This is a genomic window from Mesorhizobium argentiipisi (SeqCode) (assembly GCF_037179585.1).
In the GTDB taxonomy this organism is placed as follows: Bacteria; Pseudomonadota; Alphaproteobacteria; order Rhizobiales; family Rhizobiaceae; genus Mesorhizobium; species Mesorhizobium argentiipisi.
On the sequence record NZ_JAPYKO010000024.1, the window covers coordinates 1 to 57,671 of the forward strand.

Consider the following 57,671-nt stretch of genomic DNA (forward strand, 5'->3'; position numbering starts at 1 on the left):
GGCCCAGAAATGCTTCCGCCAGGCTCAACTGCCCCGTCTGCTTCACCGCCATTGCGATTCCCTCCGAGCTTCCTTCTCAGGGAATCACAACCAGCCAATTACGCAACAGGCCCACAAGGGGAGAAGGCAAAAGCGCCTACTTCGGTCGCTTCAGCTTCTTGCGCTCTTTCTCCACCTCGGCGCGGCAGTAGCAGCCTTCGAGATGGTCGTTGACTAGGCCCATCGCCTGCATGAAGGCGTAGACCGTCGTCGGGCCGACAAAGCTCCAGCCGCGCTTCTTCAATTCCTTCGATATCCTGACCGACACCGCCGTCGTCGGGTTGGCGCGCAGATGCGCCAGGTCGACGATTTCGGGCCGCTCGCCCGGACCCGGCTCGAACTTCCAGAACCAGGCGGCGAGCGAGCCGAACTCGTCCACCATCTCGCGGGCGCGTTTGGCGTTGTTGATGGTCGAAACGATCTTGCCGCGATGGCGGATGATGCCGGCATTGCCGAGCAGGCGCTCGACATCCTTATCGGTGAATGCCGCGACCTTGTCGAAGTCGAAACCGGCGAAGGCCTCGCGGAAATTCTCGCGCTTGCGCAGGATGGTCAGCCACGACAGGCCCGATTGGAAGCCTTCGAGGCAGATCTTTTCGAACAGCCGGCGATCATCCGTTACCGGCCGGCCCCATTCATGATCATGGTAATGAAGATAGTCCGGCAAATTGCCGTGCCAGAAACAGCGCGCCTTGCCGTCGGGCCCGTCGAGAATGCCGGCATTTTCAGTTGCCATTGCTAGCAGATCCATTCGTTAACGCGCCTCGGCGCAGCTTTTACCGTGGCTTTACCAGATTCCTGAACCGGCCGGTAACCACACCAAAAGGTTTACTGACAAAGCGGCATTTTACGCATTCCGATTCATGTTTTGCTTGCCGCTCCGCGCCAAGGATCGCGAAACCGCGGGCTCCCTACGCCCCGGATGAGTCGATCAAGGTGCGTTCCGATGAAGACAGCGTTTTGTTCCCTGCTCGGCGCGGTGGCCATTCTTGCCGCCGGCGCCACGACTTCCCTTGCCAATGACCGCTATGCCGACGTGCCGCCGGTGATGGTGAGCCCCGACCTCTCGGCGCCCTGGGTGCTGCAGCTCGGCCATGCGCCGGGCATCGTGCGCCCAACCCGGCAGGCGGTACAGCAGCCGCTGCAGCGCCTGCTCCAGTCGCAGCCCGACGGGCAGAAGACGGCGGCCGTGCAGCAGCCGGCCAAGCGCATGGTGATGCGGCCGCAGATCAATCCGGTCTACCTGCCGCAGGAAGTCGCCTATGACGGCCCGGCCAAGCCGGGCACCATCGTCATCGATACGCACCAGAATTTCCTCTATCTGGTCGAGAAGAACGGCAAGGCGCGGCGCTACGGCGTCGGCACCGGCAAGCCCGGCTTCGAATGGTCCGGCACGCACAAGATCACCGACAAGAAGGTCTGGCCGGACTGGCGTCCGCCCGCGGAGATGATCAAGCGCGAGGCTGCCAAGGGCCGCTACCTGCCAACCTATCTTGCGGGCGGCATCGAGAACCCGCTCGGCGCGCGCGCACTCTATCTCGGCACCACCGAATACCGCATCCATGGCACCAACCAGCCCTGGACGATCGGCGGCGCGGTGTCTTCCGGCTGCATCCGCATGCGCAACGAAGATGTCGTCGATCTCTATGAGCGCGTGAATGTCGGAACCACGGTCGAGGTGATATAGTCACAGCGAATCAGCTGGTTAGACGGCGCAGCACTTTTTGTCCGATGCTGTTGCAGCCAAGTCATAGTGCTATCCTGCTGGATGTGCTTTAACCAGTGAAGGGGTTTACGGGGGACGGGCCGTGTGGGGATACGGCCAGTCGCGAAAAGGCAGCGCAGGGAAACCGCGCTGCCTTTTTCGTTGTGCGTTTTTCGATGCATGACGCTGCAAGTCGCCCGCAAAGCAGGCGGTTTCGCTTTCGGGGCTGATTTCCCGGCGCTTCTCTGCTATTGCAGCGCACAAATCTCAGTTGTTGCGCGCAATTCCAGACAGAAAGCCGCTGTTGCGCTTGTCCTGCGAATTGCTTCAGAAGGCAGAGGTGCCAGCCATGACCCGAACCGACGACAGCCGCTACCTGAAGGGCGGCCCGGTCGCCCAGCGCATCATCGCTTCGGTGCGCGAAGACGCAGCGATCGCCACGGCCGAAGGTTTTCCGCCGAAGCTAGTCTCGATCACCGTCGGCGATACCGCCGCGGTCGATGTCTATGTGCGCAACCAGCGCGCCAAGGCAGCCCTCGCCGGTATCTCCTTCGAGGAACGGCGCTTTGCCGCCGACATCACCGCCGGCGAGCTGGAAGCGGCGATCCACGGCCTCAATGCCGACCCGCGCGTCACCGGCATCATCATCCAGCGGCCGGTGCCGGCGCATATTCCGATCAAGACGCTGCAAGCGGCGGTGCATCCGCTGAAGGACGTCGAAGGTATGCATCCGGCCTCGATCGGCAACATCGTCTACAACCAGCTCGACCTGGCGCCCTGCACGGCGGCGGCCTCGGTCGAATTGCTGAAAGAGACCGGCCTCGAGCTCAAGGGGCTGGAAGTGGTCGTCGTCGGCCATTCGGAGATCGTCGGCAAGCCCATCGCCTTCCTGCTGATGAGCGAAGGCGCGACGGTGACGGTGTGCCATCACATGACGCGATCGCTGGCCGCCCATGCGCGGCGCGCCGATGCGCTGTTCGTCGCCGTCGGCAAGCCGCGGCTGATCAAAGCCGACATGGTGAAGCCGGGAGCAGCCGTCATCGACATCGGCATCAATTCCGAGATCGGGCCCGACGGCGAAACCCGTATTGTCGGCGACGTCGACACCGACAGCGTCAAGGAAGTGGCGTCCTGGATCACGCCGGTGCCGGGCGGCGTCGGCCCGCTCACGGTCGCGATCCTGTTGCGCAACACCATGGTGGCGCTCAACCGCCAGCGCGCACTTTATCGCGCGACCTATGGCGTGCCGGACCAGCTCGCGGCGGAGTAATTATTCGGCAGCGATCAAACCGCTGTCAGAAACACCTTCCGGCTTCGGACCGCCATAGGCCCAGTCGAGCAGCTTGATCGTGTGCACGACCGGCAACTTCGCGGCGGACGCGATCTGGGTGATGCAGCCGATGTTGCCGGTGGCGACGACTGAAGCGCCAGTCGCCTCGATGTTTTTCACCTTGCGGTCGCGCAATTTGGCCGAAATCTCGGGTTGCAGGATGTTGTAGGTGCCGGCCGAGCCACAGCACAGATGCCCTTCGCGCGGCTCGCGCACGACGAAGCCGGCCTTGGCCAGAAGCTCCTTCGGCTGGCGGGTGATCTTCTGGCCATGCTGCATCGAACAGGCCGAGTGGTAGGCGACGACCGTGCCCGGCTTGCGCACCGGCTCGGGCAGGTCGAGAGCGGCGAGATATTCGGTGACGTCCTTGGCGAGAGCCGAGAGGCGCGCCGCCTTTTCGGCATAGGCCGGATCGAGGCGCAGCATGAAACCATAGTCCTTGATCGTGGTGCCGCAGCCCGATGCGGTGATGATGATGGCATCGAGGCCACCGTGGTCGATAGCGCGCGTCCAGGCGTCGACATTCTGCCTTGCCGAGGCAAGGGCCTGACCCTCGCGACCCATATGATGGACGAGCGCGCCGCAGCAGCCTTCGCCTTCCGGCACAACGACCTCGACGCCCAATCTTGTCAGCAGGGAGATGGTGGTACCGTTGATCGCCGGATCGAGCACGGACTGCGCGCAGCCGGTGAGGATCGCGACGCGGCCGCGCCTTGCGCCTTTCCCGGCATGCGTGCCTGGCGAAGCCAGCGGCGATGCCGGCGGGATCGACGCGGGCGCGAGCTTCAGCATGGCCGCGACCGGCTTCAGTGCCGGCAGTCTTTCGAACAGGCCGATGAACGGCCGGCCGAGGCCTGCGAGCTTCAGCGCGGCGCGGAAGCGGGATGGGTAAGGCAGCACGAAGGCCAGCATGGCGCGCGTCAGCCGGTCGAGCAGCGGGCGCCTGTAGGTCTCCTGGATATGGGCACGGGCATGGTCGACCAGATGCATGTAGTTCACGCCCGAGGGGCAGGTCGTCATGCAGGCAAGGCAGGACAGACAGCGGTCGATATGGGTGACGATCTCCTTGTCGGCCGGCCGGCCGTTCTCCAGCATATCCTTGATGAGGTAGATGCGGCCGCGCGGCGAGTCCAGCTCGTTGCCTAACGTCACATAGGTCGGGCAGGTGGCGGTGCAGAAGCCGCAATGCACGCATTTGCGCAGGATCTTTTCCGATTCCGCGACATGCGGGTCGGCAAGCTGCGCGGCGGAGAAATTGGTCTGCATTGCGGTTGCTCTGTTTAGACGCAATTCCGGACGGAAAACCGTTTCACACTTTTCCTGAATTACTCTAGGCCATGCGGCCGGGGTTGAGAATCTGCTTCGGGTCGAACTCGGCCTTGAGTCGCGCCGACAGCGCTGCCAGATGCGGCGGCTGCGGCTCGAACACCGGCAGCGCCGCGCGATGCAGCGCGGACGCGCGCACCAGCGTCGCATGGCCGCCACCATGCTTGCGGATCAGTCCGCGCAGCAATTCGGCTTCCGGGTCGTTCTCGCGCATCAACAGCCACACCAGGCCGCCCTGCCAGTCATAGAAGGCATCGACGGCCGCCTGCATGCGCAGCGCCATCACCATGTGATGCGCCTCAGACGGCGCCATCGAGACGCGCCAAACCGGTCGCGTGCCGCCGTCGGCGAAAGGCACGCAATCGCGAATGTCGCGCCAGATGGTTTTCGAGGCCTCGCCGGCGATCTCTTCCAGCGGCCCGGCCTTGCCGAGCAGTTGCTTCAGCGCCTCGATGCGATAGACGACCGACGGTCCAAAGCCCTCGACGCGCAACAGCGTCGTGGCATCGCTGCCATGCTTGCCGCCGGCGACCTTCGCGGCGATGCGCTCCGGCAGATGCGCGGCGCTCGACACTTCGGCGCTGGAGCCAAGCGCCAGCGCCATTGCAGCCATGGCGGCATCGTCGAGCAGGCCACGAACGGCCAAGGTCACTTCGGTTTCCGCGTTCGGCAGGACCTTGAAGGTGACGTCGGTCAAGACGGCGATCGTGCCCCAGCTGTTGGCCATCAGTTTGGAGAGGTCGTAGCCGGTGACGTTCTTGACCACGCGCCCGCCCGACTTGAACGCCTCGCCGCGGCCAGAGACGGCAGCGACACCAAGGATATGGTCGCGCGCCGCACCTGCTTTGAGCCGGCGTGGGCCGGACAGGTTCGAAGCCAGCACGCCGGCGATCGTTCCCTTGCCCGGTTCATTACTGAGCAGAGGGCCGTAGTCCATCGGCTCGAAGGCGAATTGCTGGCCGTTTTCGGCCAGCAATTGCTCAAGTTCGGCAAGCGGCGTGCCGGCTTTTGCGGACAGCACCAGCTCCGCCGGCTCGTAGAGCGTGACGCCGGTGAGGCGTGACAGGTCGAGAGTGTGCTCGGTCTGCAGCGGACGACCGATGAAGCGCTTGGAGCCGTGGCCGACGATTTCCAGCGGTGTTTCCTCGGCTGCCGCCCATCGGACGATGGAAAGGACTTCGGCTGCGGTCGAGGGGGTGAAGGTGGTCATGAGCGGGCGCCCTTCCTCGCCCCCGCCAGGCCAGGGCAATCGCATACGGCAGCGCTGCCCCCTCTCCGTCCGCTACGCGGACACCTCTCCCCCATTTCATGGGGGCGAGGAAACGCCGACCGCCGACGTTGCGACCTTGGAAAGCTTGGGTTCCTCGCCCCCGCAAAGCGGGGGAGAGGTGGCTCGGGCGAAGCCCGAGACGGAGAGGGGGCCATCATAGAGCGCTGTCTCCCGTCTTCCTGGCTGCGAAAACAAACCTGAGGTCGGCAGCAACTACGTCTTCGGCAAGCCGTCCTTCCAACGCCGCAAAGATCGTCTCGCAAACGCTCCTCTTGTTCTTCAAAACATCGAAGCTCCAAAACCGCAAAACCGAGAAGCCCTCGCCCCGCATGAATTCATCCCGCGGTCTGTCGTACGAACTGTCCGCGTGCTGGCTGCCATCCAATTCCACAATCAGCCTTTCGCTCCTGCACGCAAAACCCGCGAAATACGGACCAATGGGCATCTGGCGAACGAATTTGTATCCGCCTAGCCTTCGTGCCTTCAGTTCGTTCCAGAGGATCGCTTCCGCCTGGTTATCGCCGCTACGAAGCGCGCGGGCGCGGGCAATTTTCTCGGGCGAGCGGCGGCTTGGCTGATAGGCCGCCCCCCTCTCCGTCTCGGGCTTCGCCCGAACCACCTCTCCCCCGCTTTGCGGGGGCGAGGAACTTTGATCCTGAGCCCCCATCAAAACCTCGGAATATCCGGAAACGCCACCTGCCCGCGATGCACATGCATTCTTCCCAGTTCCGCGCACCGGCGCAGCTGCGGAAACACCTTGCCGGGGTTGAGCAGGTGGTTGGGATCAAAGGCGCATTTCACCCGCATCTGCTGGTCGAGGTCGACCTGGTTGAACATTTCCGGCATCAGGTCGCGCTTCTCGACGCCGACGCCGTGCTCGCCGGTCAGGACGCCGCCCACCTCGACGCAAAGGCGCAAGATGTCGGCGCCGAAGCTTTCGGCCTTGTCGAGCTCGCCCGGCACGTTCGCGTCGTAGAGGATCAGCGGGTGCAGATTGCCGTCGCCGGCGTGGAAGACATTGGCGACGCCCAGCCCGTATTTCTCGGAAAGGTCGCGCATGCCGGCGAGCACCCTCGGCAATTCCTTGCGCGGGATGGTGCCGTCCATGCAGTAGTAATCCGGCGAGATGCGGCCGACGGCCGGGAAAGCCGCCTTGCGGCCCGCCCAGAAACTCAGCCGCTCCTGCTCCGATTGAGAGATGCGGCAGGTGGTCGAGCCGTTGCGGTAGGCGATGGCCTCGACGAGGCCAATCAGGTGATCAACCTCGACGCTCGGTCCGTCGAGCTCGACGATCAACAGCGCCTCGACATCCAGCGGATAGCCGGCATGGACGAAATCCTCGGCCGCGTGAATCGCCGGGCGGTCCATCATCTCCATGCCGCCGGGAATGATGCCGGCGCCGATGATGTCGGCGACGCATTGGCCGCCCTGTTCGCTGGTCGGAAAGCCGATCAAGAGAGCGCGCGCCGTCTCCGGCTTCTTCAATATGCGCACGGTCACCTCGGTGACGACGCCGAGCAGGCCTTCCGAGCCGGTCATCACGCCGAGCAGATCGTAGCCTTCCTGGTCGAGATGGCTGCCGCCGAGGCGCACCACCTCGCCATTCATCAGCACCATCTCGATGCCCAGCACATTGTTGGCGGTGAGCCCGTATTTCAGGCAGTGCACGCCGCCGGAATTCTCGGCGACATTGCCGCCGATCGAGCAGGCGATCTGGGAGGATGGATCCGGGGCGTAATAAAAGCCTTCCTGCTCGACGGCGGTGGTGATGCCGAGATTGGTGACGCCCGGCTGGGCGACAACGACGCGATTGGGATAATCGATTTGAAGGATACGGTTGAAGCGGCTCATAACCAGCAGCACCGCGTCCTCTAGCGGCAGCGCGCCGCCGGACAGCGAAGTGCCGGAGCCGCGCGGCACAACGCGGATGTTGCGCTCGTTGCAGTATTTCAGCACGCGCGAGACCTGGGCGACCGTTTCCGGCAGCACCACGACCAGCGGCAACTGCCGATAGGCGGTGAGGCCGTCGCTTTCGAAGGCGCGCATTTCATTGGCCGCGTCGACGACCCCCTCGCCCGGCACGATGATGCGCATGTCGGCGACGATCTCGGCGCGCCGGCGCATCGTCTCGGCATCTGGCTTGGGCATGGCTAGGCCGGACATCGGGCAGGCCTCATCTCGCTTGGCTGGTCAAAATCTTTTACCAGCTCGACCGTTTTGTTGCAAACGCTGCTTTGGTCGCATTTGGCGGCGAGCGTGACGCCAAGCTTCCGCAGCGGCAATCTGCCGCTGGCGCTCTACCTCCCCTCGTGGGGAGGGTCGCGAACGAAGTGAGCGGGGTGGGGGCCGCGCCGGCGAGGCGCTTTACGAGCACCCCCGCCCCGATCCGCTATGCGGATCGACCCTCCCCACAAGGGGGAGGGTACAAGAGGTGCCTATTCGCCCGGATGCTTCGCCGGCTCGGAATGCATTTTCCGCACCCGTCGCACGCCCCACCAAACGAGCAGGATAGCGACCGGGACGGAGGCGGCGGTGACGACTTCGGGCGCGAAAGCGTGACCGAAGATCGAGGCGCCCTTGGCGACATAGCCGATGAGGCCGACGACATAATAGGACACGGCGGCGACCGACAGGCCTTCGACGGTCTGCTGCAGGCGCAGTTGCAGCCGGGCGCGGTTGTTCATCGAGGCGAGCAGGTCGCGGTTCTGCTTCTCGACGTCGACATCGACCCAGGTGCGCAGAAGCGTGGTGGCGCGGGTGAGTTTTCGCGACAGGTTGGCCTGGCGCTCCTCGACCGAGCGGCAGGTGCGCATGGCAGGCGCCATGCGCCGCAGCAGGAAGCCCGCCCAGGTGTCGTAGCCTTGCACCGGCTCTTCATCCAGCGCTTGGAGCCTCGCGGTGACGATGCCGTCATAGGCGCGGCTGGCGCCGAAGCGGTAGAGGCTGGACGCGGCGTCGGCCTCGAGCTCGGCGGCGAGTTCGGTGAGATCGGCAAGCAGCGTCTGGCTGTCGCGGGTCTCGACCGCCTTCATTTCCAACGTGGTCTGCGCCAGGCGGTCCTCGATGCGACGGGCGCGGCCGGACAGCGTCAACGCCATCGGCAGGCCGAGCATGGCCAGTGTCCGATAGGTCTCGATGTCGATCAGCCGCTGCGACAAGGCGCCGGTGCTGGCGGGCGTCAGGCCGCGATCGAGCACCAGCATGCGGGTCAGGCCATCGCCGTCCTGGCGGAAATCGGTGATGATGGCGGCAGCGCCCTGCTCGACCAGCGAATAACACAGGCTTGTCGGGTCGAAGCCGGTGATCAGCTTTTCGCTCGCCTGCGTCCATTTGCGGATTTCGAGGCGGATGCCGGAAATCACGGTACCCGGCGGCGAGAAGCCATTGCCGAAGGGCGAATCCTCCTGGGCCCGGCCGTTTTCGGCCAGCGGCCCCTCCCAGAGATAGGTCGAGAATTCCGTATGCCGTTCCCAGCGCAGCGTGCCCTTGCCCCATTTCATGGCATGATGGCGCGCATAGCGCTCGGGCGCGGCGATGCCCAGCCGCCGCGAAAGTTCCGAGAGCACGGCATGGTCGACCGCGGCGCCGCCTTCGGTCATGAAGGAAAGCTGGATGAGCACCCGCGGTTTTTCGATCAGCGGGTGCGGACGGGCGTGGACCTCGCCCAGCGCGCCAGGTCGCCCCTCATGCGCCGGGAAGCCCATCACGCTGCCTTGCGCGCGCGGCTGGAATTCGAGCTTGGACGTCTCGTCCGACACGGCTGGTCCCCCTGATTTTCGACCCATCGTGCAATCCGGTCGTCTTGCGGCAATCGGCGAGACGCGTAAACAGCAAATATTGGGGCTTCGGGATGGTAACGCGCGGCAAGCGATCCGATCGGACTAGCCGAATTGGATAAATAATTTGACCAGTTGGCGACGGACGCTTTAATCTGGGCGACCTCCGTTCCGTTCTCCAGGCGCCCCTTTGAGCGACATTTTCTCCAGGATCGAGCATTCGCGCACCGCCGACGAGGTGGTGCAGCAGATCGAAAGCCTGATCCTCGAAGGCGTGCTGCGCACCGGCGACCGGCTGCCCGGCGAGCGCGAGCTGGCGCGCCAGTTCGACGTGTCGCGGCCGATCCTGCGCGATGCGCTGAAGGCGCTGGAAGGCCGCGGTCTGCTCACGACCAAGGCCGGCGGCGGCACGCATGTCGCCGACGTCATCGGCCAACTCTTCACCAAGCCGGTGACGGATCTGATCTCCACGCACCGCAAGGCGGTGACCGATTATCTGGAATACCGGCGCGAGATCGAGGCGGTAGCAGCCGAATATGCGGCGCGCCGCGCGACGCCGGAGGATCTGGCCCTGCTCGACCGCATCATGGCGCGCATGGACGAGGCGCACCGGACCGGCGATTTCGACGACGAGGCGGAAATCGACGTCGAGTTCCACCACGCCGTCTGCGAATGCGCGCACAACATCATCCTCCTGCACACGCTGCGTTCCTGCTACCGGCTGCTGTCGGAGGGCGTGTTCCAGAACAGGCTTCTGGTGTTCGGCGTGCCCGGCGCGCGCGAGGCGCTGCTCGAGCAGCACCGGGCGATCCATGCCGCGATCAAGGCGGCAGACCCGATCGCGGCGCGCAAGGCTGCGATGGACCACATCACCTATGTCGAGCGCTCGATGGCTGAAGCCGAGCGCAGCGGCGACTGGCAGCGCGTGTCCAGGCTGCGCCTCAGGCAACGCTCCGACGTGGGCGACATCGAACCCACACGCAAACGCTCGTAAGCACAGATCTAGCGGGGACCACCATGAGCGACATCCTCACCATCGCCGACCTCAAGGAGCTGGCACGCCGCAGAGTGCCGAAGATGTTCTTCGACTATGCCGATTCAGGCGCCTGGACGGAGAGCACCTACCGGGCCAACGAAGAGGACTTCGGCAAGATAAAATTTCGCCAGCGCGTGCTGGTCGACATGAGCAACCGCTCGCTGGAATCGACCATGATCGGCGAGAAGGTGGCGATGCCGGTAGCGCTTGCGCCGACCGGACTGACCGGCATGCAGCATGCCGACGGCGAGATGCTGGCGGCGCAGGCGGCGGAAGCGTTCGGCGTGCCGTTCACGCTGTCCACCATGAGCATCTGCTCGATCGAGGATGTCGCCTCGGCGACCAAAAAGCCGTTCTGGTTCCAGCTCTATGTGCTGCGCGACAAGGATTTCGTGCTCAACCTGATCGACCGCGCCAAGGCGGCAAAGTGTTCGGCGCTGGTGCTGACGCTCGATCTGCAGATCCTCGGCCAACGGCACAAGGATATCCGCAACGGTCTCTCGGCGCCGCCGAAGATGACGCTTGCCAACATCATCGACTTGGCGCTGAAGCCGCGCTGGTGCCTGGGGATCGCCGGCACGCCGCGCCGCACCTTCCGCAACATCGTCGGCCACGCCAAGGGTGTCGGCGACGTCTCTTCGCTGTCATCCTGGACGAACGAGCAGTTCGACCCGCATCTGTCGTGGAAAGATGTCGCCTGGATCAAGGAGCGCTGGGGCGGCAAGCTGATCCTGAAGGGTATCCTCGACAAGGAGGACGCGCTGATGGCGGCTGAGACCGGCGCCGATGCGATCGTGGTCTCCAATCATGGCGGGCGCCAGCTCGACGGCGCCGCCTCCTCGATCTCGGTGCTGGAAGAAATCGCCGATGCGGTCGGCGACCGGATCGAAGTCCATATGGATGGCGGCATCCGCTCCGGCCAGGACGTGCTCAAGGCGCTCTGCCTCGGCGCCAAGGGCACTTATATCGGCAGACCGTTCCTCTACGGCCTCGGCGCGATGGGCAAGGACGGCGTCACCAAGGCGCTCGAAATCATCCGCAAGGAGATGGACATCACGCTGGCGCTGTGTGGTAAGCGTTTGGTAACCGACATGGGCAAGGACCAGCTGCGGCGCTAGGCCTTATTCACCGATCCGCCCTAGTTTCCCGTGATGAACGACACGGGAAGACGCTCGCCTTGACTGAGACCGGCATCCATTATCTGGACGCGCGCGGGCCGGACGGCATGAGGCTCTATGCGATTGGCGACGTGCATGGCCGTCACGACCTGCTCGTCGCCATGCACCGCCGTATCGAAAGCGAGCTGGAATGCGCAGCATCCTGCGACTGGCGCATCATCCATCTCGGCGACTATACCGACAGGGGACCCGACTCCAAAAGCGTCATCGACTTCCTGATCGAGGCGCGAGCGCGCGATCCGCGCAACCTGATGCTTGCCGGCAATCACGATATCGGCTTCCTCGATTTTCTCGACCGTCCGGACCCCGACGGGCTGTTCATGCGCTATGGCGGGGTCCAGACCGCGGCGTCATACGGCGTGAAGCTCTCGACCGGCAGCAGCTGGTTCGGCAGGCCGGACGAGGCGCTGGCGCGCGGACACGCGGCGTTGGTCGAAGCGGTGCCGCAAGCCCATGTCGACTTCCTGCGCTCGCTGTCCTTTTCGGTGACCTTCGGCGACTTCTTCTTCTGCCATGCCGGCATCAGGCCGGGCATTCCGCTCGACCGCCAGAGCCCGCAGGACCTGATCTGGATCCGCGACGCCTTCCATGATCACCCCGGCCTTTATCCGAAGGTAATCGTGCACGGCCACACGCCGGTGCCGGAGGCCGAAGTATTCGCCAACCGGGTCAATGTCGACACGCTCGCCTGGCAATCGGGAACGCTGAGCGCGCTCGCCGTCAACGGCGCAGAAAAGCGTATCCTGGCGGCCGAAGGAAAGGCGTTCTAGCCGTGATCCGGACGTGGGATCAGCTTTCCGTCGGTCGGGGAGGATCAGGCTTTAGCGAAGCGCGGCGGTGACGCCGTAGCCGTCGACGGCTTGGTGATTGTTGGCTGCATCGGCAGCATAAATGCCGAGGCCGCACACGACGATGGCAGACAGCATGACAAAAGACAGGAGAGCTGCTCTCACGGACGTCATCTCTGGTTAAGCTTTCTGCATCTGGGCACGAGGCGGTTACCAATGCGTTGAAACGATAAAATGCGTCTCAATGTTTCGACGATTTCGCGCTTCTAAGCAGATTCTGTATCGCCGGTGTGTCGGCTGGATCACACAATAGGTTCATGGCGGTTGCACCGACGATACGAAGCGCGCCCTCTTAGAAGAGCGGCCGGACACAAACCAAGAAAGAAGAATGTTATCCCCAGGCGGAAGCCCGCGGGCGTGCCAATTATGCCACGCCCGGCGAGGACGGCCTGGATGATCAGATGGTAGCTACCCAGGCGCGGGCAATCGCCAGCCCGGCGGCGTCAGCGTCGGGGCCATTGCGGGCCAGCTCGTCGCCGAGGCGATCGTTCCAGTCGGGATGGCGCTCGGCGATCGTAGCCGCGAAGGACGTGCTCCAGTCGCGCACCATCGGCGTATCCGCCTCGAAGTGGAACTGGAAGCCATAGACGGCGCGACCGAGGCGGAAGGCCTGGTTTTCGGCGACCTCGCTGCCGGCCAGCCGCACGGCGTTTTCCGGCAGCGCGAAGGTGTCGTCATGCCATTCGAAGATCGGAAACTTCTCGGGCAGCGCCGCCAGCACCGGGTCGGACTTGGCGGCCGGCGTCAGCGAGACTTTGTGCCAGCCGAACTCGGTGGCGCAGCCGATGTGGTTGTCGCCGCCGAATGCGCGGGCAAGAAGCTGGCTTCCGAGGCAGATGCCGAGCACCGAGCGGTCCTTATCGGCGAAATCGCGCGTCAGCTCGAGGAGCGCCGGGAAATAGGGATAGTCCTCGTCGGCCAGCGCATTCTGCCCGCCGCCCAGCAAGACCATCGCATCATGCCCGCCTGCATCCTCCGGCAACGGATCGCCCTGGTACGGACGCCGCAGGTCGAGATCGGCGCCGGCTTCGGCCAGAGCGGCACCAACCTGACCGAGGCCGGTATTGTCGTAGTTCTGGACCACCAGCACGCGCATCGAGAATCCTGCTGACATGAAAACGCTGGGGCGAGCGATATCATGCAGCTTGTATTTCAGCCAAGATACGTGCCGGAGAGAAAGCTATGCCACTGCAGAACCGGGTCGACCCCTTCGGCGCCATCCATGCCGTGCCGGAACGCGGCCTGTTCACCGGCAATCGCGGCATCATCCACGATCCGGAGACCAAGACGCTGCTGAGGAAGCGCTGGGCCTTGCCGGCCTGGATCATCTGCGTTTGCCAATTCCGGAGGGTGCGACGCGAGCCGATGGGCCGCAACAGGCCGGGAGGAAAAGCCGGCTGGACCGAATTGTTCTTCCTCGACGAAGTGACGGCTTTGGCCGCCGGCCATCGGCCCTGCTTTTTCTGCCAACGCAAACGAGCGACCGAGTTCGTAGAGCGCTTCGGCGAGGCCTTCGGCATTGCTGAGCCGCGCGCGCCAATGGTCGATAAAAGGCTGCACAAGGAGCGGCTGGCCTCGGGCGGACGCCCGCCTGCCGTGGCCGCACCGGAGCTCGGAGGCTTGCCAGACGGAACGATGATCGCGCAGGGCGACGCTGCCTATGCGCTGCGTGCCGGCACGGTACGCAAATGGTCGTTTGCGGGCTATTCGAATCCCATCGCCTTCGATCGTTTCGCTTCGTCCTCACTGCGCCTGCTGACGCCGGCGACCACCATCGCGGTGCTGCGGCAAGGCTTTGCAGGGGTCTGGCATCCAACCGTCGATGCTTGACGCCGCAGCCGACCTCGCCCATTCATCCGCGATGCGCGCCAACTACAAAATGCAGCGGCTGTTCGTGCCGGACGATCTGGGCTCGGGTCTCGAATTCGACGCCGGGCAACAGCAAAGCCATTATCTCGCCCATGTGCTGCGGCTCAGCGAAGGCGCCGAGGTCCTGCTTTTCAACGGTCGTGACGGCGAATGGTCGGCGTCGATCGCCGCGAAGTCCAAGAAGGCGGTCCGGCTGAGGGTGTTCGAGCTGCAGCGGCCGCAGCCGCCGCTGCCCGATCTCGTCTATTGCTTTGCACCGCTGAAGCAGGGTCGGCTCGACTACCTGGTGCAGAAGGCTGTCGAGATGGGCGCCGGCATACTGCAGCCAGTCATCACCCAGCACACGCAGGTGGCAAAACCCGGCATCGAACGGCTGCGCGCCAATGTGGTGGAAGCGGCCGAGCAATGCGGCATCCTGGCGGTGCCGGAAGTGCGCGAAGCGGAGAAGCTGGAACGGTTGCTCGCCGGTTGGGACAAGGAGCGGCGGCTGATCTTCTGCGACGAGGATGCCTCGACCAACAATCCGCTGCCGGCCTTGCAAGCGGTCAGTGAGAAGAAACTTGCGCTTCTGGTCGGTCCGGAAGGCGGATTTTCCGATGACGAGCGCAAGATGCTGAGGGCCTTGCCTTTCGTCACCGCCATCCCGCTCGGGCCGCGCATCCTGCGCGCCGACACCGCGGCGGTGGCGGCATTGGGGGTGATCCAGGCGACGATCGGCGACTGGTGATCAAATCCTGTTGAGGCCTGGCTCAGGATTTTTTGCTTGATCGGCTACTGACATTTCGTCCATCTAGCGCCGGCGGCCGTCCGGCCTCTGCAGCACCCGCGCCACCTTTTCGTGGAGCAAAGGGCGCTGTAACACTTAAAGACTTGCGCAGGACGTCCAGCGGAAATCGGTATCGGTTTTCGGAGATCATGCGCACGGAGGGGCTAGATGGCGCGCGACACAACAGATACCCAGCCCATCGAAGGCGTCGACGAACTTGTCGGCTACCTGGCCGCCGGCAACAAGCCGCGCGAAAAATGGCGCATCGGCACCGAGCACGAGAAATTCCCCTTCTATATCGACGGCAACGCGCCGGTGCCCTATGGCGGCGAGCGCGGCATCCGCGCCATTCTGGAAGGCATGCAGGAAAAGCTCGGCTGGGATCCGATCATGGATGCCGGCCGCATCATCGGCCTTGTCGAGCCGACCGGCCAAGGCGCGATCTCGCTGGAGCCCGGCGGCCAATTCGAGCTTTCCGGCGCGCCGCTGGAGTCGATCCACCAGACCTGCCGCGAAGGCAACGCGCATCTGGCGCAGGTGCGCGAGATCGCCGAGCCGCTCGGCATCCGCTTCCTCGGCCTCGGCGGCAGCCCGAAATGGTCGCTGGCCGACACGCCGAAAATGCCGAAGTCGCGCTACGAGATCATGACGCGCTACATGCCGAAGGTCGGCACCAAGGGCCTCGACATGATGTACCGCACCTGCACGATCCAGGTGAATCTCGACTTCGAGAGCGAGACCGATATGCGCCGCAAGATGCAGGTGTCGCTGAAGCTGCAGCCGCTGTCGACGGCGCTGTTTGCCAACTCGCCTTTCACCGAAAGCCGGCCGAACGGACTGCAGAGCTGGCGCGGCGACATCTGGCGTGATACCGACAACCAGCGCTCCGGCATGCTCGAATTCTGCTTCTCGCCCGATTTCGGCTTCGCCGATTATGTCAAATGGGCACTCGACGTGCCGATGTATTTCGTCATCCGCGACGGCCAGTATCACGACATGACGCGCTACACCTTCCGCCAGTTCATGGCAGGTGCGGCGCGCAATGAAATCCCCGACGGCCTGCCGACGATGGGGGACTGGGCAAATCACCTCTCGACCCTGTTCCCCGACGTGCGCCTGAAGCGCTTCCTGGAAATGCGCGGCGCCGATGGCGGGCCCTGGCGGCGCATCTGCGCCCTGCCCGCCTTCTGGGTCGGGCTCCTCTATGACGAGCAGGCGCTGGATGCCGCCGAGGCGCTGACTTCGAGCTGGACCTACGAGGAAGCGCTGGCGATGCGCAACGCCGTGCCGGAGCTCGGCATCGCCGCGCCGTTCCGCAACGCCACCTTGCGCGACGTCGCCCGCGACGTGCTCGCCATCTCCCGCACGGGCCTGAAGAACCGCGGCAAGAAGAACCGCGACGGCTATGACGAGACGTCGTTCCTCAACACGCTGGACGAGGTCGTGGCGCGCGGCACCACCAGCGCCGAGGAGATGCTGTCTGCCTACCACACGCGCTGGGGCGGCTCGATAGAGCCGGTGTTCATGGAGTATGCGTATTAACGCCGAGGGGTTGGCTACCGAAAGCCGCTTCAATCGGTGATGGAAACGAACTAGGCTCCCTACGAGGATATTCTCGGAGGAGAACCCAATGCCTTCCCTGTTCGACATTTTCACCCAGGCCCAGAACGGCGCCGGCATGCAGGCGCTGGCACAGCAATACGGGCTTTCCATGCAGCAGACACAGGCCGCGGTGCAGGCGCTTTTGCCCGCCTTCTCGCAGGGGTTGCAGCGCAACACGGCCGACCCTTACGGTCTCGGCGCCTTCATGACGGCGATGGCGAGCGGCCAGCATGCCAAATATTTCGAGGACGCTACCAGGGCCTTTTCGCCGCAAGGCATCGATGAGGGCAACGGCATTCTCGGCCATCTGTTCGGCTCGAAGGATTTGTCGCGCGCCGTGGCAGCGCAAGCCGCGCAGGCAACGGGATTGAGCCAGCAGGTGCTGCAGCAGATGCTGCCGGCCATGGCTTCGATGATGATGGGTGGGCTGTTCAAGCAGACCAACAGTCAATTGAGTGGCGGGCAGATGCAGGCCGCCGGCGGTTTCGGCGGCGGCAACAATCCGCTCGGCGAGATCATCGAGCAGATGATGCGGCAAAGCGGTGTCGCGCCGGCGCCGCAGCAACGCCAGTCGCCGCAGCCCGCGCCCAATCCCTATGGCGAGAACCCGCTCGGCAAAGTGCTGCAGGATATGTTCGGCCGTGCGCAGCAGCCGCAGCAATCGCCCAACCCCTATGGCGAAAATCCCCTTGGCAAGGTGCTGCAGGATATGTTCGGCGGCGCGGCACAGCAGCCGCAACAGACTCAACCGCAACAGACGCAGAGCCCCTATGGCGACAACCCGCTCGGCAAGATCTTCGAAGAGATGCTGCGCCAGGGCGGTGGCGGCTTTGGCCTGCCCGGCGGACAGCCGGCGCCGCAGCCGCAACAGAGCGCGCCGCAACAGCCGCGGACCAACCCGAGCGGCCGGCCGCGAAACCCCTTCGACGATATCTTCGGCAAGATGTTCGAGACCGGTGCTCAGCAGCGCGACGAATATGAGAAGAGCGTCGGAACAATCTTCGACCAGTTCAAACGCGACATGGATCGGCGTTAGGTCTCGCGCGGCCCAAAGGTGTGCCGAGATTCAGGTCAGGCCGAGCCGAAAACGGTGGTTTCCGAGAACCGGAGCGGAGCGTACTTAAGTACGTGAGCACCGGAAGCGCAGGAAGCCGCCGTTTGCAGGCCGGCCTCACCTGAAGGTCGGTACATCTTAAAAAAATGCCCGGTCCTGGAGGAGAACCGGGCAGTGTGCAGGCTGGCCGGCGGGGAACCGGCAGGGAGTGTGGGAGCCTGCATTGAAACTTGGTCGCGCCGAGCTGTGAAAAGGTTCAACGCGACCGGAAATCCGGGCAACGCGACCGTTCAGGCTACCTGACGAGCAAGATTCTCGATCGTGTCGGCGCGCTCGCTGGCAATGGCGCGCAGCTTCACCGTCGGATCGCGACCGAAGGGCACGGCGACGGCGACATGAAGGTCGGAGCGCGTCAGGCCGATATCGGCAAGCTCGGCGTCCGACATCTCGCCCAGGCGATAGAAGGCGCGGCGGTTTTTCCAGGCGACGTAGGCGTTGGCGAGAGCATTGAGCACGCGCGTCGCAACGGCCGGACGCGTGGTGATGCGCGGGGTCTCGGAAGCGAATTCAATCGTGGTCATGTCAGTCTCTCCTTCCAGGAGTCGAGCGGACGAAACCAGGCGATCGGCGCCTTGGGAGAAGCGCCGTTCCGGTTTCCATTCACATGCTGTCATGTGGACAATGCCAATTTGCCATCGCGCGATTGATTAATCCAACGAATGTTTTTAATCTCTAACATCAACATCAATGATAGGTTGAACCGATGAAAGCGCCGCTCGACCTCGATCAGTTGCAGACCTTCATCTCGATCGCCGACACAGGAAGCTTCACCCGCGCGGCCGAAGAGGTGCACCGGACGCAGTCGGCCGTGTCGATGCAGATGCGGCGGCTGGAGGAGCGCATCGGCAAGCCGCTGTTCGAAAAGGACGGCCGCACCAACAAGCTGACCGAGGAGGGCGACCGGCTGCTTTCCTATGCGCGGCGGCTGATCTATCTCAACCGCGAGACGCTTGCCGCCTTCGACGACCAGCGGCTCGAAGGCACGATCCGCATCGGCACGCCGGATGATTATGCCGACCGCTTCCTGCCCGAGATCATGGCGCGCTTCTCGCGCTCCAACCCGCGCGTCGAACTGACGGTCGTCTGCGAGCCGACGCCGGGGCTGGTCGAGCACATCAAGCGCGGCAATCTCGACCTAGCGCTGGTGACGCATAACGACACGCGCGGCCAGTCGGAAGTGGTGCGGCGCGAGCCGCTTTTGTGGGTCACCTCAGCCAACCACGCCACGCATGAACAGGAGATCCTGCCGATGGCGTTCGGGCGGCCGAACTGCATCTGGCGGCGCGCCGCGGTCGACGTGCTCGACCGCCAGAGCCGCGAGTATCGTGTGCTGTTTTCCAGCTTCTCGGCCACCGTCATCACCGCGGCCGTTCTTTCCGGCCTGGCGGTCTCGGTGCTGCCGGAATGCGCGCTTCGGCCCGGCATGCGCGTGCTCGGCGAGGCCGACGGCTTCGGCCAGTTGCCGGATTGCCGCATCGGCATCATGCGCGGCCAGACCTCGCAGCCGGAGATCGTCGACGCTTTGGCCCGTCACATCGCCGAAAGCCTCGACAACATTTCCGTGCCGGTCGGCGAAGAGGCGGGAAGCTTCGACTTCGCCGCGCTCGCCTTTGCCAAGATGAAGCGGGTCAAGGCAAACCAGATCATGCCTGGATGGTAAAGGCAGGCGCGGGCGGCGGAGCGCTCCTGATCGGCTGACGAAACGCCCGGCAGCGCAAGCAACTGGCCGGGCTCCAGCGGCGGCGACAGCAAAGCGGCGAGCGTCAGCACGGTCAGCATGACCTGACGCGTCAACGGGCTGCTGTATAATATCAGCGATGTTTGTCGCAGCTTGACGCCGGCCGATAAGCGCCCCCCAATCGCCAAATGAGTGAAACAGCAACCGAATCACGCAGCAACGCCACCGAATACACGGTGAGCGAGATTTCCGGCGCGCTGAAGCGCACTGTCGAGGACGCTTTCGGCAATGTGCGGGTGCGTGGCGAGATTTCCGGCTATCGCGGCCCGCATTCGTCCGGCCACGCTTACTTCGCGTTGAAGGATGACCGCGCGCGGATCGATGCCGTGGTCTGGAAGACGACCATGGCGCGGCTGAAGTTCCGCCCCGAGGAAGGCATGGAGGTGATCGCCAGCGGCCGACTGACCACCTACCCCGGCAAATCCAACTATCAGATCGTCATCGACAATCTGGAGCCGGCGGGCGCCGGCGCGCTGATGGCGCTGCTCGAAGAGCGCAAGCGCCGGCTGCAGGCCGAAGGTCTGTTCGACGCGGGCCGCAAGCGGCGGCTGCCGTTCATGCCCAAAGTCATCGGCGTCGTCACCTCGCCGACCGGCTCGGTGATCCGCGACATCATCCATCGCATCAAGGACCGGTTTCCGCTTCATGTGCTGGTGTGGCCGGTGAGGGTCCAGGGTGACACGACGGCCAGGGAGGTGACTGCGGCCGTCAACGGTTTCAACGCGTTGACAAGGGACGGACAAATCCGCCAACCCGATCTGTTGATCGTGGCACGCGGCGGCGGCAGCCTCGAGGACCTCTGGGGCTTCAACGACGAAGGGCTGGCGCGTGCCGTTGCGGCGTCCGCCATCCCGGTGATCTCGGCCGTCGGGCACGAGACCGATACGACTCTGATCGACTTTGTCGCCGACATGCGCGCGCCGACACCCACGGGCGCGGCCGAGATCGCCGTGCCGGTCAGGGCGGAGCTGGAGGCCACCTTGGCCAGCCTCGGCGCGCGGCTCAACGCCTGCGCCTCGCGCCACCTGGAGCGCAAGCGCCAGGCAGTGCGCGCGGCGGCGCGCGCGCTCCCCTCGCCCGACCAGTTGCTGGCGCTGCCGCGCCGCCGTTTCGACGATGCGACCAGCCGCCTCGGCCGGGGGCTGACGGTGAATATCGAGCGCAAGCGGGCGACGCTGGAGCGGCAAAGACTGACGCCGGCGACCCTGTCGCGGCGCCTCAATGAGGCGCGCACGCTGACCGGCCGCGATATGGCCCGGGCGCGAGCCGCGTTCTTCGCCGTCGTGCGCGAGCGGCGCGCACGCTTCCAGCGCAATTCGACCCGCCTGTCGCCGGCACCGATCGTCCGGCGGCAGAAGCTGCAGGCCGACACCTTAGCCGGACTGTCGCGCAGGCAGGATCAGGCACTGGCACGGCGTCTCGACCGGCTGCGCGCGGCGCTGACCCAGGCCGACCGGCTCTTGTCGACGCTGTCGCACAAGGCCGTGCTGGCGCGCGGCTTCGCGCTGGTCAAGGATGCAGAAGGCGCCGTCATCAAAGGGGTCGCGGAGTTGGCGCCGGGCGCAGCGCTGCAGCTGGAATTCGCGGACGGCACTGCCGAGGCCATCGCAACCTCCGGCGGCGCGCGGCCGAAGCTGGCCGCGAAGTCGCCCGCCAAGGCCAAGGAGCCGGGCAATCAGGGCTCGTTGTTCTAAGGATCGCATGAGCAACCACGACCCGCATCTTCGCACCCCGTCGGGCAAGCCGCGCCTGCGCGCCTTCGGCATCGCGCTCGACGGCACGCCGGGCCCTTTCAACGCCATCACCGATGTGCCTGGCGTGTCGGTGGGCTACACGACGCTGATTTCCGGCGACGGCCCGCTGCGGGTCGGCAACGGACCGGTGCGCACAGGCGTCACCGCCATCCTGCCAAGGCCGGTTCAAGAGCTCGCGACGCCGGTCTTCGCCGGCGTGTTCAGCCAGAACGGCAATGGCGAGCTGACGGGCACGCACATTATCGAGGAGACCGGCGCCTTCAATTTCCCGGTCACCATCACCAACACGCATTCCTGCGGCGTCACCCGCGATGCCACCTTGCGCTGGATGCACAAGGTGTTGCCGGCCGCGCTCGACACAGGCTGGGGCCTGCCGGTGGCTGCCGAGACCTATGACGGCTTCCTCAACGACATCAACGGCCATCATGTGAGCGTCGACCATGTGACCGCGGCACTCGACAGCGCCAGCGGCGGCGCCATCGAGGAAGGCAGCGTCGGCGGCGGCACCGGCATGATAAGCTTCGGTTTCAAGGCCGGGTCCGGCACCGCCTCGCGCATCGTCGAATGGCAGGACAAATGCTACGTGCTCGGCCTGTTCGTGCAGGCGAATTTCGGCAAAAGGCACAATTTCACCATTCGCGGCCGGCGTGTCGGCCCGGAATTGGCCCAGCCGGCCATCCGCGAGGGCACGCCGCGCGCCGAAAAGGGATCAATCATCGCCGTCGTCGCCACCGACGCGCCGTTGCTGCCGCATCAGATGAAGCGGCTCGCCCGGCGCGTGCCGCTCGGCATCGCCATGACCGGCGGCTATGGCTATCACAGTTCTGGCGATATTTTTCTCGCCTTCTCTACCGCCAATCCCGAGGCCGCGCTGGCGCCTTCAGGCCGCATCGCCCGCGCGGATTTCATCCCGGACGTCGACATTGACCCATTCTTCGATGCGGTCGTGCAATGCGTCGAGGAGGCGATCCTCAACGCATTGGTCGCAAATGAGGATATGGCAGGACGCGACGGCAATTTCGTGCCGGCGCTGCCCAAGGAATGGCTGAAGGAAAAATTCGGATAGAGCGCCGCCGGCCCATGCCAGGCGGGGTATTATTCCGCCGGCTTGGCGGGCCTTGCTTCGCTGCTGCCCTCTTCGACGGCTTCCTCGAGGCGCGACGCGATCAGTTCCTGGATGTCGCCGACCTCTTCCTGGATGTCCTCCAGCAGAATGCCCGCCTCGGCGGCCTTGGCGCAACATTCCTTGGCAAGGGTCTCGGCCTGCTTGTCGATCTTGATCGGCAAATGCTGGCACTGGACTTTCTCGCCAATCCATCCGCGCAAAAACTCGATCGCATGTTCACTCATACTGCTTCTTCCCTAGCGGCCAAGCCGGTTGGTAGCCATGAACCTCGGCACCCCTGGAGAGGATGCATGCCCATTCGAGCCGAGTCGGCCTCGATCGGCAAGACATCTTGCCAATGGAATGCGAAGCCGAAGGAATGGAAGGGTTCGAGGTGCACGTTCAGATCATTGAGAATAATGGGATCGTTGGTCGGGATCGAAAGACGGTAACCGTTGTTGTTTTTGCTTGCTTTTTTCTAACTTTGACAGCGCATTTGTATCAAAACCCGCATCGCAGCGTCCCGGCCAATGCTGCCCCCGCCTCAGCCGGAGCAGGCGCTATATAGTGGCATCCTCATGCAATGTCGACTCGGGGTCCGCCATCCGGGCGGCTACCTCCCCAGAAGATTGCGCTCGACGGTCCTCAGATGCGTCAGCATGGCATCGCTGGCGCCTTCGGAGTCGCGCGCCAGCAGGGCATCCAGGACGACCTGGTGCTCGCTGCAATAAATGGCGCGGCGTTCCTCCGAGAAGGAACGTTTCTTCATCTCGAACCACGGCCGCTGATTGCGCAGGATACGCATGAGATTGTGGATCTCTTTGAGGAAGTCGTTGCGCGAGCAAGCGAAGATGCGGTGATGAAATTCCGCGTCCCAATGCTCGAAAGTCGGCATGTCCTGGGACGCGCAGGCGATCTTGTGCGCCTCGCGCACGGCGTTCAATTCGCCGGCGCTTGCGTTGGTCGCGGCAAAGGACGCCGCCGCCGGCTCCAGCAACTGCCTGATTTCCATCATGTCGGCGGGGCTGGTCCCTTCCATGCGCGCGACGGTCGCGGCCATGGAATCCGGGTTGCCTGCCGTCAAAAAGGTCCCGCGGCCGACATGCCGTACGACCGTGCCGTCGTCCTCGAGCATGCTGACGGCGCGCCGCACCGTATTGCGCGCCACGCCGAACTCGCTGGCGAGATCGCGCTCCGGCGGCATGCGGCCGTTCTCCAGCCACTCGCCCAGGGAAATCCGCTTCTTCAGGGCAATGGCGATGTCGTTGGCAACCAGCTTGGGCATATTTGGCAGCGTTGATCTGATCCAATAATGAACCATTTGTAGCAGCCTTTCGTGCGCCCGTCCATCACCGAGCTCCGGCGCATTCCTGCCACGCTAAGGCGTTGGGATTATTCGATGTAGCCAATCAGAATCCGGCTTGCGGCCTAAGCCAATTGGCGCTAGCGTGTTTCAAAAGAGCGGAAAATTGGCTCAAAATTGGTTCACGGGAGGAACTTCATGCGGGTCGCGACTTTCTCGCTCGCCGGCGAACGGCGGCTCGGCCTGGTCGATCTTGCCGCCCAGACCGTCGCCCCCTTCGATTTCCCCGTCGAGCGCGCCGAGACCGGGTTGCTAGCGCTGATCGAACGCAACGGAGCCGGGCTGCCGCGCACCCTCTCCCCGATCCCGCTGGCCGAGGTGGAGATCGAGGCTCCAATTCCGCAACCGCGCCGCAATATCTTCTGCGTCGGCAAGAACTATCACGAGCACGCGCACGAGTTCGCCCGCAGCGGCTTCGATTCCAGCGCAGGCGCCGGGGCAGTGCCGAAGCATCCGATCATCTTCTCCAAAGTGCCGGAATCGGTCGTTCCCAACCACGCCAGCGTGCTGATCGACTCCTCCGTGTCGACGGCGATCGACTATGAAGCGGAGCTTGCCGTCATCATTGGCAAGGGCGGGCGCGGCATCTCCAAGGGGGACGCCCTCGACCACGTCTGGGGCTATACGATCGTCAACGACGTCACGGCGCGCGACCTGCAAGGCAAATACAGCCAGTGGCTGATCGGCAAGTCGCAGGACACGTTCTGTCCGATGGGTCCTTGGGCCGTCACCAGGGACGAGTTTGATATCGCCAGCGCCGGTATCCGCTGTTTCGTCAATGAGGACCTGCGCCAGGACTCCCGGATATCGCTGCTCATCTTCGACATCCCGACCATCATCGCCACGCTGTCACAAGGCATCACGCTCAAGCCCGGCGATATCATCGCCACCGGCACGCCCGTCGGGGTCGGCATCGGCTTCGATCCGCCCAGATATCTCAAGCCCGGCGATGTCGTGCGCATCGAGATCGACGGCATCGGCACGCTTGAGAACCGTTTCGTGGAGCGGCCGCAATGACGACCGTGACTGTCGGCCAGGTCGTCGCGGAAGTGACAGGCGAAGGCGCGGCCGTGGTGATGATCCATGGCCTCGGCGGAACCTCGAACATGTTCCAGCCGCAGATGGGTGCGCTCTCCGGGTACCGCGTCATCCGGCTCGACCTGCCGGGGTCGGGCCGCTCGCCGCGCCCGATCGAGCCACTCACCATCGAGGGGATGAGCGAAGCCGTGATCCGCACCATGGCCGGCATGGGCGTTACGTCGGCGCATTTTGTCGGCCATTCGATGGGCACCATCGTGTGCCAAGAGATCGCGGCGACGCAGCCTGCGCTCGTAACATCGCTGACGCTGTTCGGCGCCCTGGCCGAACCGGGCGAGGCAACCCGGCAAGGGCTCGGCAATAGGGCGCGTCTGGCGCGCTCCGGCGGTATTTCCGACATCGCCGATCAGATCGTCGCCAATGCGATCTCGGCACACACACGGGAGACGTCGCCGGCGGCAGCGGCCTTCGTGCGGGAATCGATCACCCGCCAGGATCCCGAATCCTATGCCCGCACCTGTGAGGCCCTGGCAAAAGCCGCCGCGGTCGATGCACGCCGGATCTCGGCGCCGACCCTGCTCGTCACCGGCGATGCCGATACGGTCAATCCGCCGGGCGTCGCCCAGGCGCTTGCAGACAAGATCAAGGGAGCCGTATTCTCCTCGCTCGATCGGTGCGGACACTGGGCCACGGTGGAAAGTCCGCGCGAGAGCAGCTCGAAGCTCGCCGATTTTTTGAGACGGGTTGATAGGTGAGGATTTCGCATCGGGCGTAGACTTACGCGCTCGGCAAGTTGGGAGGCTTGTTATGGCAGACGAAAGCTGGGCCGGAAACGGGTCGGGAAGCACGCTCTTCACCAATGTGCGCGTGCTCGACGCCACAGGTGAATACCCCTACACCGGCGAGGTGCTGGTGCAGGGCAACCGCATCAAGCAGATCGCCAGGGGCTCGTCGCGCTTCGGCGCCTCCTCGTTGTCTTCCTACAGCGGCGGCGCGCCAGGGGGCGCCACCGTGATCGACGGCATGGGCGCGACGCTGATGCCCGGCATGATCGACGCGCATCTACACCTGTCCTGGAACAACGCGCCCGGCATCGATCCCATCCAGATGATGGAGATCGAGGAGCACATGCTGGTCACCATGGAGATGGCCAAGCTGGTGCTCGATGCCGGATTCACCGCGGGCCGTGGTGCCGCCGCCGCCAAGCCGCGGCTCGATGTCGTCGCCAAGAAATTCATCAACCAGGGCCGGTTTCCGGGCCCGCGTTACCTCGCGGCCGGTCCGGAGATCACCACGGTCGGCGGCCTCGGCGATTCCGCGCCCTCCCACATCCCGCATGAGGGCCTCAATCTGGGCATCGTCGTTTCCGGCCCGGAGGAAATCCGCCGCACGGTGCGCCAGCTGATCAAATACGGCGTCGATTCCATCAAGCTCAACCTCTCCGGCGAAAGCATCACCGGAATGGGCGCGGAGGAAACCCCAATGTCCGAGGAAGAGGTCGCGATGGCCGCCTCCGAGGCGCGCTGCCGCAACAAGGTCCTGTCGGCGCATGCGCGCTCTTCCGGCTCGGTCAAGCAGTGCGTCCGCCACGGCATCCAGAACATCTACCACGCTTCCTTCGCCGACGAGGAAGCGCTCGACATGCTGGAGGCGGTCAAGGACAAGCACTTCGTCGCGCCGGGTATCGCCTGGCTGATCAACACCGCGCGTCATGCCGAGCAATGGGGCATCAAGCCCGGCTCGCCGCTGTCGCTCGAATATGAGCGCGAGCTGGAAATGTGCATCGACACGATGAAGAAGATGCACCGGCGCGGCATCCGCGTGTGCATCGGCGGCGACTACGGCTTCGCCTGGACGCCGCAGGGCACCAACGCCAAGGATATCCAGACCTTCGTCGAGATGCTCGGCTTCTCGCCGATGGAGGCCATCCAGGCTGGTACCAAATATGGTGGGCAGATCATGGGCATGGGCGACGAGCTCGGCCTGATCAAGGAGGGCTACCTCGCCGACATCCTTTTGATCGACGGCGATCCGATTGCGGACGTGCGCATCCTGCAAGACAAGAACCGCATCCTCGCCATCATGAAGGACGGCAAGTTCCATAAGGCGCCGCGCATGAACGAGCAGCGCCGGCGGCTGACCGCATGAGCATACTCGACCAGCCATCGTCCTCGTCATGGTCGGGCGGCGGCATGACGCGCCGCCAGGCCTGGGGCCTGGTCGGCCTGCTGGCCGTCGCGGCGGTCGCCTGGCTGGTCTTCGCCGTCTGGCCCGCCTGGCTGAACGCGATCCTCATTTCCAAGAAAGCGTTCGTCAGCGCCATCCTCAACGGCCTGACGCTGGCCGGCCTCTATTTCCTGGTCGCCAGCGGGTTCACGCTCATCTTCGGCCTGATGCGCAACATCAACCTGGCGCATGGTTCGCTCTATCTGCTCGGCGCCTATATCGGTTACGAAGTCACCAGCCGTACCGGCTATTGGCTGCTCGGTGTCGCCGCCGGCTTCGCGGTGCTCGCCATCATCGGCGTCGTCATGCAGGTTTTCATCTTCCGCCGCCTGGAAGGCGACGACCTCAGACAGACCTTGGTTACCATCGGCATCTCTATCGTCGCCGCCGACCTGATGCTGGCGGTCTGGGCCGGAGGCACCTATCAGATTGCCACGCCGGAATGGCTCGACGGCGCCTTGACCCTGCCCGTCATCACGGCGGTGCGCTCGAACGGCGCCTCGGTGTTCCTCACCTATCCGCTGTACCGCGTGGTCGTGCTGGCAGCGGCGATCGTCATCGGGGTCGGGCTCTGGCTGATGCTCAACAAGACGCGCGTCGGCATGATGATCCGCGCCGGCGTCGACGACCGCGCCATGCTGTCGGCTTCCGGCGTCAACGTGCATGCGGTGTTCGCTATCGTCTTCGCGGTCGGCGCCGGACTCGCCGGTTTCGCCGGTGTCGTCGGCGGGTCGGCGCTCTCGGTCGCGCCGGGCGAGGACGTGCGCTATTTGCTTGCCTCGCTGGTCGTGGTCATCGTCGGCGGCATGGGCTCCATCACCGGCGCGGCGATCGGGGCGCTGCTCATCGGGCTGGCCGAGCAGATCGGCCTCGTCTATTTCCCGACCTATGGCGTGGTGCTCACCTTCGTCATCATGGTGGTGACGCTGGCTGTCCGGCCGCAAGGCATCATGGGGAAGGCACGATGAGCCTGGCCACAGCCGCCCACGGCGCAGCGCCGCAGCAGAACTGGCTGGACAAGATCGGCGCAGGTCACGTCATCCTTGCCGTCGCGCTCCTTCTCTATCCGCTGGTGGCATCCGATTTCTTTCTGACACAGATCGCCGGCTATTCGATGATCTTCGGCGTGCTTTCGCTGTCGCTGATGCTGCTTGCCGGCTATGGCGGAATGCTCAGCCTGGCGCAGATCACGGTCGCCGGCATCGCCGCCTATGCCGTCGCCATCCTCGGCAGCAACAATTCCAATGTGCTGGGCTTCGGCTGGCCCTGGTGGATCGTCGTTCCGTTCGCGGTCGCCGTGGCGGCGGTGTCGTCGGCGCTGATCGGCTGGATTTCGGTGCGCACGGAAGGCATCTACACGCTCATGATCACGCTGGCGATCGCGACCGCGACCTTCTACTTCGCCCAGCAGAACTATGCGATCTTCAATGGCCATTCCGGCTATGCCGGCATCCACGCGCCGGTCTTCTGGGGCGTCAACTGGCGAGACCCGAAACCCTTCTACTACCTCTGCCTCGGCCTCGCGATGCTGTCCTATGCGGCGGTGCTCTACGGCTCCCGCTCCACCTTCGGCATGACCTTGCAGGCGATCCGCGACAATCCGCGAAGGATGCGGGCGCTGGGCTACCACGTCACCGCGCATAAGGTCTTTGCCTGGTTCCTGGCCGGCATCCTCGCCGGGCTGGCGGGCGTGCTTCTGGTCTGGTTCAACGGACGCGTCTCGCCCGGCACGATCGGTGTCGACGTGGCGATCGACATATTGATCATCGCCGTCATCGGCGGCCTGCGCCACCCAATCGGACCGTTCGTTGGCGCGATCGTCGTCATACTGATGCAGACCTTCGCCATCGATATCGTCGGCGCCGAGCGTTTCAACACGCTGATCGGCCTGGTGTTCCTGGTGATCGTCTTCATCTCGCCGGACGGAATTCTTGGGTTGTGGGGGAGGATCAAGCCACATCTTGCCCAGGAGTCCTTGCGCGCCGGCCCTTAGCGGCCGACGCGGATGAAGCACTGCAGATCAATGCAATTCAATGGGAGGAACCGAGGATGCATAGACGTACACTTCTGGCCCTGGCGCTGTTCACCGGGCTGACCGCGCCTTCGATGGCGCTCGCCGCCGACGACGCGATCAAGATCGGCCTGCTGGCCACCTTCGAAGGGCCGTTCACGGTGCTCGGCGAGGATGGCGAACGCGGCGCCATGACGGCCGTCGCAGAGACCAACGGTACGGTCGCCGGCAAGAAGATCGAGATCGTCAAGGGCTCGTCCGACGCCTCGCCCGACAGCGCCGTGCGCGCGGCGCGCAAGCTCGTCGAGCAGGACGGCGTGAAGGTGCTGGTCGGTCCGCTTTCGGGCGATGAAGGCCTCGCCGTCAAGGATTATGCCAAGACCAAGCCGGACGTGACGTTCATCAACGGCACCTCGGCCGCGCAGGACACGACGCTGCGCAATCCGGCCGAGAATTTCTTCCGCTTCTCTACCGACGGCGCGCAATGGATGGCCGGCCTCGGCACCTATGCCTTCAACGACAAGGGCTACAAGAAGGTCGCCACCGTGGCCGAGGATTACTCCTTCCCCTATACGCAGGTCTTCGGCTTCATGGCCGAGTTCTGCAAGGCCGGCGGGCATGTGCCGTCGAAATCGTGGGTGCCGATCGGCAACAAGGATTTCTCCTCCGTCATCGCGGCGATCCCCGAGGATGTCGACGCCATCTATGTGGCGCTCGGCGGCGCCGATGCCGTCAACTTCCTGACCCAGTATCAGCAGGCCGGCGGCTCGGCTCCGCTGATCGGCGGCTCGATCACCGTCGACCAGACCGTGCTGACCTCGAAAGGCAAGCTGCGCGACGTGCTCAAGGGCACGCCCTCTGCTGGACCGACGGCCGACACCAATGACGCGCCGGCCTGGAAGTCGTTCGTCGATGCCTACAAGAAACAGCCGGGCGCTTTCCCCTCGCCCTCGCTCTTCGCCCATGGCTATTATGTGAACATGAAGGCGGCGCTGCTGGCGCTCGACCAGGTCGGCGGGGACGTTTCCGACGGTGGCAAGAAATTGCGCGAAGCCTTGTCGAAACTGTCTTTCGACACGCCGACCGGCAAGGTGTCGCTCGACAAGAACCGAAACGCCGTCGCCGACATCTTCCTGACCGAGGTCACCGAAGGTTCGGACGGCAATCTGCTGAACAAGCTTGTCAAGGTCGTGCCGCAGGTCAACCAGACGCTCGGCATTCCCGAGGACGAGTTCATGAAGCTCGGAGCTGTCAACCGCGACAATCCGAGCTGCCCGTAACGGCACGCGCTAAGAGCATCGTCAGTGACCGAAAACCTGGCCGCGAACCGTCTGCAGAGCTCCGGCGCCTACGCGCTGGAGCTCGATGGCGTGGCGCGGCATTTCGGAGCGCTGGTGGCGCTCTCGGGCATCGACATGAGGATCGCAGCCGGCGAGCGGCGCGCGGTCCTCGGCTCCAACGGCGCCGGCAAGACCACGCTGTTCAACGCGGTGACCGGCGACTTCCTGCCGACCGCCGGACGCATCCGCTTCTTCGGCGAGGACATCACCGACCTGCCGCCGCATGAGCGTATCCGCCGCGGCCTGCGGCGCACCTATCAAATCTCGCAGCTGTTCAAAGGCTTGTCGGTTCTCGATTCCATCTTTCTCGCCTGCCGTGGCGTCTCGCGCCGGCGATTTTCGCTGCTGAGACCCGCCGCCGCCGACGTCAACATGGTGCAGGCGCGGTCGATCCTCGAGGCTGTCCATCTCGAAGCCCATCGCGACGCCCTGGTGGCGACGCTCAGCCACGGCCAGCAGCGTCAGATGGAAATCGCGCTGGCGCTTGCCGGCGCGCCGCGCTTCATCCTGTTCGACGAGCCGGCGGCTGGTCTTTCGCCGACCGAGCGGCGCGATCTCGTCGCTATCCTCAACGCGCTGCCGAAGCATATCGGCTTCATCATCATCGAGCACGATCTCGATGTCGCGCTGCGTGTGGCCGACTACGTGTCGCTGATGCACAATGGCCATTTGTTCAAGGAAGGCACGCCGCAGGAAATCGAGGCCGATCCGGAGGTCCAGCAGATCTATCTCGGAGGCAAGCATGGCTGAACGCTCCGCCGGCAAAAGCGCCAGGGCGGTGCTGAAGATAGAAGACCTCCAGGTCTTCTATGGCGAAAGCCATGCGTTGCAGGGGATTTCGCTGACGCTGGAAAGCGGCGTGCTTTCCGTGGTCGGCCGCAACGGCATGGGCAAGTCGACGCTGTGCAACACCATCGTCGGATTGAAGCGGGCGAAGTCCGGCTCGATCCGCGTCGACGGCCGCGAGATCACCGCGCTCGAGCCGCACGAGATCCATCGCCTCGGCATCGGCTATGTCCCGCAAGGGCGACGCGTCTGGCCGAGCCTGACGGTCGACGAGCATCTGCGCCTTGCCGCCGGGAACCGGCGCGACGCGAGCTGGACCGTCGAGCGCGTCTACCAGACCTTCCCGCGCCTGGCAGAGCGCCGTCACAACGGCGGATCGCAGCTCTCGGGTGGCGAGCAGCAGATGCTCGCCATCTCGCGCGCCCTGCTCAGCGATCCCAAGCTTCTGGTGATGGACGAGCCGACCGAAGGCCTGGCGCCGATCATCGTCGACCAGGTCGAGAAGATGCTGGTCGACCTTGCCGCCGAAGGCGAGATGGCGGTGCTCGTGATCGAGCAGAATATCGGCGTCGCGACCGCCATCTCCAGCCGGGTCGCGATCATGGTCAATGGCCGGATCAACCGGCTGATGGACGCGGCCGCGCTTGCCGCCGACCGCGAGCTGCAGCAACGCCTGCTCGGCGTCGGACGCCACGCCGAGGAAGCGCCAGTCACGCCGACGGAAGCGGCGCAGGCAAAGGAGCAGCTGGCGGCCGTCTATCGCGTCGACCGCGCGGCGGTCGGATCGGTCGATCCGCTGGCGCGCGACGGCGTCTACCGGCCTGTCACCGAATTGCCCAACCGCTGGAACGTGCCGGTCACCGAATTGAGGAAGGCGGCCGTCTCGAAGAACCTGCCGCAGGAAGACCCTAAGAAGGTCTTTGCCATGCCCTTCGCCGAGCGCATCGGCAGAACGGTGCTGGTCGCGGGCACCTTCGACACCAAAGGCAAGGAACTGCGCTTCATCGCCGAGCGCCTGAAGTCGCTCGGCGTTCCGGTCCGCACGGTCGACCTGTCGACATCGGGGAAGCCGGCGAGCGCGGACGTGCCCGCCATGCAAGTTGCCGGCATGCACGTTCGCGGATCCTTGGCGGTCTTCACCGACGATCGCGGCGGCTCGGTCAGCGCCATGGCGGAGGCTTTCGCGCGCTGGATCGAGCGGGAGCCGCGCATCGGCGGCGTCATCTCGGCGGGCGGCTCCGGCGGCACGACACTGGCGACGGCTGGCATGCGGGTCCTGCCTGTCGGCATCCCCAAGCTGATGGTCTCGACGGTGGCGGCAGGCGATGTCGCCAAATATGTCGGCGGCGCCGACATCATGATGTTCCATTCAGTCGCCGATGTTCAGGGGCTGAACTCCATCACCGAGCAGGTGCTTGCCAATGCCGCCCACGCCATGGCCGGCATGGTCGCGCAACTGCCCGGCGCCGAGGCGTGGGAAGCAAAGCGCAAGCTGGCGCGGCCGGCCGTCGGCATCACCATGTTCGGCGTCACCACACCCGCCGTGCAAGCAGTGACAAGGCGGCTCGAAGCCGATTATGACTGCCTCGTCTTTCACGCCACCGGCATCGGCGGCCGCGCCATGGAAAAGCTCGGCGACTCGCGCCTGTTGTCGGCCTTCCTCGATCTCACCACGACCGAGGTGGCCGACATGATCGTCGGCGGCGTCTTCCCCGCGACAGCGGATCGTTTCGGGGCGGCGATCCGCACAAGGCTGCCCTATGTCGGCTCGGCCGGCGCGCTGGACATGGTCAATTTCGGTCCGCGCGAGACGGTGCCGGAAAAGTTCCGTGGCCGCAAATTCGTCATTCACAATCCGAACGTCACGCTGATGCGCACGACCCGCGACGAGAACCGCGCCTTCGGCGAATGGATCGGCGCGCGGCTCAACGCCATGGATGGGCCTGTACGCTTCCTGCTGCCCGAGGGCGGCGTCTCGATGCTCGACGCGCCCGGCCAGCCCTTTCACGACCCGGAAGCCGACAACGCCTTGTTCGAGGCTATCGAGAAGACGGTGCGCCAGACGCCGCTGCGCCATATCGAGCGGGTGCGCGCCAGCATCAACGACACGCCTTTCGTCGATGCGGTGATCAGCGCTTTCCACGCGATCGGCCCAAAGCTGCAGAGGCGGGCATGAAGAATTGGACTTTATCTGACGGCGGACGGATCTTTGAATTGGTGCCGGGCGCCTGGCGCTGACCGGATTGTGTAGGGGAGAATAAATCATGGACGCGCAGAGCTTTGGCGCTTTCCTGTTGTGGCTGATCGTTGCCGCGGTCGTCGTGGTGATCGCCGTCTACATCCTGCGGTGGCTCTATCGCCGCTCGACGAAGGAGACGGCGTTCGTGCGCACCGGCTTCCTGGGCGAGAAGGTGGTGGTGAACGGCGGCGCCTTCGTCATCCCCGTCCTGCACGAGATCACCCCTGTCAATATGGGTGTGCTGCGCATCGAGGTTCGCCGCGAGGACGCGCTGGCGCTGATCACCAGGAACCGCATGCGCGTCGACCTCATCGCCGAGTTCTTCGTCCGAGTCGGCGCGAGCCCCGAGCTCGTTGCCGCCGCGGCGCAGACGCTCGGCCGCCGCACGCTGCAGCCCGACAGCTTGCGCGAATTGCTGGAAGGCAAGTTCGCCGGCGCCATGCGCACCGTCGCCGCGCAGATGACGCTGGAAGAGATGCACGAGTTGCGCGGCGACTATGCCGACAAGGTCCGGGCGCTTGCCTCGGATTCGCTGGCCGCCAACGGTCTCGAGCTGGAAAGTGTCGCGATTGTCGATCTCGACCAGACCAGCCTCGAATATTTCGACCCGTCCAACGCCTTCGATGCCGAAGGCCTGACGCAGCTGACGGAATCCATCGAGACCAGGCGCCGCATGCGCAATGAGATCGAGCAGCGCACTTTGGTCGACATCCGCAACCAGAACCTCGACACGCAGCGCAAGGTGCTGGAGATCGAGCGCGACACCGAATATGCCCGCCTCGAACAGGAGCGCGAAGTCGAGATCCGGCGGGCTGCTCAGCGCTCCGAGCTTGCCAGGGAGCGCGCCGTGCGGGACCAGGAGGCCGAACAGGCGCAGCTTTCCGCGCGCGAGGCGGTCGAGAAATCGCGCCTCGCCCAGGAGCGCAGCATCACCGAGGAACGCATCCGCAGCGAGGAAGACACGCAGCGCCGCGAGATCGCGCGCCGCCGCGCGATCGACGAGGCCGAGATGAAGATGCGCGAACTGACCGAGCGCGAGCAGATCGCTCTCGGACTTTCGCTGGAGAAGGCGCGCATCGAGCGCGAGGGCACGCAGAGCGGGCTCGAGATCGAGCGCAAGAAGTCGCTCGAGATCGCCGAGCTCGAACGCCAGATCGCGCTGGCGGAAAAAGCGCTTGAAGTGACCAGGGCGGAGGCGGAGAAGCGCCGCGCCGAGATCGTCGAGAACCAGGCGACCGAGGCCGCGCGGATCGAGCAGGAACGGGCCGTCGACGAGGTGCGGATCGCCAGGGAGCGCCACCTCGAAGCCCTGCAGATCGCCAAGCGGCAGGCCTTCGAGGAAGCCGAGATCTCGGCCGGCGAAGAGGTCGAGCGGGCCCGCATCACCACCGAGCGCGGCATAGAGGAGGCGCGCCTCATCAAGGAACGGGACCTGCGGCAGCTCAGCGTCGACCGCGACCAGAAGATCGAGATCGCCGAAATCCAGAAGGCTATCGACATCGCCAAGAAGACGCAGGAACGCTCCTCGGCGATCGCCGCCTCGGAAGCTGTTCGCGCCAAGGCCATCCAGGCCGAGGAACAGGCCCTGACCGCCCGCGAGCGCGAGATCGCCGAGCGCCGCAAGCTGACCGACCTGATCGCCGCCAGCCGAGAGGCGGAGCGCGAGGCCCTTCGCGTCACGGCCGCCGCCGAGGCAGAGATGAAGGCCGCGAAGAGCCTGGCGGAGGCGCAGAAGATCGCAGCTGTCGCGGCAGCGGAATCGGAAAAGATCCACGCCCTTGCCGCCGCCCAACGCTACGAGGTCGACGCGACCGGCCATCGGCAGATCAACGAAGCGGAGAACCTTCTCTCCAGCGAGGCGCGCGCCGGCCGCCTGCGCGGCAAGTTGCTGGATCACATGGAAGGCATCATCCGCGAGAGCGTCAAGCCGATGGAGAAGATCGACGGCATCAAGATCCTGCATGTCGACGGCATCAATGGCGGGTCGGGCGGCAACCGCAACGTCACCGACGAGGTGATCGATTCGGCGCTGCGTTACCGGGTGCAGGCGCCAATGATCGACAACCTGATGAAGGAAATCGGCATCGAGGGCGGCTCGCTCGGACGGATGACGGACGTGCTGCGCGACGCCAAGGACATTTCGAACCTCGCCCGCGACAAGCGACAAGAAGGGCAAGGGAAGGGCAAGGCCAAGGCCGCCAAGGACGATGATGACGACCGCGACCATTGAGGTGACGGCGGTGTTTTCTTGCCAAGTGGTTCCCCCACTCCGTCGCTGCTTCGCAGCGCCACCTCTCCCCCCTCCGGAGGGAGAGGAAAGGAGCCAGTTGGAATCGCCCTGCGCCTTTCCTCTCCCCCGTCGATCGGGGGAGAGGTGGCGAGCGAAGCTCGACGGAGTGGGGGTCGATCTGGCGCGGCGCGAGACAACAAATGCTGCGACCGCCATGCCCATCTCCGGCTCTCAAGCATGACCAAGGTCTATGTCTCCTCCGTCATCCCGGCTCCGGCCGCGGATGTCTGGAAGGTGGTGCGCGACTTCAACGGCTTGCCGGGCTGGGCGCCTTTCGTGGCCGAGAGCCGCATCGAGCAGAACGCGCAAGCCGACCGGATCGGCTGCATCCGCAATTTCACGCTCAAGGACGGCGGTCGGATCCGCGAAAAACTGCTGGCGCTGTCGGACTACGACCTCTCCTGCAGCTATGCGATCCTGGAGAGCCCGATGGAGGTGGAGAACTATGTCGCCACCCTGTCGCTGACGCCGATTACCGACGGCAATTTGACTCTGGCGGAGTGGCAGGCGGAATTCGATTGCGCCCCCGGGCGCGAGGCGGCGCTGAAGCAGCAGATCGGCAGCGGCGTGTTTCAGGCCGCGTTCACCGCGCTGAAGCAGCGTTTCGGGCGCTGAGCGCCGCCAATGGTCCAGGTCCGCCAGAGCACGATCATCGATGCCCCGATCGAGGAGGTCTGGGCGATCCTGCGCGATTTCAACGGCCATGACCGCTGGCACCCGGCGATCGCGTCGAGCGAGATCGATGGCGGCGAGCCGGCCGACGCGGTCGGCGCCGTGCGCCATTTCCGTCTGGCCGACGGCGGCGAACTGCGCGAGCAGCTTCTGGCGCTCTCCGACAAGGATCGCCGGCTGAGCTATTGCCTGCTCGAGGCGCCATTGCCGTTGATGGGCTATGTCGCATCGATATGGCTGAAGCCGGTGACCGACGGCAACGCCACCTTCTGGGAATGGCGTTCCGAATTCCATCCACCGGCGCATCGCCGCGATGAACTGGTGAAGCTGGTCGCCGAAGACATCTATCGCGCCGGCTTTGCCGCGATCCGCGACCTGTTCAGGCGGCGGGACGTCGCCATGCCCGCCGAGGCAAGGCCGTTGCCGGCAATCATGCCGCCCCGGTCGACAGCTGTCGCGCCACGCCCCTCCCCTGCGCCTTCCTTGGAGAATGGGGAAACGACTCGCGCGATCCTCGTCGAACGCTATGGCGGACCGGACGTGCTGCAGCTGAAGGAAATCGCATTGCCGCCGCCGGCGCCCGACGAGGTGCGGATCCGCCACACGGTCATCGGCGTCAATTTCATCGACGTTTATTGCCGCACCGGCTTTTTCGATCTCCTGCAGCCGCCCGGCGTGCCCGGCATGGAAGCGGCAGGCGTCATCGAGGCTGTCGGCCCGGCGATCTCCGGCCTGTCGATCGGCGATCGCGTCGCCTATGCCTGCCCGCCGGTCGGCGCCTATGCCGAGCGCCGCAACATGACGGCCGACCTGCTGGTGCGCCTGTCGGACGACATATCGGACGAAACCGCCGCCGCGAGCCTGCTCAAGGGTGTGACGGCCAGCTTCCTGCTGCATGACATCCATGCCGTGCGGCCAGGCGAGGTCGTGCTCATTCACGCGGCCGCCGGCGGCATCGGCCAATTGCTGGTGCAATGGGCGCGCCATCTCGGCGCCACCGTGATCGCAACCGTGTCGAGCGATGACAAGGCGCACATCGCCGAGCGTCTCGGCGCACACCACGTCATCATTTACTCCCGCGAGGATTTCAGCGAGGCGGTCATGCGGCTGACCGCCGGCGCGGGCGCCAACGTCATTTACGACGCCGTCGGCGCCGATACGTTCGCCGGTTCGCTCGCCGCCCTTGCCCTGCGCGGTCATCTCGTCAGCTTCGGCCAGGCATCAGGCCCGGTCGGCACCTGGGACATCGGCCGGTTCGCCTCCCGGTCGATTACCGTTTCGCGGCCCAATTACGCTCACTACACCGACACGCCCGAGAAGCTCGCGCCGCATGTCGACCGCTTTTTCGCGGTGCTGCGTCAGCGAGCCGTCAGGATCGGGCAGCCAGCGCCCTACAATCTGGCCCAGGCCGCGGACGCTCACCGGGATCTGGAGGCCCGCAGGACCAGCGGCGCGCTCGTTTTGTTGCCGTAGCGATGGATCGGGCCGCTCGCGCACCGGCGCCGTGAAGGCGACGATGCCAGTTGTCACGATGCCCATGTCGAGCTGCGAAGGTCTCTGTCGCGCGCTGGATGGTTGCGAAGGCGTATCTTCGGCCGGTGGCGCGAACTGCGAATGCATCGGGCCACCGGAGCAGTCCGATCATGCCCGATAATATTCCCGATACCATTCCACGAAACGCCGGACCCCGATCTCGATCGGGATCCTCGGCCTGAAGCCGGTCGCTTGCTCAAGTGAGCTGACATCGGCACAGGTCGCAGGCACATCGCCCGGCTGGAGCGGCATGCAGTTGCGTGTCGCCTTTTTGCCCAGCGCGTCTTCGAGCAGTTCGATCAAGTGGTTCAGCTCAACCGGCGAACCGCCGCCGATGTTATGGATCCTGAACGGCGCGCTGCTGGTCGCGGGGTCGGGCGCGGCACTGCGCCATTCCTTGTTGGCCGTCGCGGGCAGTCGCATGATGCGGACCAGACCCTCCACGATGTCATCGATATAGGTGAAATCACGCTGCATGTTGCCGTGGTTGAAAACGTCGATCGGCTCGCCTGCAAGTATGGCCCTGGTGAAGATGAACAAGGCCATATCCGGGCGACCCCATGGCCCGTAAACGGTGAAGAACCGCAACCCTGTCGTCGGCAGTCGGAAAAGATGGCTGTAGGTATGCGCCATCAACTCGTTGGCCTTCTTGCTGGCGGCGTAGAGGCTGAGCGGGTGATCAGCGGAATCGTGAACGGAGAACGGCATTCGCGTGCTGCCGCCATAGATCGAGCTCGATGACGCATAGACCAGGTGATCGACGCGAGCGCGGCGGCATCCTTCCAGCACATTGAGAAATCCGCTTAGATTGCTGTCCCCGTACGCGTAGGGATTGGTCAGCGAATGACGAACGCCGGCCTGGGCCGCCAGGTTCACCACAATTTCCGGATCGGCCGAGGCGAAGAGCGCTGAAACGCGGTCCCGGTCGGCCAGATCGACATGCTCGAACCGGAAATGCGGAAATTCTTCCAGCTGATCGAGTCGGGCTCGCTTTAGATTAACGTCATAGTATCCATTCATGGAATCGAGGCCGACAATTTGCCAGCCGTCGGAAAGCAGTCTCCGGCATAGATGAAAGCCGATGAACCCGGCTGCTCCGGTGACAAGAACAGGCCTGTTTGACGTCACGGCACGTCCCTAATGTTAGCTGTGACCAGATTCACACCCGCATCCACACTCGCCTCCCTTTATCCCGGGAAGCATCATCAGAATGATCGATGAAACATCTGCCCGGCGGAGCCATAACCGAACCTCACCTCTAGCTCAGGCACGCCATGCTCCCGGCATATGTGAAGGCACAAGCAGCGGACCAGGAACTTGATGAGGCTCCTCTTCCGCAGAGCCCGCCCGGATGGGTAGAGGTGCGCAGCTATGCTCTGGACCAGGGCGGACCTGCCCTGCGGTCGTATCGGCCTTTGCCAGCCGATTTCGCGGATATCGGGATCGGTCCCCTTCTGGAAACGGTTGTAGGGCGACATCCGCATAAGATCGCCATAAATGACGGCACGGACGAACTCTCCTATTCGGCGCTCGGCGCCGCCGTCGATATCCTATCGCGTCGCGTTGCGAATGTCGTTCCCGAAGGCAGGCCGGTCGGAATCTGCCAGCCATGCTCCGTCTGGAGCGTCGTCGCCATGCTCGCCACGATGGCAGCCGGACGGATCTCGATTCCGCTTAACGCGAGAGATCCCGGTCCCCGGATCAGCGAGATTGTGTCCGCAGCCAAGCTCTCGGCCATGCTGGGCAGCGGCGACAGGCCCAGCGATCTGCCTCCGGAAATTCAATGGATCGACGTTGGCGCAAGTTCGGCCTCGCAGCGAGAGCAGTTGGCCAAGCCCTTGCCGCGGCCTTCGGTCGATGAGCCGGCCATAATTCTCTATACCTCGGGCAGCACAGGGCGCCCCAAGGGCATCGTCAACAGCCAGCGCAGCTTGCTGTGGCGCGTGCAACAATATGTAGAGGCGTGTCACATCAATTCCGACGATGTTTTTCTCCCCTTGTCGGGCCTGGCCACGATAGCCGGTTGCCGCGAGATCCTGGCGGCCGTCCTAACCGGGGCCACCTTGCAACTCGTTGAACTGGAGGCAGTGGGGCTGCGCGGCGTCCGCGCGCGAATGCAGGACCAAGGCACGACCATCACCTATCTTGTACCCGCCTTGCTTCGAACGCTGATGGCGGATGCGTGCGCCGATACGTTCAAATCGCTCCGGGTCGTCCGCGTCGGCGGCGAGAAAGTGCTGTGGACCGACATTGCCCTTCTGCGCAAAGCCGTCCCGCCCCATTGCCTGATCCAGATAGGCTATTCGTCCACGGAAACGACAGGATCGCAGTGGTTCGTGCCGTCGGAACCGCCGAACAACGAGGCCGACGTGCCGGTTGGGCGCCTTTTGCCGGGTATCGCGTTCTCGATTGTCGATGAGGAAGGACACAGCGTTCCGCCCGGCGAAACGGGAGAGCTCGTGATCAAGAGCCCCTATGTCCTGCTTGGGCATTGGGAAAATAGCGCCGTCATTCCTGTCGACGCCGACGCCGACAACCCGCATGTTCGGATTTTTCCGACCGGCGATCTCGTACGCCTGGACCGCGATGGTCTGTTGAGGGTCATCGGCCGGAAGGGGCGCCAGATAAAGATCAACGGTCGACGCATAGAGCCGGCCGAGCTCGAAAGGGTGTTGCGCTCCGCTCCATCGGTTCAGGACGCCGTAGCGATCGTGACGGAGGTGCCCGAACTTGTCGCATTCGCCATACCGAGCGATGCGGCGGGTCCGGATTTCGTGGACGACCTGCGCCGGCTGATTGCCGACACGCTGCCTCCGGCGCTGCGTCCCCTGCGGCTCCACCGTGTAAGCGAGATCCCTTACCTCGATGGCGGAAAGATCGACGTCGTCAAACTCGGTAAGATGGATCTCCTCGCCAGAAGGCCGATTACCGTCGCCGAGCCGCCGGTTTCTGACGCCGATTCGGCGGCGGGTAAGGTGGTGCAGAAGGCATGGAGCAAGGTCCTCAACACCAAGGCGGCCATAGGCAGGTGGGACGAGGCCGGAGGAGACTCGCTGAAGCTGCTGCACTGCGTGATGGAGATCGAGAATCTCATCGGCCAGGAACTTGGGCTTGAGAGTTTCACCGTCGGGATGAGCGCGGCCGAGATGGTGAAGGCTGTCGTCGCGGCGCAGGCAGCCGCATCCGGCAAAGCCGCTCCGGAGCACAATCCGCCGCTGCTTTTCCTGTTTCCCGGATCCGTCGGCTACGGCCCAAGCCTTGCCGCCTTCTCCTCCGCCATGGGGAAAACCGCGAAAGTGGTTCCAATCAGATATCCCGGCCTCGCGCTCATCCTGCGCGGACAGAGCGATCTCGCCAGCATGGCAGACGCCGCGGTCCAGCAAATCAACCGCGCTCAGCCATCTGGGCATGTCAGGCTTCTGGGCCACTCGCTCGGCGGCGCGGTCGCGCTGGAGGTCGCGGTCCGCCTGCTCAAGGCCGGGCGGTCGGTCAAGTTCGTCGGTATCCTCGACACAAGCCTGGAGGGTGAGCGCAGCCGCCTGTGGGACACGGTCACCCGCACAATGCGCCGGCTCCGGTCGAACCGCATCTCGTTCCATCGGGTCGCCTGCCGCGCCCTGGCTAAGATCGCAGTCAGATTGGGTTACGAAAACCATCTCGCGCGCGCCATCGACCGTTACACCGAAGGCCAGTTCAACGGAGCCTGCTTCCGCATCAAGCTGGAATTGCAGGAGGTGCTGCGGGCGCAGGCATTCTATCGCTGGTTGGCAGAGCCCAAGACCGCGCTTCCGATCCAGGGAACCCTGTTTCGCTGCGCTCGTCCGGGCATGTCCCGCGCCATCGGGTGGGATCAGGTGTTTCGCGACCTGCAGGTGATCCCGATCGTGGGCACCCATATCGATCTCGTCGTGGAGCCCCACGTCGCGACCAACCGTCCGCTGATCGAAAGGGCGGTCCTGCAAACGTATACGCGGGCCGAGTCCTTGCAATTGGAGGGCCAAACAGCGTGATCTCGGAATTCACCAGGGAAGTGCTGGCATTGGACGCAGCCGCGGAGGCGGACCGCATCGTCTCATCGACGCGCGAGCAGGTCCTGGTCACGCTTCGGCGGCGCGGCGTGGTGGTCGGACTGTCGGGCGGCATCGACAGTTCCGTCGTCGCATCCTTGTGCGTGCGTGCCTTCGGCAAGGATAAGGTGCTGGGGCTCTTCATGCCGGAGCGGGACTCCTCGGGAGACTCGCTGAGGCTCGGACGCGTCGTCGCGGCCCAGCTCGGCATCGATACTCTGGTCGAAGACATCGCCCCGGCGCTCGATGCCATCGGCGCCTATCGCCGGCAGATCGAGGCCATCCGCGCCGTCGTTCCAGAATATGACGAAGGATGGAAATGCAAGCTGGTGCTGACCTCGGTTCTGGAGAGCCAAGGCCTCAACATCACTCGTCTTACGGTTCAGGATCCGGAGGGCAAGGTCAACACGGTTCGGCTGCCCCTGACAGCCTATCTGCAGATCGTCGCCGCAACCAATTACAAGCAACGCATCCGCAAGATGACCGAATATTATCATGCGGATCGCCTCGGCTACGCTGTTGCCGGAACGCCGAACCGGCTCGAATACGACCAGGGCTTCTTCGTCAAGCAAGGCGACGGTATCGCCGACGTCATGCCAATCGTGCACCTGTACAAGACACAGGTCTACCAGTTGGCTGAATATCTCGGGGTGGACGAAGAAATCCGCCGCAGGCCGCCGACCACCGATACATTCTCCATGGCGCAAAGCCAGGAGGAATTCTACTTTGCGCTGCCTTACCACCTGACGGATCTGTGCCTCTATGGCGTCAACCATGGGTTATGCGCCGACGAGGTCGCAGCCGCGGCGGGCCTCACCGGCGGCCAGGTCGAGAAGGTCTTCAAGGACATCGAAGCGAAGCGTCGGGCAGCCCGCTATCTGCATGCGCGGCCCTTGCCGTCCGTGCCGATGGATGTGGACTGACGACGATGTGCGGGATCGCCGGGATACTGGCGCTGAACGCCACCGCCGAACCGCCTTCGCGCGAAGCGTTGCTGCGCATGGCCGGCGCGCTTGCGCATCGCGGTCCCGACGAGCGGGGGCTCTACCGGGACAGGCGCGCCGGGCTGGCACATGCCCGCTTGTCGGTCGTCGATCTTCAACACGGGCAGCAGCCGCTCGCCGATTCCGATGGTCCGGCGTGGATCGTCTTCAACGGCGAGATCTTCAACTATCTCGAACTGCGCGACAGGCTGTTCGCTCTCGGCCATCGGTTCCGCACTCGCAGCGACACCGAAGTCGTCCTGCACGCCTATCGGGAGTGGGGCCAGGCAGCCTTCGAGCGTATGAACGGCCAATGGGCGCTGGCGATCTGGGACCCGGCTATAGGCCGGCTGGTGCTGTCGCGCGATCGCTACGGCATTTGCCCGCTGCATTTTTGCGAGCATGGCGGCCGTCTGTTCTTTGCGAGCGAAGTCAAAGCGATTTTCGCGGCCGAGGCCGCTATCCCGCGCGCGTTCGATGCGGCGGGCATCGATCAGACCTTCACCCTGTGGACGGCTGTTGCTCCGCAGAACGTGTTCCAGGGCATCCGGGAACTCCCGCCCGGACACGTGCGCCTCTACGAAAAAGGCGCGGCGCGAGAATACCCATTCTGGCAGCCGCGCTTTCCGGAAATCCAAAATCAGGACCAGGGCCGGTTTAGCGGCTCCCTGGACGAGGCGGTGGAGGAAGTGCGGCTGATGCTGGAAGGCGCCACGGCCTTGCGAATCGTGCAGGCCGATGTGCCGGTTGGCTGCTACCTGTCAGGCGGGCTCGACAGCTCCCTTGTCGCCAGCCTCGGAAGACGCTTCGCCGGCGAGCGTTTCCAGACCTTCTCGCTGCGTTTTGCCGATGCCGAATATGACGAGACCGAATTCCAGCGGCTCGTCGCAGACGCGACTGGCAGCGAGCACCACGAGATAGTCGTTTCCCGGGGCGATATAGCCGCAGCCTTTCCCGAGGTGATCCGCCATACCGAGCGACCAATCCTCAGGACCGCGCCGGCACCGCTCTTTTTGCTGTCGAGGCTCGTGCGGGAACGCGGCATCAAAGTAGTGCTGACCGGCGAAGGCGCTGACGAGATGTTTGCCGGTTATGATCTGTTCCGCGAGGGCAAGGTACGCCGCTTCTGGGGACGCCAGCCGGCGTCGACAAAGCGCGCCCGCCTGCTTGAGCGGCTCTATCCTTACCTCTCGCGCTCACCGGTTCATCAGCAGGCACTGGCCCGGCAGTTCTTCGGCCGCAATATTGAGGCCCACGCCGCGGCCGGATTTGCGCATGACACACGCTGGCGCACGACCAGCGCGATCAAGCGCTTGTTCTGCCCCGATATGCGGGCTGCCTCCGAAGGCCGCGACGCGGTGAGCGAACTGATCTCGACCCTGCCGGCCGAATTTCGGCGCTGGAGTCCCCTCGCCCAGGACCAGTATCTGGAGATCCGGACTTTGATGTCGAGCTATCTGCTCTCCTCGCAAGGCGACAGGATGCTGATGGCTCACTCCATCGAGGGCCGCTTTCCCTTCCTCGACGACAACGTGGTTACTTTGGCGAATGCGCTTCCGGATTCCTACAAGCTGCGCGGCCTCGACGAGAAGCACGTGCTGAAGCGCGTCGCGGCGCCGATCCTGCCGCCGCAGGTGGTCGCCCGGAAGAAGCAGCCCTACCGGGCGCCGAATGCGATGAGTTTCTTTGCCGACGGCGCGCCGGCTTACATTGGTGATGCCTTGTCCGAGACGGCAGTGCGGGCGGCCGGCATCTTCGATCCGCAGGCGGTAACCCGGCTGGTCGGGAAATGCCAGTCCAGAACCGGCGAGGGAGACATGTCGAATTCCGACAATATGGCCCTGGTCGGCGTGCTCTCGACGCAGCTTCTGCACCAGCAATTTGTCGCGACCCGCCCAGCCGGTGTGACAGAGCCGGATCTCAGGATCGATGTCGACTACGAGCATCGCGAAAGGGAGCTGGCATGATCCACGGCGCCGTACCGCTCCTGCATGATTATCTGATCCACTCAGCCGGCCGGCTCGGCGATAAGGTGGCGTTGGTCTGCAACGGACGACGCGTCACCTACACCGAAATCGACGAGCGTTCCAACGGGGTCGCACAATGTCTGGCAACAGCCGGGGTGCAACGCGGCGATCGGGTGATGATCTTCGCCGACAACACGGTCGAGACGGTTATCAGCTTCTGGGCGGTGCTGAAGGCAAACGCCGTCGTGTGCATCGTCAACCCGCTCACAAAAAGCGAGAAGCTCGAATACCTGCTGAATGATTGCCGGCCGGCGGCGCTGATCACCGACCGGCATCTGCGCTCTGTGTTCGGCGAGCCGGCGCGAAATTGTCGCTCGCTACGCCAGGTGATCGTGTCAGGGCCGATGGAGGACGACGAGCTCAGCCGGTTGCCGCACGCCATCCGCTGGGAAACGGCCGCCGAGAGAAATCCCGCTGCGCCCGCGCGCAAATCGATCGACATCGATCTCGCCGCCATCATCTACACGTCCGGATCCACGGGCGAGCCCAAAGGCGTGATGCTGACACACCGCAACATGACGGCGGCGTGCACCTCGATTGCGTCATATCTGGAGCTTCAGGAAGACGAGGTTATCCTCAACGTCCTGCCCCTCGCCTTCGACTACGGTCTCTATCAGATGCTGATGGCGTTCCGCACGGGCGCCCGGCTGGTCCTCGAACGCTCTTTCGCGTTTCCGGCGCAAATCCTTCAGATCATCAAGGATGAGAGGATCACAGGCTTTCCCGGCGTGCCCACCATCTTCGCCTCGCTGGCGGAGCTCAAGTCGCTGAAGGATCACGATTTCTCGAGCATCCGCTATGTCACCAACACCGCCGCCGCCTTGCCGCTCAAGCACATCATCATGCTCAGAGATCTGTTTAAGGGTGCGCGAATCTATTCGATGTATGGCCTCACCGAGTGCAAGCGCTGCACCTATCTGCCGCCGGAAGATCTCGAACGAAAACCGCTGAGCGTGGGGATCGCGATCCCGAACACCGAGATGTGGATCGTCGATGACAACGACCAACGCGTCGAACCCGGGACCGTGGGCCAGCTCGTCATCCGTGGCGCGACGGTGATGAAGGGCTACTGGGGCAAACCGGAAGCGACCGCCAGGAAACTCAAGCCCGGCCCCTTGCCGGGCGAGCAGGTGCTTTACACCGGCGACTACTGCCGAATGGACGCGGAGGGCTATCTCTACTTCATCGGCCGTGGCGACGAGATCATAAAATCCCGGGGCGAGAAGGTTGCGCCGAAGGAAGTCGAAAACGTGCTGGTGAATATCCCCGGCGTCAAGGAGGCCGCGGTGGTCGGCGTGCCTGACGAGCTTCTGGGCCAGGCCGTGAAGGCCTTCGTCGTGATCGAGCAAGGCCGCATTGTCGGCGAGCGGCAGCTTCAGATGGAGTGCCAGAAGCGGCTTGAAAACTTCATGGTCCCGAAGTCCATCGTCATCGTTCCCAGCCTGCCGAGGACGGATACAGGGAAACTCAAGAAGGTGGCTCTTTCGTAGCGCCTGTTGGACGGCGCGGACCGTATTTAGTTTTATCGGAGGGTGGTTATGGATACGATCTTGGCAGCGAACCCCGCGGGCGACATTTACACCAAGCAAATTCGCGATTTCCTGGCTTCGAACTTCTACATCGCCGATGTGAAATCGCTCAGCGCCACGGAATCGCTGCTCGATCAGGGCATCGTCGATTCCACCGGCGTGCTCGAGGTCATCGGCTTCATCGAAGAGACCTTTGGCGTTATTGTCGAAGACAGCGAGCTCCTCCCGGAGAACCTCGATTCCATCCAGGGAATAGCGCAGTTCATCGCCCGCAAGAGGGGATGAGCTGCGAGGGGCTCAGGGCTGCGGCCTGGCGTAGCCGAGCACGACACGCGCCTCGCCGGCGCGGTTGGTGACGGCGCGGATGCCCTCGTAGCTCCTGCTACGCTCCAACAGGCTCGCCACCTGGCGATCCTGGCCCAGGCCGACCTCGAACAGCAATGCACCGCCGGGCCGCAGATACCGCAAGGCATCCTTCACCACGCGCATGTGGATAGCAATGCCGTAGGGCCCGGCCGCAAAAGCCTCTCGCGGCTCGAGCGCGACCAGATGGGAGCGGTCACCCTCAAGCCGCTTCTCCGAGATGTAGGGCGGATTGCACACGACAACATCGATCGCACCCTTAGGCACCAGAGTGGAGAGAGCTTCGAACAAATCGCCCTGGTGGACCGACACCCGCTCGGCCAGCCCAAGGTGGACGACATTTCGGCGCGCCACCTCGACACATCCATCCGTAAGATCGCTTGCCCAGACCCGCGCCGCCGGAACCTGATGGGCGATGGCGCAAGCAAGATTGCCGGCGCCGCAGCACATGTCGACCACGCGCGGCGCCGGCAGGTTCATTTGATGCAGCACATCGACCGCGGACGAGCCTAACAGCTCCGTCTCCGGCCTCGGCACAAGTGCGCCGGACGCGACAAGCATCTCCATGCCCATGAAGACCGCGCTGCCTCTGCTATAGGCGCCCGCGACATCGATGTCCTGGCTCAAGACTTGCCTCCACAACCGGATCCAGCGCTCACCAAGCAGTGCAGAAGCGCCGGCGCTATTGTGCCGCCGCGCTCTCCAGTTCGTTGCTGAACCTGACCTCGATCGTATCTCCCGGCGCCACCTCGGCGTCCTCGTCGGCGGCCTGCTTGCGCCATTGCCCATCGACATTGCGAATGAGCGTCATCTGGGCTCGAACGGTCTCACCGGCGATCGACAGAGGCGCAGCGGTCGCACCCAGGGGCTGCAACTTCTGGCTCGCGGCGCGAAGCCTCGTGCCGATGTCGGCTAGTCGCACCTCGGTGTCCCGCAATTCGTTCAGCAGACCGATGCGCCTTTGGTTCTCGTTGCGCTCCATCTGCCTGGCAAAGTCTTCCTGCTGGCGCTTTGTTCTCATCAGCTCGACGGACGTTTCCAGCGCCCGGCTGGACGAAAGCAGGACTGCGCGCCGGACGTCGGCGAGCCTGTTGTTCGTCAGGTTTCCGGCCTTGAACGCCTTGGTGACCTGCTCCAGATCCTCTTCATCGGCCTTAACTGCATCCGCCTCATCCTGCGCACGCTTGATCAGGGTTTCGATCTGCGCCGCGGCGTCCTTGGCGCCCTTTTCGACAAAGCTCTGCTCTTGCTGAAAATTATCCAGGGAGAGCTTGAGCGCCTCCGCTTCAGCCTTTGCTATTCCCGCCGCGAGCGCAGGGGTAAGGGGCGACCCTTGCGGAGGCTGCGTGTCGAAGCTTTCCTGCTTGTCAAGCTCCGCGCGCAGGCGGGCGCTGTGGAAGTAGTCCCTGGTGTATTCTCCCCAGATCATTTCGTAGTCGCGTCGCAGATCCGTCGGATCCGGGCCTGCCTGATTGCCTCGCGCCCGCAAAAGGCTGAAGCCGCCGGCCACGGCGATCGCCTGGCGCACGGTCATCAGCGGACGGTAAGCCTGTTGTCCGGGGGTGAGCACATCACCGGTCACATAGATCGGGCGATACTCGGCGATGATCGCAGTCACGTCGCTCGGCCTCACGACGGCCATCTGTTCACGGCCATCGGGCATGCGGATGTGGAAGATCTTGGTCGGCAGGATCGCTTGCATACGCGTCTGCAATTCGGGCGGCGTCAGACCGCCGACCGAGACCGTGCCGGCCTCGGGCAGCACGATCGTGCCATCCATCTGGACAACGGCACGCTGAGTCCGGTCGGGAATGGAGACTATTCCGATTTCAACCGTATCTCCCGGCGAAATCCGATAGGGTGTTGACGGATCGGCAGCCGCGGCCGTGGGCAGCGCCCCCAGCAGAGCAAGAGCCGCGAGAAATGACCGGCTAAGGTTGACCATTCGCAACAACCTCCTTCGGGTTGTGTTGTTCGGACCAGTCGAGACGGGTGACGAACTCGTAAACCGGCCCGCCCGGCACGCCCCAATTGCTTGACCAGATTACTTGCGAGCCATCCGGAGAGGGCGAGGCATGTGTTTCGCTCCAGTAGTCGAATGGAACATTTCGTGTCTGCCCAATGCGTCGAACGGCACCGCTGCCGTCGAGCCGAAGCGCAACGATCTCGCGCGCATAGGGAGCCCAGGTTGGATTGGCCAATATCTCATCCGGATCGCCGCCGTAGCTTAGGAATGCCCATCCTGGCCTGTTCAGTGCGCGGGTCGATGCATGCTCGGCTTCGCCGAACGCGGTCAGGGAAGTGACTTTGCCGTCCGACAGCCTGCGCTTGATTATGTGATACCTATCTGGACCCGATTTGCTGATCCCAACGAAGACCTCGCTTCCATCCTCGTCGAGCGTGATGTCACCATGGCCGGGCCGATGGTGGTCCGTCCATCTCTGAAGCAAAGTGCCATCAACAGCAAAAATTACCCTTTGTTCTGTGCCGTCAATAAGGTTTGGGGAGCACAGAATGCTCGTTCCGAGTGGCGAGATCGTGCAGGAACTGGTCTTTCCGGGCACCTGAGAAAGGTCGATGTCAGGAAACTTCTGCCGCTGGTTCAGATCATAGGCGAAAACGACGTCCGCGCCGTCCTTGCGAACCGCGCGGACCGCGATGCGGCTACCGTCGCGGCTCGGATTGCCCTTCGATGGACCGAATTGCAGATCGTGGTAGTCCGCGGACGTGAAAAGGACGTCTTCGTGGTTGGTCCGCGGGGCCCAGGTCGAGACTGCCCGGTCCTGAACACAGATCATCAATTCGGCGTTTCGGGGATGCCACTCGCACTCGCCCCCTCGTTTGCGCCAAAACAGCGCCTCGTAGGTGTGCCCGTCGAGAAAGCACATTCCGTTGCAGCCGTTGTCGAGCAGGAGCAATGTCTGGTCCGCATTCCAGGCTTGAGCGCTCGAATAGCGATGGCTGCAATATTTGGGCCCGCAAACGACCCCATTTCCAAGAGGGCCAGGCTTGGAGATGCGAACAATGCTTGTGCCGAATGCGGGGTCGGTGGCAGGACGAAGATAGTCAGGCAAATCCATCGCCACCGGAGCCACGAAGCCGGCGGACGTGTCGCTCGCCTGTCCCCCGGCCGTCCGCAGGCCGACAAATGCGGCAACGCAAACCAGCAGCAATGCGGCGGAAAGCGCGGGAAGCCTCATGTCATGTAGCTCATTTCATGACGTACTCGCCCCTCGCTCAGGCGCGCCCGCCACCACGCGATGGTCCGTCTCAGGCCTTCGCGCAAGTCCGTTCGAGCCCTCCATCCTGTTGCGCTCTCAAGCCGGGATGAATCCGCCAGCAGTGCCCGGACCTCGGAATTTTGCGGGCGCAGCCTGCTCTCGTCACGATGGACCGGCTTGTTGGAACCGCTCAACTCCAGCACCAGGTCCAGCACGTCGGATATGGTCACCGCGCGCTGGCTTCCGGCATTGTAGGCATGGCCGAATTCGAGCTCGGCGGAGCCTGCGCTGAGAAACGCCGCGGCCGTGTCTTCGACGAAGGTAAGATCGCGAACCGGACTCGTGTCTCCCACCATGATGGCTTGGCATTTTGGGTCGATGGCCTGCCTGATCAGGGTCGGAACAATCGCCCGTTCGCTTTGCCGTGGCCCGAATGTGTTGAACGGACGAAGCACCACGACTGGAACGTCGAACGAACGGGCGTAGGACTCCGCCATCATGTCGGCTCCGATCTTGGAAGCTGAGTAGGGCGACTGGCCCTGAAGCGGGTGGGTCTCGCTGATCGGCATGGTCAAAGCGGTGCCATACACCTCACTGGTCGAGGTGTGCACTATGCGCTCGGTATCCCACTGACGGGCGGCTTCGAGCACATTCACGGTGCCCAGGACGTTGGTCTCCACGTAGGACTGGGCGGCTGCGTAGGAGTACGGAATGGCGATCAATGCGGCGAGATGGAACACGACGGCCTGGCCACGTACGATCCGGTTCAGGAAGGCACTGTCGCGAACGTCGCCGCGGACGAGCTTGAGCTGGCTTCGGATCTCGTCCGGCAGATCATCCAGCCACCCGTGGCTGTCGAATGAATTGTAGAGAGCCAATGCCGTCACGTCGGCACCGCCGCGCACCAGGGCTTCAGTCAGATGCGACCCTATGAACCCATCCGCCCCGGTGACCAAAACTCTCTTTCCCTTATAGGTCATGTCCTGACAGTCCTTGCACTCCTTGGCCTTAATCGGGCGAATGCTGCGGCGATCATTCGAACGGCTCACGCTCCGACCGAACGGTCCACAGTCACGCCGAGAACGATGAAAACACCTCGAATGATGAGCGCCATATCTGAGAGGATTGTCCGGCGGCCATAATACGAAAGATCGATCCTCGCCTTTGCCGGAAACAGGACCTCCTTGTAGAAGACAGTTGGCTCGACATCTCGAGGATAGAAATGGGCCTCATGGCGGAATATGATCTGAGCGGGACCGAACAGGCCTGGCTTATATTGCAGGACAGCTTCGTAGCCGTCCCTGAAGCATTCAGCGAATGACAAACTCTCCGGACGCGGACCGACCAGGGCCATTTCGCCTTTCAGAACGTTCCACAACTGCGGCAGTTCATCCATTTTGCTGAATGCGAGAAACCTGCCCACCGTCGTCATGCGCTGATCATTGGCAAGGGTCAGCGCAAGGCCTCCCGCATCGCAGCGCGGATAGAATTTTCGGAACTTGTACATACGGAAAAGTTGACCGCCGGCGCCGATGCGCGGCTGAACAAAGAGCACCGGGCGCCCGCTTTCCAGCAGCAGCGCCACTGCAATAAGCAGCATCAGCGGCGACAGGACAACCAGGCCGGCGAACGCTGCAATGAGGTCCAGGGCGCGTCGGCCAAATCCATGGCTTGCGCAACGCATGGCAAGCCGGCCAATGGGCATGTCGAACGCGTTCATGCTGCTGTCCCGGCCCGGACGCCGCTGTTGAGGACGGATGCCAGGGCATCCACGACCGCTTCCGCCACGGGGGATGTTATCTGCGGATGCAGCGGAATGGTCAGTTCACGGTCGGCGAAGTCCTCCGTGCGCGGCAGGTGAACTCCGGGAAAGAGCTCCCGGTAGAGCGTCATTTGATGCACGGGTGGGTAGTGAATCGTCGTCTGTATGCCCTGCGCGCGCAGCTCATCGATGACCTCCTGCCGATTGACGTAACGGGGCAAGAGGATCGGCATGATGTGATAGGCAGAGCTGCGCGGTTCGGCAAAAGGCATCGAAACAGCCGGACAGCGCATGGCAATAAGGCGTCGATACAGCGCGACGAGTATGCGCCTGACCTCATTCCATTCCTGCAAATTGCGAAGTTGAACCAAGCCGATGGCAGCCCGCATTTCATCCATGCGATAGTTGAAGCCCAGCATGGTGACATCATATTGCGGCGTGCGGCTGTTCAGTCTCTGATGCGTGCCGGTGGTCATGCCGTGGCCACGCGCCTGGCGAATCTTCTCCCGCAGGTCGGGGTCGCGCGTAATGACCACGCCGCCTTCGGCGGTGGTCATGTTCTTGTTGCCGTAGAAGCTGAACGCCGCTCCCGCACCAAAGGTCCCAACTTCCTTCAGGCCCGGAGCATGCGCGGCGTCCTCGATGATGTAGAGCCCTCGCACGCTGGCAAATGTCTGCCACTCCTGTTTATTCGCGAGATAGCCTGCGAAATGGACCAGGATTACAGCCCTGGTGCGAGAGGTGCAGCTTGCCTCCGCATCTTCGACCGACATCAGAGGCACGTCGTCGGATTCTATGTCGACAAAGACGGGCTTGGCCCCAACGTACAGGACCGCATTTACGGTCGCCACGAAGGTCAATGAAGGCACCAGAACCTCGTCACCGGGACCGATCCCAAGTCCATGGAGAATGAGGTGGAGGGCTGCGGTGCAGGAGCTGACCGCGACGCAATCGTCGGCGCCGTGCATTGCGGCGAACTGTTCTTCGAATGCCCTGACGCGCTCGCCCATCGTCAGCCAGCCGCTGTCGATTACTTTCGACAAAGCGGCCTTCTCAGGTACGCCCAACATGGGGGCACTAACCAAGAGCATCCCAACCTCCCGGTGAAAATTAGCGCGCTTCGAAAAGCCTAAGCCGCAGCCGCGGCGACTTCGATGGAAGCCGACTGCTCCTCCCAGGAAACCGACTGCGCCTTCTGGAAGTCCTCGACGCGGCCAATGTCCAGCCAAAGACCTTCGTGCTTGTAGACGTGCACGACCTGCCCATCCTGGAGCATTTGCAGCATCAGATCGTCGAAGCCGAAGGGAATGCCCGATGGAATGAACTGCAGAACGCCTGGATTCATGCAGTAAATTCCCATGCTCACCAAATGCGAGAGCGAAGGCTTTTCGCGAAACACCTGGACCGTGTCATTAACCTCGTCGATGACGCCGAAATCCATTTTCGTGACACGCGCCGCCGTCGCGATCGTAACAAGATCCTTGTGGGCCCGATGCGTCGCCACGAACCGGCTGAGGCTCAGGTCGGTAAGCACATCGCCGTTGAGGACCAGAAACGGTTCGTCCAGCTCATCCCTGATGAGAGACAGTGGGCCGATGGTCCCGAGCGGTTCCATCTCCTGCGTGTAGCGTATCTTGAGGTTCCATTGCGAACCATCGCCGCAAACGCTGCGGATCAGGTGACCCAAGTAGCCGGTCGTGACGTAGACGTTCTCAATGCCATTGCGCCGCAACCACTTAAGCAGCAACTCAAGCACCGGCCGGGCACCGATGGGCATCAGAGGCTTCGGCAGGACCGATGTGAACGGCCGAAGGCGCATGCCCATTCCACCGCATTGGATAACTGCTTTCATAATGATCCTCCTGCCAGATGGCCGACACAGGCCAACAATCAACTCAGCACCCGGAAGCTTCACTTGCGCGGCAGTCGTGCGGGGCCCCGCAACCTGATCACCGGACGCGTTCCGAAATTGAGGGGAAATTACCCTCGCATGATACGCGCGTCGTCGTGCGTTCGAATGGCGCTCTGCCGGGTCATTGTGAAACGACAGGCGACATGGTGCGCATGAACCAGGGCGCGGATGCCCCAATGGCCAGGGACCAAGGTCCGACTTGCATCATGGTAAACGCAGAGTAGCTTTTTTGCTTAGAAGAGGTACATTGAAGCTCTGAATTTTTGTTGGGTTCCGGCTGGCGGACAGGTCCTGCGTCGTCACAGAATTGGCCCTATCGGCAAAAAAGTCCTGGACGCGTACCGTTGTCCCCGAGCCGGAAGTGTGTGCGTTGGGGTAGGATGTACAAGATTGTCGTCGCCGATGATCACGGCCTCTACCGGCGTGGCTTGCGGTTCGCGCTGACCGCCGGCATCGAGGGCGTCGAAATATTCGAGGCCACGTGTTTCGATGCGGTGGTTGGCCTCCTTGCCGAACACGAGTGCGTCAGCCTCGCGATGCTTGATCTGAACATGCCGGGACTTTTCACCCAAGAGGTGCTTGGCGACGTCATGGCCACGTATCCGGACACGCGGTTTGCAATTGTTTCCGGAAACGATTCACGCTCCGAAATCCTGACTGCTCTCAATGTCGGGTTGCACGGCTATATCGTGAAATCGCAAAGCGACGAAGAGGTCGTCCTGGCGGTGAAGGAAATCCTCTCGGGTCGCATCTACGTGCCAGCGCTCTTGTCCAGGCATTTGGCAGCGCACGAGCAGACACTCGAGATCCGTCACGGGAGCAGTGCGGGCGCCGGCGCTCTCGAAAGGCTCACATCCCGGCAAAAGGATGTTCTAAGGCTGATGGCGGAAGGATATTCGAACAAAGAAATTGCCCGAGATCTCGACATCGCCGAGGCCACAACGAAGATCCATGCGGCGGCGATCATGCGGGAATTGGGGGTTCGAAACCGTACGGAAGCTGCAGTTCTGATAAAGACCTGGCTGGGGACCGTGTGAGCTAAGCCTGGACTTCCTTTGGCGACAGCCGGAGGGAATAGCGCAATCCATCCTCCCTGATTTCGAATAGCGAGGAATGACCCACAAGGGGCGTTCCGTCGACCCCAAGAACCATCGATCCAAAACCCTGGCGCTTGATCGAAGCCGCGCGGCGTCGACCCGTTTCTATCCAGTCAAACACAATCTCATCGCCCGCCTGGGCCGATGTGAAATCCCAACGTGCCTCAATCTTGCCCTGCGCATCGCCGAGCACGCCGTGCTTGATCGAGTTGGTCGTGAGCTCGTGGATAATCATTGCGAAACTCTCCGCCGTCCCGCCCGAAATCCTGACGTCAGGGCCCGTGACTACGGTCCTTCCAGCGTCCGAGAAGGGCTTCAGTGCCTGCGCGACGAGATCGCGGATGGTGGATGATCCATCCGCGCTACGCGTGAGCAGCATATGCGTCGCCTCAAGCGCGCGAATTCGCTCGACCAGCGTTTCCTTGAACTTGGCGAGACTGCCCTCCGGCGCGTCCAGCATCTTCACTATCGCCGTGATGACGGGGAACAGATTGCTGAACCGGTGGCGCTGCTCCAGCATCAATTTTTCCTGCCGCCTTACCGCAGCCCGTAGCAGCGTCGTTTGCCGTCGCTCAGTCAGATCCGCCGCGATGCCAATGCGCTGGTCACGGCCGTCGTGGCTTTCCGCGCGTCCTCGCAAGGCGACCCAACGGACGTGGCCATCCGGTCGCTTGAGGCGAACCTCCACGTCGTAATTGGCCCCCGGCTGCTCCTTTCCTGGAGGCGATACCAGTTTGTCCCAGTCCGCGGCGTGGATGATGGATGACAGATCGGACAGGGGGCGGAACGCGGCCGGAGGCAAGCCGAGAATTTCCCAAAACTGACGTGAGCCTGAGATAATGTTCTGGCCGTATAGTATCCGCCAAGTGCCCAACCGGCCGGCTGATAGCGCAAGGTCGAGCCATTCGTTTTGAGCTATGAGCGCTTCACGAGCGGCTCTCCGCTCGGTTATGTCATCAACCACCACAAACAGGCTGTCTGGCGGCACCGTGTCCGACGCAGAAAGAGAGAGCGTCAACCAAGCCCAAAGGATGCTGCCGTCCCGTCTGATCAGGCGCATTTCCGAGCCGAACCACGGCGCTTCGGAGGTCAATGCGGCGAGCGAATTCTTAAGCGGGGCGCGATCATCTTGATGGACAAGCTCATCTATGCGCCGCCCGACCAGATCGTCTTCGAGGTAACCGAGCAACGCGCTGAGGCGTTGGTTCAGTCGTAGCAATTCTCCGCGGTCATTCGCGGTCGCAAAGCCCAGCGCGGCTCGTTCAAAAGCGCGGCGGTAACGCGACTCTGCAGCTTCGACGGCAGCGAGCTTAACGTCCAGTGCGGCCCGCAAGCTCTGCCGGGAGCGATCGAAAAGAAAGGCAATCATCCCACCGGAAAGCACAAGCAGGATGGCGCGCACCCAATCATCGGCGAGAGCGTGGCCATTCACGATAATCCGGGCGCCCAAGCCTGCAGCCGCCATCAAAAGCGTTGAGGCGAGTGCAAGCCGGCGGTCCGCGAGGAAGGCGATGACAATTATCGCCGGAACAAATTCAAGGAAAGCCGGGTCTGTGGTGCCCGTTAAGGATACCCTTACCTCGAAGAGCAGCGTAGCGATCAGTACAGCCGTCGACGCTAGGTGAGTTCGCGACAGGATCGGACCTCCTCGGCAACCTCATCCAACCTAACTACAACTTTTGGTCTAACCCGTCGAGCTTAGACCATCGAGCGTGCAGCTAGTCCATCTGCTCGCTTTCGGATCGCCAAAAATCAAGGCCTTATAAGCATCAGCACCCGATCTTCTGACTATCGGTCGTCTAACACCGAAAGCAGAGATAGAAAACGAGGATGGACGATTCATGAATCTGGTCAGCGGACAGAACGACTCAAGATCGATCGCCAGATCTGGCATGATACCGCCTGGTCCCAGCAGCAGGACAGTGACCGCCTTTGCCAGGGGGGGCGCCTCTCGCAACACCATCAGGCCGACCACGGCGAAATACGTGCGGCCGTGTCTTGGTTCGATAACCGGCATGCTTGAGCGCATAGGCTGTGGTTGGCTTGTGCTGAGCGAGTCGAAAAGAGTGCTTGAATGGAACTCAGCCGCCGAAACCATTCTCACGGCCTGTGCGGATTCTCTAGACTCCCCTAGTGATCTGTCGGCCGCGCTAAGGAGCCTGATAGCAGGCGTGCCTGCTAATTTCGTGGCCGGATCCTTGTCCTGGATTGTCATCCGCAATGCCGGGGACCGGCCGGTCATCATGAATGAGGAAGGCGTCGTCACTCCCGATGGGTCGATCATTGTCGCACTCCTCGATCGCCAGCCGAGAACAGGGCCCAATCCGGAGACGCTGCGGAAAATGTTTGGATTGACCGGCGCCGAAACGCATTTGGCGTTGCGCTTGGCGAGCGGTGATGCCCCCTTGGAAATTGCCGAGCGCAGCCGGCTCAGCCGGACCACGATCCGCACCCAGCTCGCCTCACTGTTTGCCAAGACAGAGACGAGGCGCCAGGCGGAATTGGTCGCTCTTCTTGGGCGCATTTCGGTCCTGCCGTAGAACCGGAACCTTCCGACCATCTGGCGCGCCTGGGTTCCGAGAGCGCGCCACTTGCTCCACGTCTGCCTCGAGCGTTTCACGGAAACGGCGAACGCTCTATCTCTTGTCTGGACGCAATTCCGGACGGAACCCGCCCCATGCTATCGTGGAATTGCTCTGACGCAAATGACTGCGCCGCCCGGAATTGTTCCTGCGACATCAGCCGGATGAGGTTCG

The 57,671-nt window shown here is 63.6% G+C and carries 50 protein-coding genes; 30 read left to right on the forward strand and 20 right to left on the reverse strand.

Annotation, left to right across the window (positions count from 1 at the left end; genetic code table 11):
• Positions 1-136 precede the first annotated feature (136 nt).
• Positions 137-775, reverse strand: coding sequence for a DNA-3-methyladenine glycosylase I (locus O7A05_RS25995; RefSeq protein ID WP_337095802.1), 639 nt, complete (start codon positions 773-775; stop codon positions 137-139).
• A gap of 210 nt (positions 776-985) precedes the next feature.
• Between O7A05_RS25995 and O7A05_RS26000 the strand changes: the two genes are divergently transcribed.
• Complete coding sequence (locus O7A05_RS26000) at positions 986-1,726, forward strand: L,D-transpeptidase (protein WP_337095803.1); 741 nt, start codon at positions 986-988, stop codon at positions 1,724-1,726.
• Positions 1,727-2,093: 367 nt separating this feature from the next.
• On the forward strand, positions 2,094-3,014 hold the full coding sequence (locus tag O7A05_RS26005; RefSeq protein ID WP_337095805.1) for a bifunctional 5,10-methylenetetrahydrofolate dehydrogenase/5,10-methenyltetrahydrofolate cyclohydrolase: 921 nt from the start codon (positions 2,094-2,096) through the stop codon (positions 3,012-3,014).
• On the opposite strand, the gene glcF is transcribed toward O7A05_RS26005, so the two are convergent.
• The 5 genes from glcF to O7A05_RS26030 all read right to left on the reverse strand — a co-directional run bounded on the left by glcF (position 3,015) and on the right by O7A05_RS26030 (position 9,428).
• Positions 3,015-4,340, reverse strand: a complete 1,326-nt coding sequence (gene glcF, locus O7A05_RS26010; protein WP_337095807.1) for a glycolate oxidase subunit GlcF — start codon at positions 4,338-4,340, stop codon at positions 3,015-3,017.
• Positions 4,341-4,404: 64 nt separating this feature from the next.
• Entirely contained in the window at positions 4,405-5,610 is a 1,206-nt protein-coding gene (locus tag O7A05_RS26015; protein WP_337095808.1) for an FAD-binding protein, read from the reverse strand.
• Between the two features lie 214 nt (positions 5,611-5,824).
• The gene (locus O7A05_RS26020) at positions 5,825-6,337 is read right to left on the reverse strand and encodes an endonuclease domain-containing protein (protein ID WP_337095811.1); all 513 of its coding nucleotides are present in this window, start codon (positions 6,335-6,337) and stop codon (positions 5,825-5,827) included.
• Positions 6,337-7,833: an FAD-linked oxidase C-terminal domain-containing protein gene (locus tag O7A05_RS26025; RefSeq protein ID WP_337095812.1), complete on the reverse strand. Its 1,497-nt coding sequence runs from the start codon at positions 7,831-7,833 to the stop codon at positions 6,337-6,339. The genes O7A05_RS26020 and O7A05_RS26025 overlap by 1 nt, the downstream gene beginning before the upstream one ends.
• A 272-nt stretch (positions 7,834-8,105) precedes the next feature.
• Positions 8,106-9,428 (reverse strand): DUF3422 family protein, encoded by a 1,323-nt coding sequence (locus O7A05_RS26030; RefSeq protein ID WP_337095813.1) that lies wholly within the window; start codon positions 9,426-9,428, stop codon positions 8,106-8,108.
• Positions 9,429-9,636: 208 nt separating this feature from the next.
• Between O7A05_RS26030 and O7A05_RS26035 the strand changes: the two genes are divergently transcribed.
• From O7A05_RS26035 to O7A05_RS26045, 3 genes are read left to right on the forward strand one after another with little or no spacing between them, the layout of a single operon-like run.
• Positions 9,637-10,440, forward strand: coding sequence for an FCD domain-containing protein (locus tag O7A05_RS26035; RefSeq protein WP_337095815.1), 804 nt, complete (start codon positions 9,637-9,639; stop codon positions 10,438-10,440).
• 23 nt (positions 10,441-10,463) lie between these two features.
• Entirely contained in the window at positions 10,464-11,600 is a 1,137-nt protein-coding gene (locus O7A05_RS26040) for an alpha-hydroxy acid oxidase (RefSeq protein ID WP_224586414.1), read from the forward strand.
• A 59-nt stretch (positions 11,601-11,659) separates the two neighbouring features.
• Positions 11,660-12,430 (forward strand): metallophosphoesterase, encoded by a 771-nt coding sequence (locus tag O7A05_RS26045; protein ID WP_337095816.1) that lies wholly within the window; start codon positions 11,660-11,662, stop codon positions 12,428-12,430.
• A 51-nt stretch (positions 12,431-12,481) separates the two neighbouring features.
• Here the strand turns inward: O7A05_RS26045 and O7A05_RS26050 are convergent, their stop codons facing one another.
• Positions 12,482-12,613, reverse strand: a complete 132-nt coding sequence (locus O7A05_RS26050; RefSeq protein WP_337095914.1) for a hypothetical protein — start codon at positions 12,611-12,613, stop codon at positions 12,482-12,484.
• Between the two features lie 292 nt (positions 12,614-12,905).
• On the reverse strand, positions 12,906-13,604 hold the full coding sequence (locus tag O7A05_RS26055; protein WP_337095909.1) for a type 1 glutamine amidotransferase: 699 nt from the start codon (positions 13,602-13,604) through the stop codon (positions 12,906-12,908).
• A gap of 86 nt (positions 13,605-13,690) precedes the next feature.
• Between O7A05_RS26055 and O7A05_RS26060 the strand changes: the two genes are divergently transcribed.
• The 4 genes from O7A05_RS26060 (at position 13,691) to O7A05_RS26075 (ending at position 17,781) form a co-directional block, all read left to right on the forward strand.
• On the forward strand, positions 13,691-14,338 hold the full coding sequence (locus O7A05_RS26060; RefSeq protein ID WP_337095817.1) for a hypothetical protein: 648 nt from the start codon (positions 13,691-13,693) through the stop codon (positions 14,336-14,338).
• Positions 14,339-14,369: 31 nt separating this feature from the next.
• Complete coding sequence (locus O7A05_RS26065) at positions 14,370-15,104, forward strand: 16S rRNA (uracil(1498)-N(3))-methyltransferase (protein WP_337095910.1); 735 nt, start codon at positions 14,370-14,372, stop codon at positions 15,102-15,104.
• A 207-nt stretch (positions 15,105-15,311) separates the two neighbouring features.
• Positions 15,312-16,685, forward strand: a complete 1,374-nt coding sequence (locus O7A05_RS26070) for a glutamate--cysteine ligase (RefSeq protein WP_337095818.1) — start codon at positions 15,312-15,314, stop codon at positions 16,683-16,685.
• 88 nt (positions 16,686-16,773) lie between these two features.
• Positions 16,774-17,781, forward strand: coding sequence for a DUF937 domain-containing protein (locus O7A05_RS26075; RefSeq protein ID WP_337095820.1), 1,008 nt, complete (start codon positions 16,774-16,776; stop codon positions 17,779-17,781).
• Between the two features lie 308 nt (positions 17,782-18,089).
• Here the strand turns inward: O7A05_RS26075 and O7A05_RS26080 are convergent, their stop codons facing one another.
• The gene (locus tag O7A05_RS26080; RefSeq protein ID WP_337095821.1) at positions 18,090-18,380 is read right to left on the reverse strand and encodes a DUF1127 domain-containing protein; all 291 of its coding nucleotides are present in this window, start codon (positions 18,378-18,380) and stop codon (positions 18,090-18,092) included.
• 182 nt (positions 18,381-18,562) lie between these two features.
• Here O7A05_RS26080 and O7A05_RS26085 point away from each other — a divergent pair, with 182 nt between their 5' ends.
• The 3 genes from O7A05_RS26085 (at position 18,563) to O7A05_RS26095 (ending at position 22,417) form a co-directional block, all read left to right on the forward strand.
• Entirely contained in the window at positions 18,563-19,519 is a 957-nt protein-coding gene (locus O7A05_RS26085; protein ID WP_224515716.1) for a LysR substrate-binding domain-containing protein, read from the forward strand.
• Between the two features lie 206 nt (positions 19,520-19,725).
• On the forward strand, positions 19,726-21,291 hold the full coding sequence (xseA, locus tag O7A05_RS26090; RefSeq protein ID WP_337095822.1) for an exodeoxyribonuclease VII large subunit: 1,566 nt from the start codon (positions 19,726-19,728) through the stop codon (positions 21,289-21,291).
• A gap of 7 nt (positions 21,292-21,298) precedes the next feature.
• Complete coding sequence (locus O7A05_RS26095) at positions 21,299-22,417, forward strand: DmpA family aminopeptidase (RefSeq protein ID WP_337095823.1); 1,119 nt, start codon at positions 21,299-21,301, stop codon at positions 22,415-22,417.
• Positions 22,418-22,446: 29 nt separating this feature from the next.
• Here the strand turns inward: O7A05_RS26095 and O7A05_RS26100 are convergent, their stop codons facing one another.
• Positions 22,447-22,701, reverse strand: coding sequence for a hypothetical protein (locus O7A05_RS26100; RefSeq protein ID WP_337095824.1), 255 nt, complete (start codon positions 22,699-22,701; stop codon positions 22,447-22,449).
• Positions 22,702-23,069: 368 nt separating this feature from the next.
• On the reverse strand, positions 23,070-23,741 hold the full coding sequence (locus O7A05_RS26105; protein ID WP_337095825.1) for a FadR/GntR family transcriptional regulator: 672 nt from the start codon (positions 23,739-23,741) through the stop codon (positions 23,070-23,072).
• Between the two features lie 216 nt (positions 23,742-23,957).
• On the opposite strand from O7A05_RS26105, the gene O7A05_RS26110 reads away from it, so the two are divergent.
• The 11 genes from O7A05_RS26110 (at position 23,958) to O7A05_RS26160 (ending at position 37,894) form a co-directional block, all read left to right on the forward strand.
• Entirely contained in the window at positions 23,958-24,836 is an 879-nt protein-coding gene (locus O7A05_RS26110; protein WP_337095827.1) for a fumarylacetoacetate hydrolase family protein, read from the forward strand.
• Positions 24,833-25,612 (forward strand): alpha/beta fold hydrolase, encoded by a 780-nt coding sequence (locus tag O7A05_RS26115; RefSeq protein WP_337095829.1) that lies wholly within the window; start codon positions 24,833-24,835, stop codon positions 25,610-25,612. Before O7A05_RS26110 ends, O7A05_RS26115 begins: the two co-directional genes overlap by 4 nt.
• Positions 25,613-25,664: 52 nt before the next feature.
• A complete protein-coding gene (locus O7A05_RS26120; RefSeq protein ID WP_337095830.1) occupies positions 25,665-27,005 on the forward strand; it encodes a metal-dependent hydrolase family protein in 1,341 nt (446 codons plus the stop codon).
• Positions 27,002-28,051 (forward strand): branched-chain amino acid ABC transporter permease, encoded by a 1,050-nt coding sequence (locus O7A05_RS26125; RefSeq protein ID WP_415927055.1) that lies wholly within the window; start codon positions 27,002-27,004, stop codon positions 28,049-28,051. Before O7A05_RS26120 ends, O7A05_RS26125 begins: the two co-directional genes overlap by 4 nt.
• Complete coding sequence (locus O7A05_RS26130; protein ID WP_337095831.1) at positions 28,048-29,076, forward strand: branched-chain amino acid ABC transporter permease; 1,029 nt, start codon at positions 28,048-28,050, stop codon at positions 29,074-29,076. Before O7A05_RS26125 ends, O7A05_RS26130 begins: the two co-directional genes overlap by 4 nt.
• A gap of 56 nt (positions 29,077-29,132) precedes the next feature.
• Positions 29,133-30,374 (forward strand): ABC transporter substrate-binding protein, encoded by a 1,242-nt coding sequence (locus tag O7A05_RS26135; protein ID WP_337095833.1) that lies wholly within the window; start codon positions 29,133-29,135, stop codon positions 30,372-30,374.
• Positions 30,375-30,398: 24 nt separating this feature from the next.
• Positions 30,399-31,184, forward strand: a complete 786-nt coding sequence (locus O7A05_RS26140; protein WP_337095834.1) for an ABC transporter ATP-binding protein — start codon at positions 30,399-30,401, stop codon at positions 31,182-31,184.
• Positions 31,177-33,396 (forward strand): ABC transporter permease, encoded by a 2,220-nt coding sequence (locus O7A05_RS26145; RefSeq protein ID WP_337095837.1) that lies wholly within the window; start codon positions 31,177-31,179, stop codon positions 33,394-33,396. The genes O7A05_RS26140 and O7A05_RS26145 overlap by 8 nt, the downstream gene beginning before the upstream one ends.
• An 88-nt stretch (positions 33,397-33,484) precedes the next feature.
• Positions 33,485-35,689 (forward strand): flotillin family protein, encoded by a 2,205-nt coding sequence (locus O7A05_RS26150; protein WP_337095838.1) that lies wholly within the window; start codon positions 33,485-33,487, stop codon positions 35,687-35,689.
• A gap of 237 nt (positions 35,690-35,926) precedes the next feature.
• Positions 35,927-36,364, forward strand: coding sequence for an SRPBCC family protein (locus O7A05_RS26155; protein WP_337095840.1), 438 nt, complete (start codon positions 35,927-35,929; stop codon positions 36,362-36,364).
• A 9-nt stretch (positions 36,365-36,373) separates the two neighbouring features.
• Positions 36,374-37,894, forward strand: coding sequence for a zinc-binding dehydrogenase (locus O7A05_RS26160; RefSeq protein WP_337095841.1), 1,521 nt, complete (start codon positions 36,374-36,376; stop codon positions 37,892-37,894).
• 168 nt (positions 37,895-38,062) lie between these two features.
• Here the strand turns inward: O7A05_RS26160 and O7A05_RS26165 are convergent, their stop codons facing one another.
• Positions 38,063-39,082: an NAD-dependent epimerase gene (locus O7A05_RS26165; RefSeq protein WP_337095842.1), complete on the reverse strand. Its 1,020-nt coding sequence runs from the start codon at positions 39,080-39,082 to the stop codon at positions 38,063-38,065.
• A 233-nt stretch (positions 39,083-39,315) separates the two neighbouring features.
• On the opposite strand from O7A05_RS26165, the gene O7A05_RS26170 reads away from it, so the two are divergent.
• The 5 genes from O7A05_RS26170 to O7A05_RS26190 are packed head-to-tail and all read left to right on the forward strand — an operon-like array spanning position 39,316 to position 46,845.
• Positions 39,316-41,964 (forward strand): AMP-binding protein, encoded by a 2,649-nt coding sequence (locus tag O7A05_RS26170; RefSeq protein WP_337095844.1) that lies wholly within the window; start codon positions 39,316-39,318, stop codon positions 41,962-41,964.
• Positions 41,961-42,944: an NAD(+) synthase gene (nadE, locus tag O7A05_RS26175; protein ID WP_337095846.1), complete on the forward strand. Its 984-nt coding sequence runs from the start codon at positions 41,961-41,963 to the stop codon at positions 42,942-42,944. Before O7A05_RS26170 ends, nadE begins: the two co-directional genes overlap by 4 nt.
• Before the next feature lie 5 nt (positions 42,945-42,949).
• A complete protein-coding gene (gene asnB, locus O7A05_RS26180) occupies positions 42,950-44,971 on the forward strand; it encodes an asparagine synthase (glutamine-hydrolyzing) (protein ID WP_337095847.1) in 2,022 nt (673 codons plus the stop codon).
• Positions 44,968-46,521 (forward strand): class I adenylate-forming enzyme family protein, encoded by a 1,554-nt coding sequence (locus tag O7A05_RS26185; protein ID WP_337095848.1) that lies wholly within the window; start codon positions 44,968-44,970, stop codon positions 46,519-46,521. Before asnB ends, O7A05_RS26185 begins: the two co-directional genes overlap by 4 nt.
• A gap of 48 nt (positions 46,522-46,569) precedes the next feature.
• A complete protein-coding gene (locus O7A05_RS26190) occupies positions 46,570-46,845 on the forward strand; it encodes an acyl carrier protein (protein WP_337095849.1) in 276 nt (91 codons plus the stop codon).
• A gap of 12 nt (positions 46,846-46,857) precedes the next feature.
• On the opposite strand, the gene O7A05_RS26195 is transcribed toward O7A05_RS26190, so the two are convergent.
• The 7 genes from O7A05_RS26195 to O7A05_RS26225 all read right to left on the reverse strand — a co-directional run bounded on the left by O7A05_RS26195 (position 46,858) and on the right by O7A05_RS26225 (position 53,758).
• The gene (locus tag O7A05_RS26195) at positions 46,858-47,718 is read right to left on the reverse strand and encodes a HemK family protein methyltransferase (protein ID WP_337095850.1); all 861 of its coding nucleotides are present in this window, start codon (positions 47,716-47,718) and stop codon (positions 46,858-46,860) included.
• Entirely contained in the window at positions 47,606-48,868 is a 1,263-nt protein-coding gene (locus O7A05_RS26200) for a polysaccharide biosynthesis/export family protein (protein WP_337095852.1), read from the reverse strand. Before O7A05_RS26200 ends, O7A05_RS26195 begins: the two co-directional genes overlap by 113 nt.
• Positions 48,855-50,123, reverse strand: a complete 1,269-nt coding sequence (locus O7A05_RS26205) for a hypothetical protein (RefSeq protein ID WP_337095853.1) — start codon at positions 50,121-50,123, stop codon at positions 48,855-48,857. Before O7A05_RS26205 ends, O7A05_RS26200 begins: the two co-directional genes overlap by 14 nt.
• Positions 50,120-51,124: an SDR family NAD(P)-dependent oxidoreductase gene (locus tag O7A05_RS26210; protein ID WP_337095854.1), complete on the reverse strand. Its 1,005-nt coding sequence runs from the start codon at positions 51,122-51,124 to the stop codon at positions 50,120-50,122. Before O7A05_RS26210 ends, O7A05_RS26205 begins: the two co-directional genes overlap by 4 nt.
• A 65-nt stretch (positions 51,125-51,189) precedes the next feature.
• Positions 51,190-51,864 (reverse strand): sugar transferase, encoded by a 675-nt coding sequence (locus O7A05_RS26215; protein WP_337095855.1) that lies wholly within the window; start codon positions 51,862-51,864, stop codon positions 51,190-51,192.
• Positions 51,861-52,997: a DegT/DnrJ/EryC1/StrS family aminotransferase gene (locus O7A05_RS26220; protein WP_337095856.1), complete on the reverse strand. Its 1,137-nt coding sequence runs from the start codon at positions 52,995-52,997 to the stop codon at positions 51,861-51,863. The genes O7A05_RS26215 and O7A05_RS26220 overlap by 4 nt, the downstream gene beginning before the upstream one ends.
• Positions 52,998-53,035: 38 nt before the next feature.
• Positions 53,036-53,758, reverse strand: a complete 723-nt coding sequence (locus O7A05_RS26225; RefSeq protein WP_337095857.1) for a nucleotidyltransferase family protein — start codon at positions 53,756-53,758, stop codon at positions 53,036-53,038.
• Between the two features lie 440 nt (positions 53,759-54,198).
• On the opposite strand from O7A05_RS26225, the gene O7A05_RS26230 reads away from it, so the two are divergent.
• On the forward strand, positions 54,199-54,855 hold the full coding sequence (locus O7A05_RS26230; RefSeq protein ID WP_337095858.1) for a response regulator transcription factor: 657 nt from the start codon (positions 54,199-54,201) through the stop codon (positions 54,853-54,855).
• A 1-nt stretch (position 54,856) separates the two neighbouring features.
• On the opposite strand, the gene O7A05_RS26235 is transcribed toward O7A05_RS26230, so the two are convergent.
• The gene (locus O7A05_RS26235) at positions 54,857-56,380 is read right to left on the reverse strand and encodes a sensor histidine kinase (RefSeq protein WP_337095859.1); all 1,524 of its coding nucleotides are present in this window, start codon (positions 56,378-56,380) and stop codon (positions 54,857-54,859) included.
• Positions 56,381-56,756: 376 nt separating this feature from the next.
• On the opposite strand from O7A05_RS26235, the gene O7A05_RS26240 reads away from it, so the two are divergent.
• Positions 56,757-57,455, forward strand: a complete 699-nt coding sequence (locus O7A05_RS26240) for a helix-turn-helix transcriptional regulator (protein WP_337095860.1) — start codon at positions 56,757-56,759, stop codon at positions 57,453-57,455.
• The last annotated feature ends 216 nt before the right edge of the window (positions 57,456-57,671 follow it).

Excerpts from the sequence above, each read along its gene's own strand:
- O7A05_RS26185 (WP_337095848.1), top strand. The coding sequence starts at position 44,968 with ATGATCCACGGCGCCGTACCGCTCCTGCATGATTATCTGATCCACTCA.
- xseA (WP_337095822.1), top strand. The coding sequence starts at position 19,726 with ATGAGTGAAACAGCAACCGAATCACGCAGCAACGCCACCGAATACACG.
- O7A05_RS26210 (WP_337095854.1), bottom strand. The coding sequence starts at position 51,124 with ATGACCTATAAGGGAAAGAGAGTTTTGGTCACCGGGGCGGATGGGTTC.
- O7A05_RS26015 (WP_337095808.1), bottom strand. The coding sequence starts at position 5,610 with ATGACCACCTTCACCCCCTCGACCGCAGCCGAAGTCCTTTCCATCGTC.
- O7A05_RS26160 (WP_337095841.1), top strand. The coding sequence starts at position 36,374 with ATGGTCCAGGTCCGCCAGAGCACGATCATCGATGCCCCGATCGAGGAG.
- O7A05_RS26220 (WP_337095856.1), bottom strand. The coding sequence starts at position 52,997 with ATGCTCTTGGTTAGTGCCCCCATGTTGGGCGTACCTGAGAAGGCCGCT.
- O7A05_RS26065 (WP_337095910.1), top strand. The coding sequence starts at position 14,370 with ATGCGCGCCAACTACAAAATGCAGCGGCTGTTCGTGCCGGACGATCTG.
- O7A05_RS26080 (WP_337095821.1), bottom strand. The coding sequence starts at position 18,380 with ATGACCACGATTGAATTCGCTTCCGAGACCCCGCGCATCACCACGCGT.
- O7A05_RS26060 (WP_337095817.1), top strand. The coding sequence starts at position 13,691 with ATGCCACTGCAGAACCGGGTCGACCCCTTCGGCGCCATCCATGCCGTG.
- O7A05_RS26125 (WP_415927055.1), top strand. The coding sequence starts at position 27,002 with ATGAGCATACTCGACCAGCCATCGTCCTCGTCATGGTCGGGCGGCGGC.
- O7A05_RS26150 (WP_337095838.1), top strand. The coding sequence starts at position 33,485 with ATGGACGCGCAGAGCTTTGGCGCTTTCCTGTTGTGGCTGATCGTTGCC.
- O7A05_RS26205 (WP_337095853.1), bottom strand. The coding sequence starts at position 50,123 with ATGAGGCTTCCCGCGCTTTCCGCCGCATTGCTGCTGGTTTGCGTTGCC.
- O7A05_RS26240 (WP_337095860.1), top strand. The coding sequence starts at position 56,757 with ATGAATCTGGTCAGCGGACAGAACGACTCAAGATCGATCGCCAGATCT.
- O7A05_RS26000 (WP_337095803.1), top strand. The coding sequence starts at position 986 with ATGAAGACAGCGTTTTGTTCCCTGCTCGGCGCGGTGGCCATTCTTGCC.
- O7A05_RS26200 (WP_337095852.1), bottom strand. The coding sequence starts at position 48,868 with ATGGTCAACCTTAGCCGGTCATTTCTCGCGGCTCTTGCTCTGCTGGGG.
- O7A05_RS26130 (WP_337095831.1), top strand. The coding sequence starts at position 28,048 with ATGAGCCTGGCCACAGCCGCCCACGGCGCAGCGCCGCAGCAGAACTGG.
- asnB (WP_337095847.1), top strand. The coding sequence starts at position 42,950 with ATGTGCGGGATCGCCGGGATACTGGCGCTGAACGCCACCGCCGAACCG.
- O7A05_RS26215 (WP_337095855.1), bottom strand. The coding sequence starts at position 51,864 with ATGAACGCGTTCGACATGCCCATTGGCCGGCTTGCCATGCGTTGCGCA.
- O7A05_RS26070 (WP_337095818.1), top strand. The coding sequence starts at position 15,312 with ATGGCGCGCGACACAACAGATACCCAGCCCATCGAAGGCGTCGACGAA.
- O7A05_RS26145 (WP_337095837.1), top strand. The coding sequence starts at position 31,177 with ATGGCTGAACGCTCCGCCGGCAAAAGCGCCAGGGCGGTGCTGAAGATA.
- O7A05_RS26155 (WP_337095840.1), top strand. The coding sequence starts at position 35,927 with ATGACCAAGGTCTATGTCTCCTCCGTCATCCCGGCTCCGGCCGCGGAT.
- O7A05_RS26115 (WP_337095829.1), top strand. The coding sequence starts at position 24,833 with ATGACGACCGTGACTGTCGGCCAGGTCGTCGCGGAAGTGACAGGCGAA.
- O7A05_RS26020 (WP_337095811.1), bottom strand. The coding sequence starts at position 6,337 with ATGGGGGCTCAGGATCAAAGTTCCTCGCCCCCGCAAAGCGGGGGAGAG.
- O7A05_RS26195 (WP_337095850.1), bottom strand. The coding sequence starts at position 47,718 with ATGTCGATGGGCAATGGCGCAAGCAGGCCGCCGACGAGGACGCCGAGG.
- O7A05_RS26095 (WP_337095823.1), top strand. The coding sequence starts at position 21,299 with ATGAGCAACCACGACCCGCATCTTCGCACCCCGTCGGGCAAGCCGCGC.
- O7A05_RS26225 (WP_337095857.1), bottom strand. The coding sequence starts at position 53,758 with ATGAAAGCAGTTATCCAATGCGGTGGAATGGGCATGCGCCTTCGGCCG.
- O7A05_RS26235 (WP_337095859.1), bottom strand. The coding sequence starts at position 56,380 with ATGGCGGCTGCAGGCTTGGGCGCCCGGATTATCGTGAATGGCCACGCT.
- O7A05_RS26120 (WP_337095830.1), top strand. The coding sequence starts at position 25,665 with ATGGCAGACGAAAGCTGGGCCGGAAACGGGTCGGGAAGCACGCTCTTC.
- O7A05_RS26230 (WP_337095858.1), top strand. The coding sequence starts at position 54,199 with ATGTACAAGATTGTCGTCGCCGATGATCACGGCCTCTACCGGCGTGGC.
- O7A05_RS26005 (WP_337095805.1), top strand. The coding sequence starts at position 2,094 with ATGACCCGAACCGACGACAGCCGCTACCTGAAGGGCGGCCCGGTCGCC.
- O7A05_RS26135 (WP_337095833.1), top strand. The coding sequence starts at position 29,133 with ATGCATAGACGTACACTTCTGGCCCTGGCGCTGTTCACCGGGCTGACC.
- O7A05_RS26105 (WP_337095825.1), bottom strand. The coding sequence starts at position 23,741 with ATGCCCAAGCTGGTTGCCAACGACATCGCCATTGCCCTGAAGAAGCGG.
- O7A05_RS26025 (WP_337095812.1), bottom strand. The coding sequence starts at position 7,833 with ATGTCCGGCCTAGCCATGCCCAAGCCAGATGCCGAGACGATGCGCCGG.
- O7A05_RS26100 (WP_337095824.1), bottom strand. The coding sequence starts at position 22,701 with ATGAGTGAACATGCGATCGAGTTTTTGCGCGGATGGATTGGCGAGAAA.
- O7A05_RS25995 (WP_337095802.1), bottom strand. The coding sequence starts at position 775 with ATGGCAACTGAAAATGCCGGCATTCTCGACGGGCCCGACGGCAAGGCG.
- O7A05_RS26085 (WP_224515716.1), top strand. The coding sequence starts at position 18,563 with ATGAAAGCGCCGCTCGACCTCGATCAGTTGCAGACCTTCATCTCGATC.
- O7A05_RS26190 (WP_337095849.1), top strand. The coding sequence starts at position 46,570 with ATGGATACGATCTTGGCAGCGAACCCCGCGGGCGACATTTACACCAAG.
- glcF (WP_337095807.1), bottom strand. The coding sequence starts at position 4,340 with ATGCAGACCAATTTCTCCGCCGCGCAGCTTGCCGACCCGCATGTCGCG.
- O7A05_RS26055 (WP_337095909.1), bottom strand. The coding sequence starts at position 13,604 with ATGCGCGTGCTGGTGGTCCAGAACTACGACAATACCGGCCTCGGTCAG.
- O7A05_RS26075 (WP_337095820.1), top strand. The coding sequence starts at position 16,774 with ATGCCTTCCCTGTTCGACATTTTCACCCAGGCCCAGAACGGCGCCGGC.
- O7A05_RS26040 (WP_224586414.1), top strand. The coding sequence starts at position 10,464 with ATGAGCGACATCCTCACCATCGCCGACCTCAAGGAGCTGGCACGCCGC.
- O7A05_RS26110 (WP_337095827.1), top strand. The coding sequence starts at position 23,958 with ATGCGGGTCGCGACTTTCTCGCTCGCCGGCGAACGGCGGCTCGGCCTG.